This window comes from Brevibacillus sp. HB1.3, assembly GCF_013186635.1.
In the GTDB taxonomy this organism is placed as follows: domain Bacteria; phylum Bacillota; class Bacilli; order Brevibacillales; family Brevibacillaceae; genus Brevibacillus; species Brevibacillus brevis_D.
This window is the reverse complement of record NZ_JABMIT010000012.1, coordinates 1-55,499: the sequence shown is the minus strand read 5'-3', so window position 1 is coordinate 55,499 and position 55,499 is coordinate 1. Positions and strand designations below refer to the sequence as shown.

Sequence of the window (55,499 nt, the reverse complement as noted above, 5' to 3'; positions counted from 1 at the left end):
TGTTTGCCGAGTTGAAGGAAACATTGCCGGAATCCTATCGCTTGCGTGGTGTGCTGGAAAAAGAAGCGACTCAAAATCTTTACAGCAACCCGATGACGATTAAGGATATCACGGAAGAATCCATGCTCGTGCAAGAGATCACTTCATCTGGTTGTACGGCAAAACGTGCGAATGGCGAGACAATCAAGCTGTCTATTGGTGCTGAATTGGGTGCGATGCTGGCAGCAGATTGGTTGATCCATGGCGTATTCGGTCAAGGTGAGGACGGTACTTGGAGACTGTATGGTACGCCTGAGGTGTATCCGCCAGTCATTGCCCAAGTGCTGGGCGCACCAACAGGTGTATTGGTTTAGATCCTTTTAACATGAAGAAAACCCGAGGAGTCGTGTCCTCGGGTTTTTTGTTTTGATTTTTCATTGGTATGATTAGTGAGCCCATTCGCGAAGTGTCTTGTCTTTCGGCAGAAAAAAGCCCATAAATCCGATCAACGGGAGGAACGAGCATAACAGAATGACAAAGCTCAGACTGTAGAGATCGGCGAGATAGCCGAATACGAGAGCGCCCATGCCGCCCATTCCAAAGGCAAGCCCGATAATCAGTCCGGATACGGTACCGATTTTGCCAGGCAATAGCTCCTGCGCGTATACGACTGTGACGGAGAAGCTGGAAAGCATGATAAAGCCGCTGATCACGAGCAATGGAAAGGCCCAAAATCCGGAGACGTAAGGCGTCAGTAATGTCAGTGGAAGTGAACCGAGTGTGGAAATGATGAGCAAGTTCCTTTTTCCGAATCGGTCAGACAGCGGTCCGCCAAAAAATGTCCCAACCGCTCCTGCGAAAAGAAAACCAAAAATGACGAGCTGGGCATTGGCGTACTCCATATCTTTCACATACATCAAGTAAAACTGGTAAAAGCTTTGGTAGCCAGCATTCATCCAGGAACGCACACTGACGATGACAATCAGGAGGGCTAAGGCAATCAGCCGCTTGTTCAGATTCGTATACGTGACAGGTGCGGCAGTAGCCTTTTTCAAACGCTGTTGCCCACGATACCAGAGAGCAACATAGAGCAAGATGCCGCTAGCTAATAGCGCGGGCAGCAGAAACCAGGCGGCTCCTGGCTGTCCCAGGTTCGCAAAGACCAGGATGGTCATCAAGGGAGCGAGTGCTTGCCCGGCATTTCCCCCCACCTGAAAAATGGATTGCCCCAGCCCTCTGCGAGGACCTGATGCCAAGTGGGCGAAGCGTGAGGCTTCTGGGTGGAAGATGGCTGAACCAATCCCGACACAGGCAACTGCTGCGAGAACAAAATAGTAATTACCGGAGAAAGCGAGTGCCAGCATCCCCAATCCCGATACGATCAAAGCCAGTGGTGGCAATAAAGGGATCGATTTGCGATCAGAGTAGTAACCGACAAATGGTTGCAAAACAGATGAAGTAAGATTCATAACGAGCAAAATCATTCCGACTTGTGTAAACGTCAATGCTAGATTCTTCTCCACTATAGGGAGCAGAGCAGGGATGACCGCTTGCAAGCTGTCGTTTAACAGATGCGCAATGCTAATGGCAAATAGCATGCGATAGACAGTCGGTGCCGCAGTCCCTGCGGGTGTTGAGTGAATGGGTGTCGACGAGGCACTCATGTCAGTTCATCCCCAACCTTTCTTTCGTAACTTACTTTTTTGTTTTTTCAATGTAGCACGGATTCTACAGAACGTCATCCATGAATGCTGGGAATATGATGGTCGAAAATAAAGGATTTGATCTGTCAGGAAGTTTTTAAAAAGGTAGGTAAAAAGGGAGACGCTGTCGAAAAAAGAGAAAAGCACAATGGACTAGACCATGAGCAGAACGCTAGGGGGAATGCTGGAATGCTGGAAGGTATAACAGAATACTGGCTATGCGTGGGAGGAGCCAATGTTGACGTGCAGGGAGTCACCTCTGCTAGACTGTTGCCTGGAACAAGTAATCCGGGTGAAGTGCATCAAGAGGCAGGTGGCGTAGCTCGAAACGTGGCGGAAAATCTGGGATGGCTAGGAGAAGAAGTGCAGCTGTTTGCTCTGGTAGGAGAAGACGCAGACGGCGAGTGGCTAAGACAGGTCACTGCAAATAGTGGAGTAGCTACTCATGGCATGTTGCGAATCGCAGGGAAATCGACTGGGCGCTACTTGGCTATTCGTGACCGTGACGGTGAATTGTACACGGCTGTTGCAGATATGGAACTAAATGAAGAGTGGCCAGCCGAGATTATCCAGCAAGGTCTCAAATGCTTGCCACAGGCGGCAGGCTTGTTTCTGGATGCCAATCTTCCGGTTGAGGTTATGCGGGCATTCTTGACGGAAGCCAGGAGACTCGACAAAAAGATCGTCGTAGACCCTGTTTCTGTGAAAAAAGCAGAAAAATGGAAAGGGTTGCTTGAAGGCGTTCATATACTTGTCACGAGTATTGATGAACTGGAAGTGTTAGGTGGCCAATCCCTTCATTCTTATAATGATGTGGAAGAATGCGCGAAAAAATTAGTGGCAGAAGGTATTCATCAGGTCATGGTCATTTGTGGGGAAGCAGGGCTGTGGCTGTGCACCGCACAGGAGGAAAAATGGCTTGCTGCACCAATTATGCCGATCCGAGAGTCCGCGGGGGATGCGTTTGCTGCGGGTATCATTTATGCGCAAAACAAAGCGTTGTCCCTTGTAGAACAAGCTGCTTTCGGCGTTGCTCTGGCCGAGATGAGAACGAAGGGAAACGGACGATATGATATCGATGTCCTTTTGGCACGGAAAGATTACTATGCCGCAAAAGAAAGACAGATCCTCGGCAGAGAATGAAAATACATAGCTTGACGTACACTACCCGTTAGTTACAGAGGAGGAGTGTATGTCATGGAAAAGAAATCGAATGATGTGAACGGAAAACAAGAGAGCCATGTTCGGCAGGGCGGAGATTCACACCGCTCCAAAAACAAGCGTCCTGAGGGTCCTGTACAAGGATTTAGTCAGGCACCACGCGGCTTGCAATAAGCCAAAAATGATATATGCAACTAAAGTCCCCTTATCGACAAAAAGATGGGGGACTTTTCGTTTAAAGGAACATTTTTCTACAAATGCAGACAACGATATGGTACAATACCTGAATCAGAGTATTGCCAACTGAAGAAAATAGTGGTGCATATTGTCGAGTGGCACAATTCAAAATCGTGCCTCCCTTTACTTTGTCAAAAAGCGTGCGCGAACAAGGAGACTGATTCATATGCCAGATACTGTTGTGAAAACACGCGCTTCAGCTTCTCGAAAGAAACAGCCGAGCCGTAATCGAAAAATACGTAAACTCGTGATATCCATCACATTGATGACCTTGCTGCTGGTTGGCGGTGTGGCTGGAGCGATTTATTGGAAAATTGAAGACACTCTGACGGAAGTAACGAACCCTGCAAACAGCGGATTTACTTCGCCAGTATCCCAAAATGTCGATCCTGTTTATTACTCGGATAAGCCTATGTCATTCGTATTGCTTGGTTCTGATTCCCGTCCTGAAACAGGTTCCATGAATACAGACGTAATGATCGTGGCAGTTGCCAACCCGAAGACGAAGAAGGTTACCATGGTATCGATTCCGCGGGACACACGCGTCAAGATCCCGGGCTATCGCGACTACCATAAGATCAATTCTGTCTATGCCAATGGCGAAGCAGAACGCAGGCAAGCTGAGCGCAATAAACAGACGGTTACGGAAGACGGTATTTCCTTAACGAAGAAAACGTTGAATGAAATACTGGGTATTCCAATTGAGCATTTTGTAGCCATTGATTTCGATGGTTTCAAAGCAGTCATTGACGAATTAGGTGGTGTGGAAGTCAATGTGGATCGCAGACTGGTATACGATGATCCAACTGACGATACACACATCAATCTCCAGCCAGGTCTTCAAAAATTGAATGGCGAGCAAGCACTTGGTTATGTACGACATCGTCACGACAACCGTGGAACGAAGTACTATTCCAGTGACTTCGACCGAAACCGTCGCCAACAAGAAGTCATCAAGGCAGTCGTAGACAAAACGGCCTCTCTTGAAGGCTTGACAAAGATATTCAATGTCATGGATGTAGGCGCCAAGAATATACATACCGATCTTTCCAAGGATCAGATCAAAGGCTTGGCCTACGATTTCAAAGGATTTAATTCCTCTACGGTCACTGCATTGGATAATGGGGCCTATTGGAGCGGAGGATATACGTATCTCGAAAAAGAAAAGCTCGAGACTGTTCGTAGTTCCTTGCAATCAGAGATGGGAGTGACAGGGAGCGTCGTAGCGTCGCTCAACAATTCCCCGATACTTGGTACTGGTGAAGCGGTTGCGACTAGCAACAAAAAGAGCGTCAAGAAGAAAACGACAGAATCAGCAGCGTCAACGAAGCATAAAACGGAGGCTCCGAAAGAACAAGAGCCGACGAATCCAACCGACGGTCAAGATGGTATGGCAAATGAAGGCGCAATGCCGCCACCTGATGTCGTAAACACAGAGGGGCAAGGTCAGTCGGCAGATCAAGGTCAGGGAGCACAGAAGCCTGCGACTGATGCAACACAAACTGTACCAGGTAATAACTCTACTCCACCGCCGGATATCATCCCGCCGACCAATCAGGATGCCGGTCCTTCAACTACAGATGGTTCAAGCACGAACTCCTAACGAGTACGAAAAACACCCGTTCATCACGAGCGGGTGTTTTTTATTTGTCGATTCATCATAAATTTTTAAAAATTCGTTTATGGAAAAGGTTTAGAAAACACCAATTTCGTGGTACAATAATAATATGCTGATAAGACAGATTAATCAGATAATTATTACTGACTGGAGGGATTTCTATGACGATTTTCTTGGTGAACCTGTTCTTGGTGATTGCTTTTGTGTACCTGATCAGCCGCCAACAAAATGAAGAGTTTGTGTACGATGAAGATTTTTTCCTCCAGAACCCTTCAGCTTTGGAAGAATATCAGCAGATGCCGATTGATTTCCAGCACGCCTTTTTCCGCAAGCATAAAGAGTGGATTAAGGAAAAATATATGCGCGGAGAAAGTTACATTTTAGGCTACTGTCCAAACAAAGAAGTACGTCGTGCGTGGCTTTCCGAATTCATGAATCAAAAAAATATCAACAATACACCGACCCCTTCCTCGTGAAGGGGTTTTTCGCATCTGTAGGACTCGTGCTATACTGCTACGAGAGAATATGGTGAAACAGGAGGAAAAAGTACGTGCTACAATTTATGGTGGAGAAACTAAATCAACAGTTACATACGCATGGAATGATTTCGGATATCGTCTTGCGCTCGGATCATTCGTTACTGGAAGAGTCGGAAGGGCAAGAGGTTCTGATCACGTTTTCCGAGGCGGAGGACGAGAAGCAACCAACGGCTACCATCCATCTGTTTACACTTGCGGAAGAGGACAGCTGTGAAATTGAAGTGGAAATTGACTATCCTTATAGTTTGCAAGATGAGGAGATTCAACAGCTATGGACGCAAGCAAAAAGCTTGGTAGCGGAGTGCTCGTTGACAGAAAAGCGCCGCTTTGTGGAGTCTGGCAAGCAGACAGGAGCAAATGTCGTGCTGGATTATCACTTTGTCGTGGAAATGCCGCGAACAGAAGCGGAGGAATTGGCATTTACAGAAACCATCGCAAAATTTTCCGCGGATTTGGGGATACTCGTCAAACTCGGCACATAAAAAACGGTTGTCCATGCAAAAAGCTCAGGCTTAATCTTATCAAGACCTAAATTGAAAAAAGACAATAAATGGCGGACATCTATTATACATGTATAGTATGTGTCCGCCATTCTTGTCATTCAACTATCGTTTCCAAGCGACTTTCGATACAGATTCCAACCGCAATTATAAGCGTTCATTAATTCTAATCAACAATTCCTTCAAGGTTTGCTTTTCTTTTTCGGTAAGGACTTGAGTGATTTCGTCCTCCACCTTTTGGAAGGAGTCATTAAAGTCTTCAATCTCACGAAATACTAGGATTGGAACTATGTCCCTTGGCTGTCGTCTATATAAACGAAGGCAAAAATGAACACAAACTAATTTGACGAAGAGGTGTTTTGAAATGGCATTAACGTCCGCATTCACGAGCTTCAACCTGCCTGTAAAAAACGTAGAACAATCGAAAGCGTTCTTCACCGGACTCGGATTCGAGCTCAACCCGCAATTCCCCGAGAACGAGAATTCGGTAGCCATCGTGATCGGCGACAACCTGCAGGTCATGCTGATCAATCAAGCATTCTTTAATACGCTCACGGAGAAGGAATCCGTCGATACGAGCAAGTATGCGCAGATGACGATCGCATTGGCCTTCGAGAGCCGGGAAAAGGTCGATGAAATCGTGAATACTGCGGTCTCCTTGGGTGGGAAATTGCACGCTGAACCTGAAGATCATGGGTTCATGTATCATTGGGGCTTCGTGGACTTGGACGGTCATCTGTGGGCCATTAACTACATGAACATGGATGCGGCACAAGGTTAAGGCTAATGGAGAGCACGCTCGTACTAGGGTTCAAAAAGAAAGACGTCGGGCATCTTCCCCGGCGTCTTCTTCGCGATGATTAGTTTTGTTCGGTATAGGCTTTGAAATTGTCCATGATCGCTTGCCAGCCAACTTGCTGGAACTCGACGGGATTGGAGCTTTCCGCGTCGAACGTTTCAATGACCGTCGTCTCATTCCCTTGATTTGACGAAAGCAATTGATTTAGCACTGCAAGAAACTGATTAAATAAACAATGTCAGTCTAAAACTTTATTATGTTTGTACAGTAGAGTGCCCTGCTGTTCGTCTTTGTAATGAAAACTCCTACTCCGCCCGTTACTTCCAAGAGCTCCCAAGTTATTTTCGTTCTGACGACTCCCGCTTTTATAGGGAGGAAGAAGGAATATAAAGAGAAGAGAGAGAATCGTATAGATAATAAAAATGAATGAGCATTCACTCGTTAGGGGGCGTTTAACGTGGAACTTTCAAAAGTATGGGAACCGATCCAAATTGGGTCGATGACGTTGCCAAATCGGATTATGATGGGGTCCATGCACGTTGGATTTGAAAAGCTGCAGAATGGTGTAGCGCGGCTTGCTACTTTTTACGCAGAGCGTGCGAATGGAGAGGCTGGTCTGATCGTGACAGGAGGGGCTGCCGTACATCCAGAAGGCGGCATGGGCGACGAGTATTGCAATGTATACCAAGACGAGGATATCGAGAAATTGCGCCTGATCACGAAAGAGGTTCATCAAGCCAATGGGAAAATTGCGTTGCAGCTGTTCCATGCCGGGCGTTATGCGTACAAGGAAGCGACAGGATTAGACCCGGTAGCACCATCGCCATTGCAGGCGCCGATTAACCGTTGGAAGCCGAGAGAGTTACGCGCTGACGAAATCGAAGCGACGATCCAATGCTTTGCTGATGGAGCCGTACGCGCCAAAAAAGCTGGCTTTGACGCTGTAGAAATTATGGGTTCGGAAGGATACTTGATCAATCAATTTTTGTCCCCTGTGACCAATAAGCGAGAAGATGAGTGGGGTGGGGACTTTTTACGCAGAGCGCGTTTCGGCATCGAGGTGGCTAAGCGTGTCCGCCAAGCAGTGGGACCGGATTATCCGATCATCTACCGGATGTCGGGATTGGACTTGATGCCAGATAGTACGACGATGGAAGAGACATTGCAGTTTGCCAAAATGCTGGAGGAGGCAGGGGTGGATGCTCTCAATGTCGGAATTGGCTGGCATGAATCACAAGTACCGACGATTGGCATGATGGTGCCGCGTGGAGCATATGTATGGGTGGCGCAGCAAGTTAAGCAGGTTGTGAACATCCCGGTTATCGCCAGCAATCGAATCAACGACATGCGTCAGGCTGAAACGATTTTGTACGAAGAATGCAGTGATATGGTTTCCATGGCCCGACCATTTTTAGCGGACCCGTATATCGTTCAAAAAAGTAAAGAAGGACGTTTTGATGAAGTAAACACATGTATTGCATGCAATCAAGCCTGTCTCGACCATATTTTTGATGGGAAGGTAGCCTCCTGTCTGGTCAATCCACTTGTAGGCAGGGAAGCAGAGTGGCGGTTGGTTCCGGCGGAAAACTGCAAGAAGGTAGCTGTAATCGGTGCGGGGCCTGCTGGCTTGGAGGCAGCTCGCGTGCTGGCAGAGCGAGGGCATCAGGTGGTTATCATGGAGGCCAAAAAACAGATCGGTGGACAATTAAACTACGCCAGACAGGTGCCAGGTAAAGAGGAGTTTAATGAAACGCTTCGCTATTATCAGACAGAGCTCGCGCGTCTTGGTGTCGAAATCAGGCTGGGAACACTGGCAGAGGCAGAGGCACTCATAGAAGAAGGTTTTGCAGAAGTTGTCGTGGCAACGGGAGTCATTCCGCGGCGTCCAGAGATTCCAGGTGTGGAGCTCGGACATGTGAAGGGATATGATGCGGTATTTGAAAAGCGCGCCAAGGTAGGTAGACAAGTGGTTATCGTCGGTGCGGGAGGAATCGCGTGTGATTTGTCCCATTTGCTGATGCACGACGAAACGATCTCACCGAAGGCAGCGGAGTACTTGCAGGAGTATCGGATTCTGGATGGAAGAGCTGTACAGCAGCTGCAACAAAGAAAACGAAAAATCAGCATGCTGCGGCGTGGGAAGCATGTCGGATCGGGCTTGGGTAAAACGACGCGCTGGGCAGTTCTCGCCAACCTGAAGCGACGTGGCGTAGAGATGCTGACACAAGTTGAATACAGCCGGATTGCAGAAGAAGGGGTATATTTCATTCAGGACGGGGAGGAACGCATGATACCTGCTGATACGGTCATTGTAGCGGCTGGAGCGACCCCCAACAATTCGCTATACCACGCATTGCTTAATCGGCTGCCTGTGCACCTTATAGGTGGGGCTAAAGAAGCGGGAGAGCTCGATGCCAAGCGAGCTATTTTGGAGGGTGCGACTGTCGGAAGAGCAATTTAAGGTGCTGAAAAGATTTTCTATTTCGAAAACAAGAGGAATCGGCTATGATTAAGAAAAGTATGTCGTCTTTTTAGAAGTTTTGTCGAATCGCTTTTCAACCTCCGCTAATTTTTGCAAAATGAAGTTATACTGTTCAAATTCATTTGATTGGGGGCTCTCGCCTTGATGAACCATAATGGCATTCTCTTAGGGAAACGTTACTTCCTGTACTCGTTAGCACCGCTAGTAGAGGTGGAGGGATGGACGTTTACGATAGCCCCGGGGTTTAAGTTGATCGCGGGCGGGAGTGCCAATCCGTTACAGACATTAATCAGCGTTTACCGAGAGAATGAAAAGGTGGCGCAACTCGTGCTTCATCATAGACGTAGTGATTCAGATGTCACTGTGCAGGCTGTATCGAGTGATCTCCTGTTAGAAATCGCCCCGGCGACTAGAACTGTAAGTGTAGCAGAAAAGCTGTAGGCACCCTGAACGGGGTGCTTTTCGCTTTCGAACTTCAATCATCATTCCGAGCAATCGAGGAGGCGTCAGGATCATGGTAGGGAACGAATGGCAGGTAGGTCAGTTTCAATTGTCTTGGCTGAGAGGTGGACTCACGAAGCTGGATGGGGGCGCAATGTTTGGAGTGGTGCCCAAGCCGCTTTGGAGCAAAAGATACCCATCGAATGATCTCAATCAAATCCCTTTGCGTGCTGACCCGATCCTGGTACAAGCTCATGGCAAGCGTATTTTGATTGAATCGGGTATGGGAAATGATCGGCTAACGGAAAAACAGAAGCGCAATTTTGGCTTGGAGGAAGAGTCTCGAGTGGTGGACTCCCTCGCTGCGAAAGGGCTGACTCCTGCAGATATTGATATTGTCATCATGACACATATGCACTATGATCATGCCAACGGACTTGTCTCTATACGTGATGGACAACTTGTTTCGACATTTCCACAAGCCGTCATCTACGTGCAGGAGCAGGAGTGGGCGGAGATGAGAGAGCCGAATGTTCGCTCGAAGAATACATATTGGGAAGAAAACTGGCGTCCGATTGAGAAGCAGGTGAAGACATACGGTGCTTCGCACGAAGTTGTGCCGGGAATCACGCTTCATCATACAGGAGGGCACAGCCAGGGACATGCGATCGTCCGGATGGAGACAGAGGGGCAGTTGCTTTTGCATCTGGCGGACATCATGCCTACACATGCTCACCAAAATCCATTATGGGTGATGGCCTACGACGACTACCCGATGACCTCCATCTATGCAAAAGAAGAATGGATCATCAACGGGATCAAGCAAGGCGCTTGGTTCACGTTTTACCACGATAGCGTTTACCGCGCGGTGAAATGGAACGAACAGGGAGAAATGATTGATCGTATAGAAGTGATTTTGTAAAAAGGATTGGCAAAGACCGTCAGCGTTTTCTGGCGGTCTTTTGCGTTGTCTACGAGAAATGTGTCCAACCCTATCGAAATTTTGATTACTCTCATAGAAAAGTTTCATAATCAAAAAATTTTGAATGCTCATTGACGAACGACCATTGCCTCTCTACAATGGGAACATCACAGAGCATCTGTTCTGGCAGAGGTGGGAGTGCATAACAGTGGTGGGGAGAGAGAGAAAATGAGCTGGATCAAGATGCGTTTACAGGAGTTTCACCCGATCGTCTGGTCATTAGTCGTCGGGACCGTGTTCGTTCGGGCCGCCAGCTCGATGAGCATGCCGTTTTTGTTTTTATACTTGTCCAATCAAACAGATATGAGCTTGGCAATGATCGGATTGACGATTGGAGCAGGACCGCTCGCGGGTACCATCGGAGGCTTCTTTGCGGGAGCATGGTCGGACAGAATAGGGCGCAGGCGAGTCATGCTAGGTGCGTTGTACGTGTGGACGCTTGTGTTTGTCGGGTTTGCGCTTAGTAAAGATCCTTGGGTTCTCCTATTTCTCAATATAGCAGGTGGACTCTGTCGATCCTTCTACGAACCGGTCTCACAGGCGTTGATGGCAGATGTAACGCCTCAAGAGAAGAGGCTTCGTGTATTCGGTATTCGCTACATGGCGATTAATGTTGGGGTAGCGGTAGGGCCTATCGCAGGGGTAGTACTCGCCAAAAGCTCTGTCGCACTACCTTTTCTGGTGACTGCACTGATTTATCTGATTTATGTGATTAGCCTGCAAGGATTATTGAACAAGTTCGGCATTAAACAAATTGAAGGTCAAAAGAAAGAAGTCGTTACATTCAGCCGTGCATTCCATGTAGTCGTGAATGACAAAGCGTTTCGCTTGTACATGCTCGCTGGTGTTTTAGGAGCGATTGGCTACTCGCAGATGTCTTCTACGCTGGCCAAATTCGCAGAAATGACGGTCGTGAATGGAACAGAGCTGTTTGCCATCCTGATGACCGTCAATGCGATTGTCGTTGTCGTGATGCAGCTTCCGTTGACGACTTGGGCAGAAAAAAAGACGCCTCTCACCGCAATATTGGTGGGAAACGTCATGTATGCGGTTGGTGACGTGGGTTATGCCTTTGCCAATTCGTGGCTGATTTTCATTGTGGCGATGGTATTTTTCACGATTGGCGAAATCCTTACGTTTACCGCAGGGGACGTCCTGATCGACCGAATGGCCCCAGAGAATATGCGGGGCAGCTATTACGGTGCGAAAAGCTTCAGCAACCTCGGCCAGTTCATCGGTCCGTGGATGGGTGGATTGCTGTTAGCACATTACGGAGGTACGACGTTGTTCCTGGTGGTAGCAGCGACTTCGATGATGAGCAGTGCCTTCCAATGGGCGGGTGCTCGCGCCTTTGAGGCAACCCGTGGCAAATCCTTTAATGAAGCGAGGAGTGAATCACTCTAACGCTTGCAAGATACGATCCGCCATCCGTTTATAGCCATCAGCATTCGGGTGGAAGTGATCTGTATACAAGTAGTTTTGTTCCTTACGCAAGAACAAGTCGTAGGTCGGCACCACGAAAACTTGTGGGTACCGTGAGGCGATTTGGGATGCATGATTGTTCCAGTCGAGCACAGGTCCGATGGTGTCGACGGCTGCTTCGGTATTGCCAAAAGGATTGTACAGGGAAGTGTAAACGATCGTCGCCGTCTTGTTGACGCTGCGAATCTGTTTGAGAATCTCTTCATAGTTGACCGCGAGCTTATTAAGAGCCGTGGTCACTTTTTCTTTTTCAATGGTATACAGCCCGCCTGTCTGCCTGAACAAGTCGTTGCCGCCGATGGTAAAAAGAATCAGATCGGCTTCAGCGAGCAGCTTCTTCACTTGCTCCTGAGACATTTGCTTAAGCAGCTCAGATGATTCCTGTCCATTAATCGCGAGGTTTGTGAACGTAATCGAATGGCCCGATTTTTTCTCCAATGCTTGGCGAACGAGTCCGACATAGCCCTGGCCGTTTGCGTCTCCGGCACCGCGCGTGAGAGAATCCCCTAGTGCGACTACTTTGTGGACACCCTTTTCTGGTAAAGGTGAGGGTGGCTGCTCTTTTTGCACAGGTGGGCTTGCTGTGGACGGTGCCAACTGCTGTGGATTCATCGCGAGGACAAACCCTGTCGCAAATAAGAGAAAGGAGAGTAAAGACAAGAGACCTGCCGTGCGCCAAAGGAATTGGCCGGATGTGCGCATCAGGTATCCTCCTATTCGTTGTAAAGTGTATGGTCATGGTATAATGTGGATGGACATCTTATGACAGTGTATCATAAACACAACGCCATCGTCAGTTGACGAGGGGAGACTCAGATAGGAGGGCGTACATTGGCCGAAACGGTCCTCTCAGTAAAAGGATTGCAAAAAGCGATTGGCAAAAAGCCGATCATTCATGATATTACGTTTGACGTTTTCGCCGGAGAGGTATTTGGATTTCTCGGGCCGAATGGTGCAGGCAAAACCACCACAATCCGTATGCTCGTTGGATTGGCAAAAGCCGATGGGGGAGATATTCGCATCGGAGGCATCTCCCTTCAAGAACAGTTTCCACAAGCGATTGCGCAGGTTGGTTGTATCGTCGAAAACCCGGAGCTGTATAAGTTTTTGACGGGCAGAGAGAATCTCGAGCAGTTTGCGAGAATGAGTGGCGGTATAACGCCTGAGCGTATTGAGGAAATCGTCCGCTTCGTTGATTTGGAGCGGGCAATTGATGATAAGGTAAAAACGTACTCACTCGGAATGAGACAGCGTCTGGGGATCGCGCAGGCACTTTTGCACCGGCCGAAAATATTGATCCTGGACGAACCAACGAACGGCTTGGACCCAGCGGGGATCCGTGAGTTGCGCCAGTTTATTCGCAAGCTTGCCGAGGAAGAAGGGCTCGCGGTTTTCATTTCGAGTCATCTTCTCAGTGAAATCGAGATGATGTGCGACCGGGTGGCGATTATCAGCCTAGGGAAGGTCATTTCTGTTGGATTAGTCAAAGAACTAATGGAGCAGTTTGCTGATCAGGTGGATTGGACAATCCCGTCTTCCCATATACAAAAGGCAGAGCAAATCCTGCGAACTCTATCAGCAGTGACAGAGGTGTGGGTGGTCAGTGAAGAGCGCCTGAAATCACGCATGGATGTAGAAAAAGTGAGCGAGGCTAACCTAGCTTTGGTCAATGGCGGCATACCTGTGATGGGAATAGCGACGAAGACGGTTACACTGGAAGACCTGTTCCTTACATTGACGGGAGGAGGGGGAAGTCATGGAGCAAAACATGGTGGGGCTCGTACAGAATGAAACCATAAAATTGCTGCGGAGGCGCCGTTTTCTCGTCGTCGTGCTGATCTTGGCGATTCTGATCCCGATTTTTACATACGCACAATACCGTTCGGTTGTTACTGCACAAGAGCGAATGGGGACAACCGACTGGCGTCCGCTATTAACCCAACAAATCGTCGATATGCAAAACAGGCTGGCATCAAGCCGTCTTCCCGAGGAGTGGCGGGATTTTATCAAGGTCAGGATCGCGCAACAGCAATACTATTTGGATCATGACATTAACCCGATGGCACCGGGGGGGCCTACTTTCGCCCGTGGCTTTATGGACCAGGCCATTTCAATGTTTTTGCCGATGATTATCGTCGTGCTCGCGGTTGACCTTGTATCTTCTGAGTTTAGCGAGGGGACGGTCAAGCTACTATTAACGCGACCCGTAAGGCGGTGGAAGGTACTGACCAGCAAATACATCACCCTGCTTCTGTTTACCTCTCTCACGGTTCTTACGACACTGATTCTTGCTTATTTGCTCTCTGGGGTCGTGTTTGGCTATTCCGGTTGGGATCTTCCTATTTTGACTGGCTTTGAAGTATCGGGAGGAGAGCTCGAGACATCCGGGGCTTTCATGCTGCCACAATGGCAATTTTTGCTGATGCAGTATGGTCTAGGCTGGTTCGTCTGCATCGTGGTTGCTACGGTAACGCTTATGGTCTCTGTTTTGGTCCGGAGTGCGGCTGCGGGGATGGGAATTATGATGGCAGCGTTAATTAGCGGAACCATCCTGACGCAGATGGCATCCTCCTGGGAATCGTCCAAATACTTGTTCGTAGTAAATTTGCAGCTGACGGATTATCTCAATGGAACACTGCCTCCGATTAAGGGGATGACGTTGCCGTTCTCGTTGACCGTGTTGAGTGTATGGGCGATCGCTGCACTGATCATTGCGTACGCGACCTTTATCCGTAGAGATGTCACATCCTAATTTGACTTTTTTCGTTACTTTTATCCAAGTCTGCTCGTCTTTACCATGACGAAAGAAAAAGACAGCGAGAGGGGAAAGGCGAAACAGAATGGATGTATTATGGAAAGCAGGCTCGGTGACACTATCTGGCATGTTTGAGCTGTGGGCAGCAATCCCTGTAGGCTTTATGTTGCAGCTACCACCGGTTCTGATCGGAATCTTTAGTGCGGTGGGTGCGATTATCAGCGCGGGTGCTGTTATTTTTGTGGGAGGTTCATTGCGCAATTGGCTTTTAAAGCGTGTAGAGAATCGGAGCAAACGTCAAGGGCGCATGTGGCAGATTTGGGATAAATACGGAGTGGTCGGCCTTGGCCTCGCTTCGCCGCTTTTAACGGGTGCCCCACTGGGAGCTGCTATTGGTATCTCGCTGGGAGCCCCTACGAAAAAGCTCATGCTGTGGATGTCGGTGGGCATTATTATCTGGAGTGCGCTATTGACGGCAGGAGTGGCTTTTGGTCTTTTGCAATTCATGGTACCAGAAACAAAATAGCTATATGCATGAAAACCGCCAATTCTGGCGGTTTTTGTTCATAATGAGAGTCTGTAAACAATCTCTCCATCGTATACGTCGCCAGTTTCTTCAAAACCGGATTGACTGTATAAATGTCTTGCACCTGTATTGTCCGGACATACGGTCAAGTTCACAAATCGGCTTTGCGGGAAACGGTTCCGTACTGTATCTACGATCGCTGAGAGAGCCGCTCTGCCATATCCTTTGCCTTGGTACTCGTGATCAATCAAAAAACCATTGAACCAATAACACCAATCTGTGGAGGCGTCATAAGCAATCATGACAAACCCAACCATTTCATCAGCGTCATACAAACAGAATGGTTCATAGGCGCAGTTGTCACCGTCAGGACGGATATGAACCTTCGCCAACGAAACGGCAACAGAGGGGACAAAGCGCTGCTGCTCGTCCTGCACCTGCAAGCGTAATGCATCCTGCCAGTTATCTCTGGTTGTCGGAACTAAACGAATAGTCATATCTTTGATAAGTCTTCACCTCGTTCATCTTGATAGCTTAAGCGTAACCGATCTCACCTGAAAAATCTTCCTTTTCCGCGTGGGCGTTTTTTCGTAAAATAAACCAAGGATACAAATAGAAGAGTTCCCGAAAGTGAGGTAACTGGCATGGACGAGAAAAAAGAAGCGTTGGTCCCTGAACTGGAGGATCTAGTTCGTAAATTTACAGAGCTGTTGACAGGAGAAGCGACTCCTGAGCGCGTAGAAATGGTAAAAGTATGGTGCCTGTACACGACAATGGCAAAAGCGATGCCGCCGCTGATTCAGCATTGGGGAAGCGAACCTGAGCATATGGAAGCACGCAATCAAATTCGGGAAATCATCGAGCAAATCAAGCAGTGGAATCAGGAGAAAAACCAAAAGCACTAAAGATAAGAAAAACGCTGTCTCTTGTTGAAAGAGAGCAGCGTTTTTTTACTTCAATCAAAAGGCTAACCAGCGTGGAGGCATCCATTCTCCTTGGTCAGTTTTACGGATTCCACGTGATGTGCTTGGCAGCATCCATTAATTCATTTAAGGTGACACCGTGTGCCGTCATTACGACATACAACGATTGATTGTCGGATTTAGCGTTAAAATGAGCCGCGTGCTGGGCAGTTGATGCTTTTGAATCCGTTTGATCAAATGAAACAGCGATGGCTTGCTCTCCGTTGACCGCGAACAACTGAGTAGCTGAGAAAGTACCTGGGATAGAGAGGCTACGCTTGCCTTCTGTATTACGCACAACATCTATGCGAATCCAGTCGTTGTTCCGCTTGTAATCTGAAGTTAAGCGAGTCACCTTCTGGCTGGTTTCGGATTCATATTGGACCGATACTGTACTCATCGAGAACCCATTCGGTGCTTGCGACAGGGCAGGTACGGGCATATCTGATGCTTGTACAGCGGTGTTCAAATCAGTGAAGGAGGATAGTGTAATGGGCTGCTTCGCTAGCGCTGGCAACGCTGGACCCACTAATGCGTTCTCAGTTGTAGCGCCATCAGCCGTGTCTTGTTCTCCTTGGGAAGCCATCCCAAAGGTCATAGGATTCTCAGCAGCAGCGCCATTGGCTTCCTTTGCGGCTATATGGTTACCAGTATTTGCTGACTCCGCTGGAACTTCTGATTTCGCTTTAGCCGCTTGATCAACTGAGTTCCCCTGTAATCCCCGAGATGCCACGCTGTTCTGCCCGTCTTTATTTACCGTATGTGGCACTGGTGTGGCTACTTTTTCCTCTGGTTTCACCATCGCAATCGCATTGTTCGATTGGGGAGGTGATGCAGGAGGTGTATCTTTTTCAGATGCAGCCGGAGGGACCTGCGATTGTGTAGCAGCAGACTCAGGATTGCTCTCTGCCTTTTTCATCGTAGGGCTGTCAGCAGCTGCTGGTTGAGAAGCGATTGCAGGTGCTGGAGCTTGTGTTGCCGATTTTGATTCCACTTCGTCGAATGCAACTATGTTCCGGTTGATCTGATTGTCTTGTATCCCGTTTTCTTGTATGGCAGCCATTTGATTACTACTCGGTGCCAGTTGTTGGTAGCCGACGAAACCAACTGCGAGCAAGACAGCCGCTGCGCTAACCCAGGCGTATGAAGGGAAGCCTTTGGTCCAACGCTTGTTTGGTTTTGAAATCACTGTGTTCGTTTGTTGCTCTGAAGATGCAGTAGCGGCGTGAGGGGGTACACCTTTTCCGGCGGTCTGGTAGATTGCTTGCATGATTCTGTCTTCCAGGTTCGCTTGAGGTAGTGGAACCTCCTTCAAGAACTGCACCTCCTCTTCTGTTGTCATTTGCGTTTCTATCCAAGCGATGCATTCGTCACAGGTTTCAATATGTGAGTGCGAATCGCTATCTGTGTCATCTAGCCATGCCTTTCTAAATGCCTGGCAGTTCATGTACGAGCCCCCCTTCCTTGCGGGATAACAATTTTGCGAGTTCCTGACGAGCACGCAAGTAACGGACGCGAGCTGTAGATTCGGCGATGCCGAGAAGTGTAGCTATCTTTTCAAACGGATATTCGTGCGTACAGCGAAGGACGATCACTTCTCGATAGGAATCTGACAGTAAGGCAAAGGCTTCCTGAATTTCTCGCCGTTGCTCTTTTGTCATGAGCGATTCCTGAGGGGATTCATCCCGTGTATTGGACGGCACATAGGCCAATTGTTCATCCGAGTCATGATACTTTCGGCGACGCAAGAAGTCGATGCTCTTATTTCGGGCGAGCGTATGTAACCAAGAAGAAAACTGGCTGTCTCCACGGAATGTCGACAATTTTTCATACGCTTTTACAAATACTTCTTGAGTAAGATCCTCTGCATCAGAGCGATTGTTTACCATTTTGTAAATGAAAACATAGATCATATGCTGATATCGCTGGATGAGGTCGCGATACGCTTCGATGTCGCCTTGAAGAATCCGCTGAATGATTTCGGCGTCGGATTGCATTGAATCTTTGGCCTCCCTTCCCTCTATGAGACGCTGGTTATTCGTAAACGTTTCAGACCAGCGTTTCGATTTCTATAATATCGTATGGATAGCCCTGTTCGACCAGAAAAAGCTGGCGATGGAGCGAAAACTCCTGCTCTCTCGTGTCTCGTGTTACCAATGTATAAAAATGGGCAGTGTTGTCGTCTGTTTTGGGCCTTAAGATACGTCCCAGGCGCTGTGCCTCTTCTTGTCTGGAGCCATACGTCCCGGAGATTTGGATCGCGACGTTGGCATCCGGCAAATCAACCGCAAAGTTGGCTACCTTGGATACGATCAGGCGTGTAATTTCCCCTTTTTTAAACTGCGTGTACAAAAGCTCACGTTCTTTGTCCGGTACTTTTCCTGTAATGAGTGGCAGTTGGAGGGCCGTTGCCATCTGCTCAAGCTGATCGATATATTGCCCGATGATCAAAACGCGATCGTGGGCGTGCCTCTCCAATAGCTCGCGGACGACCTCCAGTTTTTTTGGATTTTCCGCTGCAATGCGAAACTTTTGGCGAGCGGTTGCATGTGCGTAAGCCTCCCGCCACTTCGGCTCAAAGGGGAGTCGAATTTCTCGGCAATGCGCCTCTGCGATCCAGCCTTGCTCTTCCATGACTTTCCACGGAACCTCGTACTTTTTTGGACCAATCAGAGTGAAAACATCTTCCTCCCGCCCGTCTTCCCGAACAAGAGTAGCAGTCAGCCCAAGTCTGCGAGTGGCTTGAATCCCAGAAGTTACACGAAAGATGGGTGCAGGCAACAAATGCACCTCATCGTAAATAATAAGCCCCCAGTCGCGCTCTGAAAAGAGTTTCAGATGAGGAAAATCATCTTCGGCGGTGGGGCGGTATGTAAGAATTTGATAAGTTGCCACAGTTATTGGCTTGACTTCTTTGTTGTCACCAGTGTATTCCCCGACCATATTTGGATCAAGTCCTGTTTTGTCCAAGAGCTCAGCGATCCACTGGCGAACCGATGTCGTATTCGTGGTCAATATGAGAGTGGCTGTTTGCAACTGGCAAATGGCACCGAGACCAATAACTGTTTTTCCAGCACCACAGGGGAGGACGAGAACGCCGCTGCCCCCAGTCACAGCGCCTCCGGAATAGAAAGCATCGACAGCTTCTTTTTGATAGGAACGCAAAGAGAATGCTCTGCCTCGGGATGTCGTTTCCCGTAAGCTCACTGCACAGGATTCGCCTTCTGTATAGCCCGCCAAATCTTGAACAGGAAACCCGAGCTTGATCAGCTCTTGTTTGATCAGTCCGCGCGCATAGCTTTTGATGACGAATTCATTCTCAAAAAGAGCAGCGATTGATTTATAACTGGTTACCTCTGTTAAAAGAAGTGGGTCTTCACTCATTAATACGAGTTGATCACCAATGCGTTCCAAACGAAACAAGCCGTATTTTCGCATCGTATCTTCAATTTCTTTAACGATGGTTGGCGGGACACCGTACTTGCTGTAGTTGCCAAGCACGTCTGTTACCTCTTGTGATGTCAGACCGGATGCAGCTGCATTCCAAAGCGATAAAGGGGTGATCCGATAGGTATGGATGTATTCTGGGTTCTTGATTAGCTCAGTAAAACCACTGATAGCTTGTCTGGCCTCGTGAAAGAAAGGATGCTGTGTTTCCAACAATATCGTCCGATCGCTTTGAACGATCAAGGGCAGGTCTGGACGGTAGGACAATAGACTCACCTCGTTGCAAAAGGCATAGGAATCAGCACTATGGTATCACAATCTCAAAAAGAAAGAAAAACGAACAGGTAACATTTTGGCTATGATGGGAAACAATATCCCAAAGCATGGACGGAAAGGATGGCGGGGAGCATGGCAATTTGGGGAAGCTTGTTTAATTTGATCTTGGTCATGATCCTCGTACTCCTAAACGGGTTCTTTGTTGCGACTGAATTCGCGATCGTAAAGGTAAGGGAATCGCGCATTGCACAGCTCGCAGCAGAAGGAAACAAGCGCGCTGTTGACGTCGAGAGAGTTCTGCACAATTTGGATGCCTACCTCTCCGCGTGCCAACTTGGGATTACGCTGGCCTCATTAGGACTCGGTTGGTTGGGAGAGCCTGCTGTCGCGCATCTCGTGCATCCAGTTTTTCGTTACTTCCATTTAAATGAAACGGTTGTTACCAGTATTTCCTTTATTATCGCTTTTTCGTTGATTACGTTTTTGCATATCGTGCTGGGAGAGCTGGCTCCGAAGACATTGGCGATTCAATACTCCGAAAAGGTGGTACTGGCAGTAGCCAAGCCGATCCAACTCTTTTACAAAATCATGTATCCCTTTATTCAAATGCTGAACTGGTCCGCGAGTCATTTTTTAGGGCTTTTTCATATATCATTGGAGCCGCATCAGGAAGCACATACAGAAGAAGAGATACGCATTCTTGTCAATGAAAGCCATAAAAGCGGCTTGATTGATCAAACCGAGCTGATGCTGGTGGATAATATTTTTGATTTCTCGGAGACGATGGCGAGAGAGATCATGGTTCCGCGTACAGATATGGTTGTCTTGAACCTGCGCGATCCTTTTGACGAGAACGTCAAGCATGTCCAAAACGGACGATTTACCCGCTATCCAGTAGTGGATGGTGACAAGGACCATGTTGTCGGTAGTTTACATATCAAGGATATGCTGACGGGGCTTCTGGAAGGAGAGAGCCAGGATCTTCAGACCTTCATGCGCCCGATTCTGACGGTACCGGAGACGATCTCGATCAGCCGGTTGCTGACCATGCTGCAAAAACAACGAGGGCAAATGGCGATTATCATTGATGAGTATGGAGGCACTGCCGGGCTGGTGACCCTCGAAGATATAATGGAAGAAATTGTTGGAGACATTCAGGACGAGTTTGACGATGAACGCCCAGAAGTAGAACGTAGTGACGGCATGCTGTCATTGGACGGGCGTATGTTATTGGAAGAAGCGGGCGATTATCTGGACATCGAATTGGAGTCGAGTGATGTGGATACGCTTGCCGGCTGGATTTACATGCAGATCGATCATCCGCCGCGCGTGGGGGATCGGGTAAAAGAAGGAAAGTACGAATTTATCGTGGGAGAGGTCGATCATTACAGAATCACACGGGTCTATGTAAAGAAAGTCGGCAAAGCAGAGGAAGAAATCAGTTCCACGTAAGGGAAGAAGGGGGCTTCTCAATGCGTAATATAATTGCTATAATGGGACACAAGTTGCATAGATGGCAATGAGCCTAATTGCTTAGGGTGATTAGAGCAGCTGAGAGTAGAGACTAGAGGAGGAAGTACAGATGAGACGAGCAGTCAGTATGGTACTGACCGCATTGCTGGCGTTTTCTTTGGCAGCATGTGGTAACGAAACAGGTGGGAAAACAGAGACAGCAGCAACGACAGGCCAAGGGCAAACAGTGAAGCTGGGGCTGACGCAATTCGTGGAGCACCCTGCGCTTGATGCCATTCATAAAGGAATTTTAGATGGTCTGAAGGATGCTGGCTACGAAGAGGGCAAGAACTTGGAAGTAGACTCCCAGAACGCCCACGGTGACATGAACAATACCGTCTCGATCGCACAGAAGTATGCCGGAGATAAAAAGGATCTTGTCGTAGCGATTGCGACGCCATCCGCTCAGGCTGCAGCAAAGGCGATTGCTGACAAACCTGTTATTTTCAGTTCCGTAACAGACCCGATCTCGGCTCAACTGGTTGGCAGTCTGGAGAAGCCAGACAAAAACGTGACCGGGACGTCCGATAAAGTATCCATGGAACAACAATTGAAGCTGGTGAAAACCTTCCTGCCTCAGCTGAAAAAGCTGGGCGTGATCTATACAACCTCCGAAATTAACTCAGAGGTACAGGTCAAGGAATTGGAAGACGCAGCGCAAAAACAAGGCGTAGAAATCATCAAGGCGGGCATTTCGCAGCTATCCGAAGTGCAGCTGGCGGCCCAAAGTCTTGCTAGTAAAGCAGATGCCATTATTATCCCAATTGACAACACCGTCGTATCTTCCTTTGAAGCGGTGCTCGGAGCAGCAGAGGAAAACAAAATTCCTGTATTTGCTTCTGATACCGATACAGTGAAACGTGGAGCGGTTGCTACTTACGGGATTGATTACTACCAAATCGGTAAACAAACTGGCGATATGGCTGCCCGTATCTTAAAAGGGCAGAGTGTTGCTGATACCCCTGTAGAGATTTCGAAACAAGCTGATTTGTATATTAATGAAACAGCTGCTGCAAAGTTTGGGCTCACTATTACTGAGGCACTCAAACAACAGGCGAAAGAAATCATCAAGTAAAAAGAGAGCGTCATGCTCTCTTTTTATTCTTTTAAAACCGTTTTATCCATGTTAAACTGTAGAAAAAATTCACGAGGGGGAATTCACTAAATGTTCAAACAAAAGAAGAGTATTAAAATTTTTCAGAGTTTTTTATTTCCTTTATTGCTTTTGTCTGTTACCGCTTGTGGACAGCAAAGCACTACCCCTGCAAACAATCCTACACCCGCTCCTGCAAACACGACGGCATCTGCTCCGTCTACTGAAACCAAGCAGCTGACAATTGGAATTTCCCAATTCGTTGAACACCCTGCTTTGGATGCAGCAAGAGAGGGCTTTATCAGCCAACTGGCTAAAAACGGTTACGAAAAAGACAAGCAAGTAAAAATCGATGTGCAATCCGCTCAAGCGAGCATGGATACAGCCATTCAGATTGCCCAAAAATTCGAGGCTGACAAAGTAGATTTGGTGTTGGCCATTGCGACTCCAACGGCACAGGCTGCCGCACAAACCAGTAAAGAAATTCCGATCCTGTTTACTGCGGTAACCGATCCTGTAGAAGCTGGTCTGGTTGCAGCGATGGACAAGCCGGGAGCGAACGTAACCGGTACATCGGATATGAATCCAGTCGAAGAGCAATTGAAGCTGATCAAAGAAATGAAAGCTGATGCGAAATCTGTTGGAATCATTTATAGTTCTGGCGAAGTCAACTCCAAAGTACAGGTAGATGCGGCAAAAGCCGTAGCTGGCAAGCTTGGTTTGGAAATTAAAGAAGCAGCGATTACGAGTGCGACAGAAGTGAAGCAAGCAGCTGAGTCCATGGTGGGCAAAGTAGATGCTTTCTACGTACCAACTGACAACATGGTCGTATCTTCGATTGCAGCTGTGATCGGAGTCGCTGAAGCACAAAAAATTCCGGTCATCGCTGGTGAAGAAAACTCTGTGAAGAGCGGAGCGATTGCCACTTACGGGATCGACTACACGAAGCTGGGTGAGCAAACAGCTGATATGGCAACAAAAATCCTGAAGGGTGAAGCGAAGCCGGCCGATATGGCTGTTGAAGTGCAAGCAGACATGAAGCTCGTATTGAATAAGAAAGCAGCGGAAAAAATGGGTGTGACGATTCCGCAAGCCATGCTCGACCGTGCTGGACAAGTGATCGAGTAATAAATGCAGTAATTGGAGGATTTCTTCTATGAATCAACTGGCAGTAATGGGAGCCATTGAGCAAGGTTTACTATTTGGTATCTTGGCTCTCGGTGTATATCTGACCTTCCGAGTTCTAAACGTTCCTGACTTGACCGTAGATGGTAGTTTTGCCTTGGGAGGCGCAATCGCAGCCAAATTCATTATCGATGGCACCAATCCGTTTTTGGCCACTCTGCTGGCTTTCATCGTAGGTGGATTAGCAGGAGCTTTTACGGGCGTCTTGCATACCAAAGGAAAGATTAACGCACTTTTGGCGGGGATCTTGACGATGATCGCCTTGTACTCGATCAATTTGCGTGTCATGGGAAAAGCGAATCTGCCTCTTTTGCGGGAAGATACCTTGTTCACTTATGTAAAGGATATGGGTATTCCGAACCTGGCCGTAGGTGGAGTTACTTTGCTATCTGGTGTAGCAATCGTCTTTATCGTAGGTGTTCTGGTGTTAAAGCTGATCATTGACTGGTTCCTGCATACGGATATGGGTCTGGATTTGCGTGCGACAGGTGACAACTCGAAGATGATACGCAGCTTTGGGGTAAACACGGATTCGACAACGATTATCGGTTTGGCTCTCTCCAATGGCTTGGTAGCTTTAGCTGGTGCGTGGGTAGCCCAATACCAAGGCTTTGCGGATGTAGGAATGGGGATCGGGATGATCGTCATCGGTCTCGCTTCCGTTATTGTCGGTGAAGTTTTGTTTGGCAGCTCTTCGATTTTCCGAGTGACGCTTGCTGTCATTCTCGGCTCGATTGTGTACCGCTTGGTCATTGCGCTAGCTCTTGATGCAGGACTCAATCCTTCTGACATGAAGCTGATTACGGCCCTGATTGTTATCATTGCCCTGACTGTCCCAACTGTGGCAAAAGGCATCTGGAAAAAGCAAGCGGTACGCTCGGCAAGGGGAGGAAGCAGCGATGCTTAAAATTACAAACGTCAACAAAGTATTCAACGCAGGAACTGTGAATGAAAAGATCGCGCTTCGAAACGTCAATCTGCACGTGAAGAAAGGCGAGTTCATCACCGTTATCGGAAGTAATGGTGCCGGTAAATCGACGATGATGAACATGATCTCTGGAGGACTGACGCCGGATAATGGAAGCATTCAGATTGACGGCAAAGATGTCACACGCTTGGCGGAGCACCAGCGTGCAGGTCTGATCGGCCGTGTGTTTCAGGATCCAATGGCAGGTACAGCGCCGAACATGACGATTGAGGAAAATCTGGCAATCGCTTTGGGACGGGGGAAACGTCGTACACTTGGATTTGGGGTGAATAACCAGAAGCGAGAGCAGTTCCGCGAGCAGCTCAAGCAGCTGGATCAAGGGCTGGAGAACCGTTTGAAGACCAAAGTTGGTTTTCTCTCAGGAGGACAGCGTCAAGCACTGAGCTTGTTGATGGCTACCTTCACGGAGCCGAAGATTTTGCTCCTCGATGAGCATACAGCAGCGCTTGACCCGAAACGGGCGCAGTTGATTGTAGATTTAACGGAAAAAATCGTGGAGCGCTATAAACTAACGACAATCATGGTCACGCATAATATGGAACAAGCGTTGAACATGGGGAATCGTCTGTTGATGCTCCACGATGGGGGAATTATTCTCGACATTCCGGATGAGAAAAAACGGACGATGAAGCCACAGGATCTGCTTCGGGCATTCGAAACAGCCCGCGGTGGAGAAAGCTTCAGTGAAGATCGCTTCTTGTTAACTTAATTGGATCGAATCAGCCTTCCTGTTCAAGCGGGGAGGCTTTTTCGTTGGTGGAAAGATACACGTACATGAATGCGGCACCGATTAAAAGGATGCCTGCGACAATGGTAAAAAGGATCGTGCCCCCATAATGTAGCAAGACAAGGCTGCCCAAGTACGGTCCGCACATGCGGGAAATATCCCAGTGTGTTCCTGTGATCGCGAAGTACCGTCCGCGCATCGTGACAGGTGATATCCGGGTGACGAAGGCCATCAATTGCGTCAGCCCAATACTCTCTCCGATGACGAGCAACACTTGCAGGGCGAGAAGGCCAGGTACGTTGTCGATGAAGGCGTAACCCAAGGATACGATGAGAAAACAAATGTACGCACCGCTAATCAACAGGCGAGCAGGCAAGTGCTGGGTCCATTTGACGAGTATATACTCGAATAGGAGCAGCAGGACCCCTTTTACCGCAATGAGCAAGGCGAGTGTTTGCAAATAGTTGGGCAGCGTGTATTTCAGATGAAGCTGGAGATTTGTTTCGGTTTGCGCGTAAAACAGACTGATCGGCAAAGCCAGCAGCATAATGGCAAGGGCTGGTCGATAAGCATGCCAGAAGCTGCGTGAACGTACGGTTGCTGCTTCTTCGACGGGAGCCTCCGGCAGCGGAGTTTGCGGGATTTTCCACCAGACGGCAAGAGCATAGATCAATAGCGAGATCGCAGTAAACAAAAATGCCATAGCAGGATCATACTTATAAATGATGACTCCGACTAAAGGTCCCAACGCGGCCCCGATACTGCTAGAAGTACTGAGAAGGGCAAAGGCACCAGCCATTTGTGCAGAGGAAATCGTATCAGCGAGATGCGCGCGGCTGACAGGGATAAACAGGGAGCGGCCGGCACCGTTGATGATGTACAGGATCGCAAAGCCCGTCATGGAATCGGCCCAAGCCATTCCCAACATAGCGAAGCCTTGCAGGAAAAGGGCGAGCAGCATGATTGTTTTTCGGCGATAGCGATCCGTGATGCCACCAGCAAATAGTGTCAGCAAAATCTCGGAGAAGGGCTGCAAACCAATGACGAGCATGGTCATGGTGACAGAGCCGCCGATGTTCTCGCTCAAGTACAACACGAGAAACGGAGCGATCATGGCGCTGGATAGTGAGGTGAGCGTTTCGCCAAACAAGCGGACCCAGAGGAGTGCCGGATACGCAGCAACGAATCGACTAAGTGCATGAGGAATGAGTGACATAAGATAGTCCTTTCTTTCGGCTTTTTCCGGTTAGTTGGTGTTTTTAGAATTGTAAGGTAGCAAAGACCAGAGAAAAAGCGTACGATTAGGCGAATAGCTTTTTCATGTTTTATGGGCGAATTGGTGGTGGCAAGATGCAACTCGTTGAACAATACATGCGTCTATGTGCGGGGCGGCCGAATGAAACGATTGGGCATCCGCTTGACATATCGTTAGCTGAAGTTGCTTCGATTTTATTTTGTACGTTGCGGAATGCGACTTTGACCTTGAAAAAAATGCAAAGCCAGGGATGGGTTGTTTGGCAGCCGGGGAGAGGTCGAGGAAATCGATCTGTACTGACATGCTTGTTAGTGCCCGAAGATCTGATCATGAGCGTAGCCAAGGAACTTGTGCAAAAAGGAGAAATTCGTGCTGCGCGGGATATGATCGACGAATATGGGGGAAATTTTCCTGCTTTGGGTGAAAAATTTTCACGATGGATGAATAGTCAGTTTGGACATCGTGTGAAGCGGGAAAAGGGAAGTAAGGGTAGAGTCGATACTTTGCGTTTGTTTTACAGTCGACCATTCGCAGGGCTTGATCCGATTCATATTCTCCTGCGCTCCGAGTCACATATGGTCAAGCAGCTATTTGATTCTCTCGTCCAGTTCGATCCAGTTACGAGACGGATTGAACCCGCTATCGCTTTTTATTGGGAGGCTAGTGAAGAAGGAAAGCAGTGGACTTTTTATTTGCGGAAAGGAGTCTTATTCCACCATGGCCGTCCACTTGTTGCCGATGATGTGCGCTTTTCCTTCCTTCGTTTGATGGAGCATTCCTTTAAACATCGCTGGCTAGCCGCTTCAATCGAGTCGATTACCGTCAAAGATGACTACGTATTAACGATTTCTTTGCATATGCGGGATGAACTGTTTTTACAAGCGCTGAGCAAGGAATACATGGCGATAGTCCCCGCTGATTACGTTCTGGAGATGGGGGAGCAATTTGCACAAATGCCAGTAGGAACGGGGCCGTTTCGAGTAGTCCGCAACGATGATTCTATGCTCGTGCTGGAAGCGTTCACGCCCTATTTTGGGGGAAGGCCGTTCTTGGACCGAATTGAGATCTGGTGCGTACCTGGAATGGCAGCAGGAGCTCAGGCGGATGAGAGCATGTTATCTGTGACGGCTTTGGATGATCATCGGGATACGAGCTTTCTGGCATGGAGTGACGTTGGCAGATTGGAAGATTGTTTTCAATACGTCAGCATGAATGGAGCAAAGAATGGCCCGCTGTCACATCGGGAATTTCGGAGTCTCGTGGTGGCTATCATTTGTGGACAAGCCTTGAGACAAGAGCTACAGGGAACGAGGGAGCATGCAGTCATCTGGGGTACAACGGATTCGTTCCAAGAACCAAAAAAGGTGCCGGGTTCACAGGAGTTGGTTCGTATTTTCAAAGAGAGCGGGTATCAGGGAGAGGCGCTGTCGCTCTATACCTATCCAGACTCCGATCATATAGAAGATGCCCAGTGGATTCAGAAAACGTGCAAGGCATACGGAATTGCTATAGAGATTAGGTATGCATCCCCGGAGGAGCTTGCCTCGCCTTCGTTATTACAAGAGGCTGATTTCGTTGTGGATAGTGCGAATGTAGATGAAAGGGCGGAGCTGTCTTTACGAGAATTTCTACACGCTGGTGCGTTGAGTATTTCTCATCATTTAGATCCGCATGGAAAGGAAGAGATCGCGTATTGGATGAATCGTCTGTCGTGCGCCCGAACAGCACAAGAGCGACAAGCTTGCGTAGACAGTATCATGCATACGCTTTCGGCTTGCAGTACGTTTGTCCCGCTGTATTCGAATCGAGTTGAAATGCTTGCACATCCGCGGTTATCTGGTGTAAGCCTGGATGCCTATGGTTGGATTGATTTCAGGCGAATTTTTGTACGGGAATAGCATAAATTTGTCACATAATGATGTGAAACCGCTTTCGTTTTTCAACGTATTATTATATGTAGATATCTATTATGCTCATCATGTTTTTGAGGAGGAACTATGCCGGTGTATACCAAAATCGAAAAGGACAAACACATTTTGTTTGCGTCTATTCGCTTGATGATCTGCGTCGGGCACGCCGACGGTTATATAGGAAACAAAGAAATAGATCGTATTCATGAAATCGTGAATTCGGAGCATTTTACATTGAAAGAACGACAAATTTTAATGGATGATTTGGACTATCCGAAGCGTCCGGAAGTCATCGTGGAAGACCTGGTAGCCATGACCCAGGCTGAAAAGCTCGTGATGATGCGAAAGCTCTACCACATGGCATTGATCGATCGGAAGCTATCCGCATCGGAGACAAAAGAGATTGCCCGCATCGCTTGCTTGATCGGAATCTCGGAGGAAAAGCAGCGTCAAGTAGAAGAGTGGATTCGCGAAGGGATTGCTTGGCGTGAACGATGGAAAGATATAGTTGAAGAATAGCCGGGGCCCCAATGTGATTGGGGTCCTTTCGTTTTAGGAGGAAGCTTGGCGCGGCCTCTTTTTCTACAGTACAATAAGGAAAATACGTCCCAGCAAGTGGCAACGCTATGGATGAAGGAGGAGACCCTATTTTGCGGATCTTGGTTACGAATGATGATGGCATTGATGCTCTTGGTATCAAGCGGTTGGTAGAAGCTTTGCTCACTTTGGAGGGAGCGGAAATCTCTATAGTAGCACCGGTTGAAGAGAAAAGCGGGGTTGGACACGGAATCACTTATCGGAGTGCACTCTCGCCTGAACAGCGTGATTTTTACGGAATGCCGGTGAAAGCGTGGGCAGTCAATGGTAACCCTGCAGACTGTGTAAAAGCTGCTTACCATCTCCTGTTTGAACATGGGAAAAAACCGGATATCGTATTCTCGGGGATTAACGTCGGGACGAATCTCGGACGTGATATTTATTACTCCGGTACGTGCAGCGGTGCCAGGGAGGCGGTAATTTTGGGTGTTCCTGGCGTTGCCCTTTCCTATGATAACTGGTTCGATCAAGACAACTACGGCGAGGTAGTGGAGATGATTCGTCCGCTTGTAAAAGAGTTTAGCAATCGTGCGATCAAAGGGGAACTGGCGTCAGAGGTATTCTGGAATATCAATATCCCGCATGTACCACTGGCTGAGGTGAAAGGAATGGTTCCGGCCACTTTGTCCATGAACCACTATGAAGACAAATATAGTGAAGAAGCAGAAGGCTATTATTTAGCCCGTGAGTATCCTCAGGTCATGCCCCTAGCAGAGCCGCTGGACTATGATTTGCTCAAGCACGGCTATATTGCGATTACCCCTGTCCACATTGACGCGACAGACCGGACTCTCTTAAAACAAATGGACAATTGGGCATTGCTAAAAGCTTGGGGAAAACAGGAGGAATAACGTATGAACGACGATTTTTTTCCTCCGCTAACCCCCGATGACACCCTGTGTTCTCCGGAAGAGTCAACGCAGGGAGAGGTACTCGATCCCGTTGTTTATCACGATTTGTACAAGCTGGCAGAAGAAGAGGGGCTTCCTTACTTTGTCCGTCTTAGTGGCACTGGTGAGGTGGAGCTGTATTTGGTGTTCGAATCGGTGGATGCTTTCAGCGAGCAGACGAGAGATGCCGTCTCACTCGAATTCAAGACGTATCAAAATAAACTGCTCGCTGTCATTTGGACCCTGTCGGACCCACTGAATCCACTTGGTTTTCCCTTGACGTTCGACATAGCGCGTGCTGATGAGCGAAGCATGGCCTTGAGATTGATCGAGCAGCCGTATACTTCTTTGCACTACTTGGCTTATGCGGATCGTGAGCTTACCCACATCTATTCCGAATCCCTCTCTTTTTCCCCAGCGGAAGTGGGGCGTACACGTGAGATGATTCAGGCGCTTTATGAGGGGACACCCGATACTCTCCCAGAAGAGGTACAGGTGCGTGAGGAAGAGACCGAAAGCATCTCAGCGATGAGCTTGCCTGCATCTGTTTTTACAGAATCGGGGATGGCCTTCGTATTGCGTTACAAGCATATGAGAGATGTCCATGGTGAAGAAGGGGCCCAGCATTTACTGATGAGTACTGTGCAGCAAGCTGTATGGGTCATGCGCAGGCACGCCCGTAGCGAGGTACGGGATACGTCCTTTACCGTATGGGCTGCGGAAGAGGGGGATTACGCAATGATCGTGCTGACGCCAAGTCTTTCGCATTTATTCGAGGTGGTTCATATGTCAGAGGATGAAGCGAATCCGTTCTCGCGCTTTTTGATGACCTTGCCGGAGTACGTGCAGACACAGGACGCTTCTCCCTTACAGTTGGGTGCCTATCCACTACTGCGTTATGAGAGCGGTCGCCTCTTTCATTTGGAGCTCGATGAAGAGGTACAGGAGCATCTCGCGCAGGTGTTTGCGAAAGCGTTTCCAGGAATGCCTGTCCCTTACCTATAATTGTTGTGAGATTGTGAAAAAGGACTCTCCCCGGAATTTTTTTGTCTTCGATGAAATATGGGTAAATAAGTCATTTTTCAACAAAGGATACGACAAGCGGGAATCCGAATTAGGTAAGACAGACATTCCATTGGGGAGAGGTGACGACGATGTACGCTGTTGAACCCAATTTGTTCCAAGCTGTTTCTGAATGCGCCCACCGTTTTCAAGGGGAGATTGAGCAACTGGCACAACGTCATGCACTTACGATCGAAGGAGGGCTTCCTGCGTTGGAGCTGCAGGTGCATCCGCAGTTTCAAGCATTGCTCGAGTACAATCTGTGGGGAGAAGCCGGTTTAGTTGTTATCCATGGGAAATTACATAAGCGCGATCACGTTTGGACAGATTCGTTTTCTGTCATGATGAAGTTCTCCTTAACGCATGATCCGAAAATCGATATCGAAGGGAAGAAGCAGCGCATTGAAGAGTTTTTATACGGGGAAGGAGAGTACTTCTGGAATATCCCTCCCGCTGGCCATGTGGGGCATAGTGAGCTGACCCTACGCTTTACCTACCAGCCTGGAACGAACCGTCTTGCCGAATATGTCAGGAGTATTTTGGGAATCGTAACCGGAAAGATGATGGCTGCCTAACGCGGCATGAAAGAGAATGGCTCTCCGTCACAGGAGGGCTATTTTTTTCGAAGGAGGACAGAAATGCGCTTATTCATCGCATTGGATATTCCAGCTGAGGCTGCCGCTTATATTGCCGATGTTCAAAAACGGTTGAAGCAAGATGTGACGGCAGACAGGTGGCAGTCTCTCACTAATTTGCATTTGACTCTGCATTTTCTTGGTGAAGTGGATGAGTCACTCGTACCCGCTATCTGCGAGGACATGGACATTGTCAGCGCGATCATCCAGCCAATGACCCTGCGTGTCGGCAGCTTTGGGGTTTTTCCGAATGCCCTGCATCCACGTGTGCTCTGGCTGGGACTGCGCGGTCAACTTTCCCCTCTCAAGCAGCTCCATTTGTTGTTGGGCAGACGGTTCGAATTGCACGAAGGCTTGTCCTATGATCGGAAGCAGTATCGGCCACATATTACGCTGGCGCGAGGTCCGCATCACAGTGGGAATGAGCTTGCCCTCCTGGATTGGAATGAACGCTATTTAGCGCAGGAGCCCCCACAATGGAAGGCGCGGCATTTCCATTTGTATCGTTCCGAGCTGTTGCCGAAGGGTGCGGTACATACGATTATCCACACGAGCACGTTTGATAAAGATCACAGCAAAAAACAAGCGTTGCCTGAATAGACTAAGAAGAAAGGATCAGGGAAGCCTTCCAGAAAGCGGTGGAAAACGGATGGGTGAGTTCACGACCGGCATTCTTTATCCACGCAAATACGAACCGAAAGTACTGATAGCCTTATCCAAGTCAGAGCAGCCACACTTCCACAGAAACGTCAACAGCGACTGGAATGCATTTTTCCTGCAGGATGAGTGGCTGGAAACCTCCACGACGCTTGATTTTTTGCTGAGACTGTCCAAGCAATTCGTTCCCCTCCTCTGGTTTCATGACGCTGAGGACAACGGCTGGGGCTTTCGCTTGTTCGATGCAGGCTTCGAGGTTGCGTCAGCGACAATCAGCTACTCGCTCGATGTGGAAATGGCGGAAGCCGAGTTCGGCAGGCTTTATCCAGAGATTGACCTGCAGGAAGGAATTGTAGACAGCGAGGACGTTCGGCAAAAGTATGAAGACATACTGGAGAGGGTAGTGCGTTCGGAGTTGTATCGGCGCGAGGTAGGTAAAGGGATCACACGTATCAAGCCGCAGTCATTTAGTCGGATCGTGGGTCCGAAGCAGATTCAGCAGTTGCGTTCCCTTTTTGATTTGCAGTTGTTGACGAACGTCGATGACGACACAGGGGCTTCACTGTTGTACGACTCGGTTGACCTGTTCAAAGAAATTTTGGGAATCGAAGAGATGGTGTGGGTGAACTTCGCGTATTTAGCAAGCGGAGGCAGGGAGTAGGAAACAACGAATAAAGAGAGCAAAAGCCCAGTGCATCTTCTTCGCACTGGGCTTTATACTGTTCGTTACTTCTTTTTCCACTGTCCAAAAATTTCATCCACATCAAGCAGCATGATCAGCTTGTCATTCATTCGGGCAATGCCTTGCAAATATTTGCCCTCTACACCAGCGATAATGGGTGGTGCAGGCTCGATCAAGCTCTGCGGAATATTCATGACCTCAGAGACCGCATCCACGATAATTCCGATGTTCAACCCATCCAGCTGCAAGTCAACAAAACGAGTGTCATCCGTTTCTTCCATAGGTTCCAAATCAAACATTTTCCGCAAGTTGATGATCGGTAAGATCCGTCCACGCAGATCAATGACTCCCTCGACATAAAGTGGAGATTTTGGAAAACGTGTAATGGGCAGCGGCTTGATGATCTCACGTACCAGCGAAATCGACAGGCCGTAATATTCATTCCCCATTTTAAACAAAATTTGTTGGTCAATAGCTGCTTCTGCTTCCCAATCCGAACCATTGCTTCTTTTTGTCATTTCCATCGTACATGATTCCTCCCCGAACCGCTTTCCATGTCTTTACCCATATTGTACCATGGGCAAACCTACTCAGGACGTTTTTTTGTCTCAGGCAAAGACGTAGAACAGACCGACCAGCGTCAGGCTCGTCGGTCTGTTCTCTTGATTATGGTTCACGAAGGTCGTTCAATGAAATTCCTTGCTCGAGCGCAAAATCAAAATCATCAACATCGTAAAATTGAACAGGCACGATATATTCCAATATTCGATCCTGATAATCAGGCTGGTCTGTGAGAAGTGGGGCCTCAAATTTCATGGCCGTCAACAATAGCTGTGTCTCTACGGGATCAAATATTTCCCCCCACATGGCGTTGTCCTCTACTTTTACGACCGTCAGGGTCACGCCGTTCGGAAAAGAAAAGGGAACCTTGGACCATGGGGCTATCAGTCCTTTTTCCATTCGTTTGCGGTTGAATGGATCGGCAAAAAATTGGCTCATTTCTTTCATAATCCGCCGGACATACTGATCATCAGCAGAGTAGGGCATGATAGGTTCAGGACTCTGGATAAATTCGTCCAATTCATAGATTGTCGACGCGGGTATCAGATATTCTACTGGTTGCGATGGGACCATCAACTCCCCGTAGATAGCCAACATGATCGCTTCTATAACGAATTGTTTCGACATTTCGACAACCCTCCTCGTTACCATCATACAAAAAATCAGGGGCACCGTACAAGGGTGGCGAGTAGGGCTCAAAAAGTTTAGGGAGGGTGCATCCTTTGTTTGAATCTGCTTTTTTTTCGTCGCTGCTACTCATCATTACCATCAACCTCGTATTAAGTGGAGATAATGCCGTGGTCATTGCCATCGCATGCCGGAAGCTCCCTGTCGAACAACGAAAACAAGCCATTTTGTGGGGGACGTTTCTTGCTATCATCGTACGCGTGATTGCTACGATTCTTGCTGTTTATTTGCTGAAAATCCCGTATTTGTACCTGATTGGAGGAATTATTTTGCTATGGATCAGCTACAACCTGTTGCGCGAGGATGACCGAGAGGAAGCAATCAACTCGAGTGAAGACTTGGTTCAAGCGGTCAAGACGATTGTTGTGGCGGATGTGATGATGGGACTGGACAATGTACTCGCTATTGCAGGGGCAGCGCAAGGAGACATCGTTCTTATCGTGCTAGGCCTCTTGATCAGTGTGCCTCTCATGGTTTTTGGTAGCCAGCTCATTTTAAGGGCAATGGAGCGCTTTTTATGGCTTGTTTATGTTGGTTCAGGTGTCCTGGCAGTCACAGCGGCGAATATGATTCTCATGGAAAATACGATGCGTGAGTGGATCGCAGGGAGGAGTTGGCTCGAATATGCGATCAAAATTGGGTTGGTCGCTCTCGTAGTAATAGGGGGATATTTGCAACGTACGAAAACGACACGGACCCACGCATGAAAAAACTGAGATGAATAAGGAATCTCAGCTTTGTCGTGGGCCTATAAGGTTTTGACGATCGTCACGCTCATCCATTCTTTATCGTAGAGATCGATTTCATAGGTGCTGGCTACTTCAGAGCCATCTTCATTGGTCAGAATACGGATTGTAGGTCGATTCACAGCCAATGGATTTACTTTGGAAACGACCCCGGTATGTCCTGTACTCAGCAATACAGTAGAAGCAATTGGATAAATAGCGACGTGCTGCAAGAATAGTTTGAGCAGGTCAAGGTCGAAATAGGTGTTTCCTGTAGCGAACAAGTACTCGGTAGCATCACTCGGCGAGTAGCTTTTCCGAAATGGACGCGGGGAAACTAAGGCATCGTAAACATCGGCGATTGCCACGATTCTTGCATACTCATGAATGTTATTCTCACTGAGCTGACGGGGATATCCTGTTCCATTGTATCTCTCGTGATGCTGGAGCGCACAGTGTGCGGAGACGACCGAGATATTATGTTGATTCCGCAAAATATTGAAGCCTTCTTCGGTATGGTATTGGACACGTTGGCGTTCTTCTGCGCTTAATTCTGTAGGCATGGTCCAGAGCTCCTTAGGAACCTGCGTCATGCCGATGTCGAACAAAAGCGCACCAATTCCCAATTCCATCATCTGCTGCTGGTTGTAGCCTTTGGCCATCCCTACCACACCAGACAAAACGGCGACATTGACAGCGTGGTGAAAAAGATAACCATCCAGCACGTGAAGACTGGACAGGTTGACTAAGATGTCTTTGCGACTGCTCAAGTCTTGGAAGATTTCTCGAAAGACCTTTTGAAAACTGCTTCCGAAATCAGGTGCGGACGTACGGCGCTTGATCTGCGGCTGGTCCATGAGGGTGGTCATCGTTTTGTACACGGCATCCACGGCTTCTTTACGCGTCTCATCGCGGATTACATCTTCCGGCATGATATCTTCTGTGTGCTTGTCTTGAATGTACAGGGTATCAATTCCCAATTGAACAAGGCGTTCTATGTAACGGGGAGTTAGTTGTACCCCGATCCCCAACAGAACGTTCCCATTTTCTTGGAAAATGCTCTTGGCGATGACATCGCCCGGCTTTACCGAAGTAATATGCAATTTTCTCACAACGAAAGCCCCAGTCCTTTTTTGGTGGAATGTAAATAGTCCTGATTTTCTGGCAGTTCATGTAGTACCATTTTATCACAGTAGAACATGGGGAGACTAGCGCTGTCGAGGTACTTCTCTTAATTGTCATTTTTTTCCGTATTTAAAAACACGATTATTGCTCGGCTGCGCGATTTGAACGTGTAAACCAGCGGAATGGATTGAGTGACCAGCGAGGCTCATAGCGGGCATAGCGCTCCTTACGACGAGTCAAGCGTTGTTGCATAAGATCCAGTTCAAAAGTAACACGACGCATTTCCAAGCGGAGGGACTCTTGCATTTCTTCTATGTCCGCAATCTTTTGCAGAATGGTCGACTGCATATGATTCATGGAGGAGAGTTGAGTGAGCTCTTGCTGAAATTGGACGAGTGTCTCGTGGACTGTCATTTCCACTTCTCGCATGCCCGTACCCAGCTTGTTTGTGGCGCTTAGCGTAACGGCGGTTTCTTCCGCACCCACGAGTTCTTCTGCCATGAGCATTTCCTCGGACAGGCGACCTTCTTCTATCAGTTGGCGCTGAATATCTTTTAACGAGCTGTTACCGTTATCTTTTCTTTCTTTCACTTCCTTGAGCAGTTCAAAGCCTGCTTCGCTGATCAAATAGTGACCCTGCGGATTTTTTAGACGTTCCTGAGCAGGTACGAACAAGTCCAGCCAGTTACGTAGTGTACGAACATGCACATCAAGGCGATCAGCTACCTCTTTTGAAGCCATCCAAACTTGTACATCCATCCCGAATCACTCCCTTTTTTCCTCTCGGTATTCCCGGTGGACTCATTATAGCACCAAAATTTTCCGGGTAAGAGAGAATCGACAAAGGTTCTAAAAACTAGTGATCTTTCGTCCGATTCGGACAGGTCGTCGCATTTTGTCAAATTTGCTAGGCTGCTCATAATGACCGGGACAGGCGCGTACATATGGAAGGAGTAAGCATGTTTTTGCTCGTTGGGTGAGGAGAGGACCGGATGATGCAATCTGTTTTCTGGATTGTCCTTTTGACTGCTGCCTTGGCGAGCAGTATCGGGGGACTGCTGTTATGTCTGCGTGCTTGGTCGTCCGAGGCATTGTTTGCGATGATCAGTGCAGGGGCTGGGCTACTGCTGGCGATTACGCTTCTAGATTTGATGCCACATGTCTTTTCTGATAAGAGCTTGTGGTTGATGCCATTTGTGCTCGTTGGCTTTGTTACGCTTTTTGCTTTGGAATTAATTAGCAAGTCGAATGGAGAGTTTGGCTCCACGGGAATGATTGGGGTCATGACGGGTTTTTTATTACATGCATTTGTCGAAGGTATCTCTTTAGTCGCGAGCTTGCGGATGGATTCAGAAGTTGGGGTATCCGTGTTGGTGGCGATGCTGCTGCACAAAATCCCGGATGGTGTAACTGTAGCCTCTCTTTTGCTGGCAGCGACCAACTCGAGAAAGAAAGCATTTTGGGGCGCGACGTCTCTTGGGATTGCGACGATTGCAGGAGCTCTCAGCTTTGGTTTTGCTGAGCGAATGTTTCCATCAAATTGGTCTGGCATTATGCTGGCCATGACGACTGGTATTTTTTTATATGTATCCGCCAGCCATCTCGTCCCTTATATCGGACAAACCAAAAAGGCACAGTATGGGGTTTATTTTGTTGGCGCGATGGCCGTGTATCTGATCTTGTCTGCTTTTTTACACGCGAACCACTTGCATGCATAAAAGGGCCCATTCCTAGCCAGTCTAGTCTGAAGGAAGGGAGTGTGGACTTACAGTATGAACCATCAAGAACAAATGCAAACAGACGATCATTTGCAGTCACTGACTGAATTCCCGGTCATGGGGACATCGTTGAATCCATTGCAGGAATCGTGGGCTTCCTCTGAAACTCTATCAACGCTAGGTGACCAGGCCGGAAGTACCGATTAAATTTTACACTGCCTCTCTCGTTTATTCACTCGTATCCATGGACAAGATCGGTTATAATGCAGGGGAATAAGTTGGGAAAGGGGCAGATACATAATGAATACATTGCTGCAAGGAAAGAACATCGTCATCATGGGCGTAGCGAACCACCGCAGTATTGCCTGGGGAATTGCGCAATCCTTACATAATGCTGGAGCGAATCTGATTTTTACGTACCAAGGGGAGCGTCTGCGTGAAAACGTGGCGGCACTCACAGAAAAATTGGGAGTAGAGTCGCTGTTGGTAAACTGTGATGTCACGAAGGATGAGGATGTCGAAGCGGCTTTTGCTGTGATCAAAGAAAAAGTGGGCGTGATTCATGGACTAGCACATTGCATCGCGTTTGCGAAAACGGAAGAGCTCGAAGGTGAGTATGTGAACACTTCCCGCGAAGGATACGCATTGGCACAGGACATTAGCGCATTCTCCCTGGTAGCAGTTGCTCGTGCTGCTCGTCCGTTGATGACAGAGGGCGGAAGCATCGTGACGTTGACTTACCTTGGCGGTGAGCGCGTGATTCAAAACTACAACGTGATGGGTGTAGCCAAAGCTGCGCTTGATGCTTCTGTTCGTTATTTGGCAAACGACCTGGGCAAAGAGAACATTCGTATCAATGCGATCTCTGCTGGTCCAATCCGTACGCTTGCCGCAAAAGGAATCCGCAATTTCAACTCTGTGCTGAAGGAGATTGAAGAAAAAGCGCCATTGCGCCGTACGATTGACCAATCGGAAGTAGGCGACACGGCTCTCTTCTTGTTCAGCAATCTCTCCCGAGGAATCACGGGTGAAATTCTGCACGTCGATGCTGGCTACAGCATTATGGGCGGCTAACCAGAAGCAAATTACCCGAAAAAGAATAACAGGCCCTGCTTTCTCGCATACTATACCCAAAATGAATGCGTGAAAGGGGGCCTGTTTTATGTTTCCATTGATTACGAACATGGAAGAATTCTTGATTTATATGGGCGGTGGCTTTCAGTACTTACCTTCCCATCTCGGCGATGAAGCGGGAGGTGCGGGTCTTTCGTCCGAATCGCTCCCGGGGGATACCGATACACAAGCTGTGACGGGCCCGGGTAATCGCGACGTATAAGAGACGGCGTTCTTCTTCAAGCGCACCAGAGCCGCCTTTTCGCAGCTCATCCAATGTGTACTCATGAGGAAGGGCACCCTCTACCAGATCGGGCAAGAAGACGTGGTCGTATTCGAGACCTTTTGCTCGATGGATGCTTAAAACATGAACAGCTTCGTCGGGGAGTGGTCGCATCGTGCGCCACTCTTTTTCTTGTCGCGTCATTTGATCGATATAAGCCAAAAAATCGCTGATCGTCGCATGGCGCTTGGATGCTGCCAGTATTTGCTGTAGCTCATCGCTCCAACGTTCCCGGCCATCTTCCCGGTCTTTCGCGCGTTTTTTTAGATAATCGCGCAGTTTGCCATCCTCATAGATAAGCTCTAACGCCTGAGCAGGTGGAACATCCTTGCACGCGGTGAGTATCTCATTGATTTGCTGCATGTGCTTGCGCTGATACGGTTTGAGCTGTGTCAGATGCGGAAGAACGTGCAGAATCGGCTTGTCCTCGATGATGGCTTGGCTGCGCAAGGCATTCCACATTTCCGCTGAGATGTAGAGGGTCGACAATATTTCTTTTAGCGCATCGGTGTCATCCGGGTTTAACGCGAGCCGCAAATAATTCAGCGTCCAGCGAACCGTCTGGCGTTGGTAAAAGGATTCCTCTTCTTGTGTGTAATGAAAAGGAATTCCGGCTTCGCTCAGGCGCTCCAAAATGGGGCGTGCCGATTCATTGGTGCGGTACAAGATTGCGCATTCACCCAAAATGGCCCCCTGCTCGCGACGATGGATAATTTCATCGACGATCCGGGAAGCTTGTTCTTCTTCGTCTTCCGGCTCGAATAAATACGTGTCGCCTTCCTCGCGATGAAAGGACTGACATTCCTTTGCCCAACGCTCCCGGTTGTGACCGATCAGCGAGTAGCCAAGACTGACGATCGAGGAATGGGAACGGTAGTTAACCTCGAGTGTAAACGTCGACGCCTGCGGAAAGTCTTTGGTGAAGCCCAGGATGTACTGCGGATCACTACCACGAAACCCGTAAATGGACTGGTCATCATCCCCGATGACACATAAATTGTTTTGCGGAGCGGCTAATAGCTTGACCGTCTCATACTGAATGCGATTGATATCCTGAAACTCATCAACCATCACATAGGTGAGGCGTTCCTGATACCGGCGAAGGAGTCCTGGATCATCGCGCAGCATTTCATAGCAGCCAATGAGCATGTCGTCAAAGTCAAACCATTGATGCTTTTTCTTCGTGGCCTCGTAGAGAGGATAGAGCTGGATCGCCCGTTTTTCTGCATCGCTCGTTGCTTCCCGATACGCGACCTCATGGGGGAGGATGTATTCGTTTTTCCAACGGCTGACGATGCCGAGTGCCTCGGTGATCTCTGTTTCTTTTAACGTGGCAAGGTCTTCATGACCGAGCAGTGCACCAGTCTCGCGCATCAACCGCCATTTTTGCCAATCCTTTTTCAAAAGGCGCTGCTGATCCCAGCGTTCTGGCTGGTGATGCAGGAGCATTCGGTAAAAGATGCTGTGGAATGTTCCGGCAATCAGCTCACGTGCTTGTCCAGCGGGTAGCTGCCGGGCAATGCGCTGACGGATTTCATCGGCGGCTTTGGTTGTAAAGGTCACGACCATGATTTGATTCGGCTTTACGCCCAAATCTGAGATCAAGTGAGTCGTGCGTGCAGTCATGACGCGCGTCTTGCCACTTCCGGCTCCGGCGAGGATGAGAAAAGGCCCCTCGGTAGCGTGCACCGCTTGCTGTTGTCCCGGGTGCAGCGATTGATCGCGCATTTGCTCAGCCATGTGAGAGATGGTCTTCTTCGGCATCAAGCGTTTGCGGAAAACCGGTGGCTTCGGAGCTGGCGGGGGAGACGTCGTGCTCGCGCCAATTGTTCTCTTTTTCGGAAGGCGAAAGGAGCCGATGGTTGTTGGATTTGCTTCGTCTACGTCTATGGATGCCTCGCTATGCTCCTTAGATGAGAAAGCGAGTGGTTCTTTCGTGTTATCGCCGTTGTGATCCTTTGCAGCCGTAGCAGCCAAGACAGCCTGAAAGGCAGTGGCAGCCGTCTCATTTATCGCTTGCAGCGAATCAAGTGGAGCAGGACCATTTTCCGTCAGAAGCGGGCACTCTGCTCCTTCGGGATGGAAGAAATGCGGCTCAAAGCTGATGCCAGCATGAAGACGAAGCGCCGATGCACAGGCTGGACAGCGTACCTTGTCCTGCCGGGCAGCCATGCGCCAAAACGGTATGCAGTTGTAGTTCTCAGGTAGCAACAGGATGGGTTTGTTGTCTAGTAAAGCGTAGTTCATCAGGACACCTCGGAAACAAGAAGTGCCCCCTGTCGGCAGGGGACACTTGCCATTATGGTTGTTCTTTTCGATTAGGAGTGTAGCGACACGATGTCCTCAGGAAGCGCGGACGAATCTTCTGTTCCCAAATACGTGATGCTCACCCGTGTAATGCGATGGTTTTCCAGTTCGCTGATCGCAAAAAGATAGCCTTGGAATGTGACGGTTTTGCCTTTCGCGACTTCTTCATTCAACTGGCTGTAGAGCCATCCGGCAATGGTATCGACTTCGTCGGAAACGACTTCAATCGAGATGTAATCATTCAGTTCTGTCAAGAGAGTTTTGCCGGAAACCGAGAGCGTGTTGCTGGAGCTTTCTTCAATTTCAGGGCGCTCATTTTCATCGAACTCATCCTGAATGTCACCGACGATTTCCTCCAAAATGTTCTCCATCGTTAGCAACCCTGCTGTACCGCCGTATTCGTCAATCACGATGGCAAGCTGGGAACGGCGCTTTTGCATCAAGCGCAAGACGTGGCTGATTTCCATGGACTCCGGCACCGTCAATAACGGGCGGAGAAATTCAGTTAACTCTGCTTTCCCTGTCGTTAGCGCAGAGAGGTAAAAATCTGAGATGTGCACAAAGCCAATCAGCCTGTCCTTATCCTCATGGGCGACGGGAAAACGCGAATGGCGAGACTCTCTCATGATTTCGAGGTTTTCGTCAAACGTGTTGTCATCGTAGAGACAAATCATATCAATCCGTGGGATCATAATTTCCCGGGCAAGACGCTCGGAAAACACGAAGACATTGTCGACCAGTGCCATCTCAGTCTGGTCGATGTGACCACTTTTATGACTCTGGTTCATGAGAAGGCGGATTTCTTCTTCTGTATGAGCAGATTCGTTTTCGGTGGCAGGCTCGATTCCAAGGCGTCTGATCAGTAAATTGGCTGCTCCGTTTAAAAGCCAGATGAGCGGATAGCTCAGCTTGTAGAAAAACATGAGCGGTGCGGCAGTCCATAGGGAAGTGGCCTCCGCTTTTTGAATCGCCAAAGACTTGGGCGCAAGCTCTCCGAAGACGATATGTAAAAATGTGATGATAGCAAAGGCGATCGCAAGTGAGATCGGACCGACCAAATAAGATGGGAAATGAAAAAATGCGATGACAGGCGCGACGTAATGGGCGACGGCAGGTTCACCGACCCAGCCTAACCCCAACGAAGCCAGAGTAATTCCTAGCTGGCAGGCGGATAGATAGGCGTCGAGCTCTCGTGTGACTTTTTGCGCGTAGCGGGCACTCTTGTGATTGCCTTCACTGACGAGCTGGGTCAGACGAGTTTGGCGAACTTTTACCAACGAGAATTCTGCTGCGACGAAGAAGCCGTTCAGTAGAACCAAAAATACCACGAGCAGCAGATTCAGCGTAATCTCCCCTATCGGACTCTCCAAGCACACCTCCGCCTCCCGCAGTGCGAAAGGGGGAGAATTCACCTCCGATACGATAATGGTATTTTACATGTACGACCAAAAATGGATAAATATTCGATCTAAAACCTGCAATGGATATGCTTTTCGTGAGCCAAGCTACAGGTTTTCTTGTTACTCGTAAGTATACCAATAGGTCAACCGAACAGTCAAAACGTTCCGATTTGAACTGGCGCATTCTGAGGCATTGCTTGGACATACCTGCTTCTTTCCGATCATAAACATAAACGAGCACGGTTCAAGGAGGGGAGCGACATGTACTGGCTGCAAAAAAGTGTAGCGATTCTCACAGGAAGCGTGCTTCTAGGCGTTGGAGTCAATCTGTTTTTGGTTCCGCATCGCCTAATGGAAGGGGGCATGATCGGGATCGGTTTGTTGGCGACATATTACATGCAGATGCCGACCGGTCTCATGATGATTTTGATCAGTATCCCTGTGTATGTCATCGTCTTTTTTTATGATCGCAGCTTGTTTTTTCACAGCTTTCACGGCATGCTGATTTCTGCTTTTTTTATAGACATTCTCTCGGATATGCGTGGCTGGAATCTGTGGTCAATTTCCTTTTCCGCGGTTACTGGTGGTGTATTAATCGGAATGGGTGTCGGATTGATGCTTGCCTACGAGACAAATACGGGTGGGACAGACCTGTTCGCGCAATTTCTTGCCAGACGATACAAGCTGCGCGTTGCATTGCTGATTTTCCTCATTGATGGGCTGATTGTACTCTGCTCGATTCAGACAATCGGGATGGAGAGGATGGTTTTCTCGTTACTGACAATCGTTGCCGTTGCGGCGACCACGCATATGTTCAGTGGACTCGGACGACCTCTGCCACCGTATACGATCATTGGCCCGCTTTTTTCACGTAAAATGGATGATCGCTTGTCGCTGCTCTATGTAAACACGAGCACGAGATATAGGAATAGGAAGGGGAAGGCGATATTTTGGAGAAAATAAATAGGAAAAGGATGAAATGAGGGACTGTTTTGTCTGGACAAGCATTTCAAATGATAACGGAGCGTGTTGGTTATTTTCCCGGTCATGTTAACATAGGACTTGTCATTGGTGAGCATGGAGCGATCCTGATTGATTCTGGTCTGGACACCCAAAACGCCAAAAAAGTCAAGAAAGGACTGGACGCTATCGCCCAGCCCTTGTGTGCCATTATTCAAACGCACGCTCATGCCGACCATTTCGGTGGCAACGCCTACTTGCTCGGATGCTGGCCCGAAGCAAGGGTCTATGCGCCACCTCTGGAAGAGGCGATCATTCGGAATCCGATACTTGAGCCCATTTACTTGAACATGGGTGCAGCCCCACTTGAGGATCTCAAAAACAAGTTTTTGCTGGCGCAGCCTTCTCGGGTGGACCACCTCCTTCCAATGGATGAAGGGATCGAAATTGGTGGCGTACCTTTCTTTATCCTTTCTCTGCCGGGGCATAGCTGGCAACAGGTTGGCGTCGTTTGTGACGAGATATGCTTCGCTGCCGACAGTTATTTAGGCGAAGAGGTTTTGGAAAAGCACAAGCTGCCGTTTCTTGTGGATGCGCATGAGACCCTACTCAGTCTTCATAAACTGCTTGCAACCAATTACAAGGGGTACTTGCCTGGGCATGGAGCATATACCACCACCTCTCATGATGCCGTGGATAAAAATATTGCTTGGCATGAGCGGATTTTCTCGGTGATCTGCGACATTTTCGTAGAGGAGAGAACAGCAGAAGAAGCGTTAGCTCTCCTGTGTGAGCGTTTACACATTTCCATAGAAAATACTTCGAGCTATGTCCTGTTTCGGACGGCGTTTATGGGTTACTTGGTCGGGCTGCAGAAAACAAAGAGGGTAGCATACCGGTTTGAACAAAATCGGTGGTTGTGGAGAACTGTTCAGGATGGAGCCGAGGGAGCAGAAAGGTAGTCGGCGATTTCTGCCAGCTTATGCTCTGCAGCTTCGCGGACGGCCTTGGGAATGAAAAAAACTTCTTCGGATGTGGTGTTCATATAGAACTTTGCTTCCAAATACGGATGACCCAGTTTGACATTCAGTTCCCCTTTTCCGGTCGTTGTGCTGGTGTAGTTCGTAGGGATGCGCAAAAAATACGTGCTGCTGCTGGCGGAATCGTACATGACGACATCGTACGTGGGCATACTGTCCCCGCCTGAACGATGAAAGCCTTGCTGCCGCAGCATTTTGTCAACATAAGAGAGTGGCTGAACGACACCGGTAAGGGTCTTGTTTTTTAACCGCATGGACATCCTCCTCGGTTCAACCATTGAGAATCGAAGCTTAGTCTCATACTATGTGCGGCAATACCAATTCAGACTTGTAGAATAAAGAAAAGAAGGAGTGGACGAGAATGGAACTTATGGCAGATTTGCATACTCATACAAAAGCGTCAGACGGTACCTGCGAGCCGGCGGAAAATGTACGCTTGGCGAAGGAGGCGGGACTTGCTGCACTGGCGATCACGGATCACGACACGGTAGCAGGGATTCCAGAAGCAATGGAAGCTGCCCGTGCACTCGGCGTGGAAATCATTCCGGGAGTGGAAGTGAGCTCCGTAGGGAAGGGGCAGGATATTCACGTTCTCGGCTATTTTGTCCCGTATGAAGACCCAGCTTTTGAAGAGCGTCTCTTTCGTCTGCGAGAGACGAGGCATGAGCGTAACCAATTGCTGATCGCACGGCTGCAGGAGCTCGGTATCGACATTTCCTTGGAAAAGGTATACCGCCGCAAGCAGGGCACGGACAAAAACATCGGGCGACCGCATATTGCAGAAGAACTGATGGAGCTGGGTGTCGTTTCTACGATCGCAGAGGCCTTCGATAAATACTTGGGCAAAGGGGGAGCGGCTTATGTCAATCCTCCACGCATTACCCCGCAGGAAGCGATCACGCTGATCAAAGAGGCTGGCGGAGTGGCGGTGCTGGCTCATCCGGGTCTGTATGACGATGATGAGCTGGTCCAGGAGTTGATTGTATTCGGATTGGATGGGATTGAAGTCAATCATCCGGACAACGATGAGGTACAAAAAATGCGCTACAGCAAGTGGGCAGCGCAATACGGAATTGTTATCACCGGCGGATCTGATTTCCATGGCTGGCGTGGAGAGGAGCCGTTTCATGCGATGCTTGGCTCTCATACCGCAGGGATGGGTGCTGTTGAACAGCTACGGGCGATTGCAGAGAAGCGGAAGGTGTAAATTTAAAAAGCCGCAGACTATGACTTGAAAAATAAAGTCTTAGTCTGTGGCTTTGCTTTTACAAAAAGGTGAAATCCCGTAAAGACAGTGTAGTTCCACAATAAGATGTGTAAACGCCATGGATTAACGCCTACAGACTTTATCTATGTTCGTTCCGTTATCGAACACGTAGCGAAACGATAAATGTGCTATTTGACGATTTCGAGCTTATCGCCCAACAGGACTTGCAACTTTGGAAGAACGGCATCTTTGAAAAACTCGGGCCATTTAGTAGAAATGTAAAGTACCATGCCGTCATGCTCATCCCCATGTTCTTCGGTATAGTCAAGTAAGTAGCAGTAATCTTCGACCTGCGCATTCCGATTCACGATCACACAGGCAAACATCCAATGGGTTAGCTCGAATGACTGTAGGATTTCTTCTTTCGTGTTAGCCCGATACCATAATTGGCTTTCCAAATGGGCTGGGCGTTCAAAAGGGTACAGCCAGGTGGAAGTGGTGGTTTCGACCAAACGGTTATTTATAAAAGTTTGCGTTGCCTCATCACGATCCTTCAGCGTGTAGAACGAATGCATTTCGTGTACGGCGGTACCAATCTTCCGTAGAAGTTCTTCATCCAACTCATCTAATGGGGATTCTCTAAAACGGGTTAACATCTGATCCATCAAGACCTGATCAGCTATGGGATCACTCTCAGGTGCATAATGATGAAGCAGCACTTTCTTCACCTTTTGGCTTATCTCCTGATTAGGGTCATAGATCACATCTGCGTGGAAAATGTGCACGGAATCTTTAATTAAATGCTCCCTATACGGATCCAATTCTCTATCCCAGTTCGTATATGAGAAAAGAATATCCTGGCACGGTTCGCGAAAAGCCAGAATGACCTCCGCCATTGTATCAAACACGCTTGGACCAAATCCTAATTCGTAACCTTGCTCCAATCGATAAGGCGAAGTGTTTAACAGTAATTTCAAATTTTTTCCTCCCGTACGTAATATCCGATGCTCCAATCTTTGATCGCACTACAAGGCCGATTTACTAAGATTGGATAATCATTGGCGAAAGAACTGCTTAAATAATAGAATATCTTTCGGTTTTCTAACTAGGCTATACTCGTCCCGTCAATCAGAAACTCCAAAATGTAAAAGAAACAATCTCTTATTCGAATGAAAAATATAATCATCCCAAATAGCTTCATACCAGAAATTAGGCTGACATTCCACTTTATATACCGTTAGGTGCCCCTCAAAAAAATCTGATAATAACGTAATAAAACCATGTATGCAATGCTTTGGGTCAAACTTTACGGACGAATTAAATTGGTGATAAGGATACCCAATTTCAAAGAACCAATCATCACAAGTTTTCGCTAATTTTGTTTTCCAATCGTCAAGTGGTATCAATCGCACTTCACCTAAGTTTTTATCCCCCTCTAGATTAAAGCTATTTGTAAAAGCAGTAAGAATATCATCATGATACTCCAGTTCAATCCATTCAAATGTATATCCATGATTTGTACGGAGATTTAAAAGGGCGAAAGCTTGTAGAAAACCATTTATTTGGGCTTGCTTGATTTTATCCAACCCATCTCCACCCCCATCCGATAGTATCCATAACATAAGTAACTAACAATGTCTTATTGAATTAGCTTAACACCGTCGCCAGTCAAATGCTTTATTTTTCAGTCCACAACTCAGAACATTGGGAAGAGGTTTTTTTGTGAGCTCAAAACAATGCGAGCAGAAAGGATATCCCTAACCACAAGCAGAGAGGGGTATACAATGCCGTATCTTGACGGGCAAACTTCGTATTTTTTACTTTTTTAAAAAAGCCAATGTAGTTGAAGTCTCCCACAGCGCGCAGGACAAATACAGCAGCACAGACCATGCATCCCCATTGAATCAAAGAAGGGGAGAGTACGGGTGATAGATAGCCGCTCTGGGCGAGCAAAATGTAACCGGCACAAGCCAACAAGCAGGCAACGATGATCGTTCCGCCTTTCCCAGGGGAAAAAGTCCGGCGTGCATGATCGGCTGTTGTGGGAATGACGGAATCGATCCCCCATTTTCCTCCGAAGGCCCAATAAAAATGCAGCAAGGACACGATGACCAAGAAGATAGCAGATGAGATGGGAAAAACATGCGTCATGGAAATGCCTCCTATTGATTTGTAAGGTCTTTGTAAAAGATACGTATCCGTATGTTTTGGGTAAAAAACCCTTACACGAGACAATCTGTCCGGTAGAAAGGGGGAGGTGGGAATCAAATCCAGGTCATAAAATGTTGCAAGGGTGCGGACATATCAAAAGGCGTTTCCAGCTCTCGGCGAACCAGCCAACCAATATAGAGGAGGTACGCGAGTTGAGCGCGTGCCTTTGCATCAGCGGGAGCCAGCCCTTTTTTCTCATACAGGGAGGCTACGAAGCCGATCCTGCGCTGCTCGATTTCCACGAGACGTTTGGAAAGGGCAGAATGCTGTTTCGCCCAATTGTAGATAGCGGCTTCGGTTTTTCGCTCGCTACTAAAAGCGCTCGACAAAAGCTGTTCCAACGACATGCTGTCCGAGTGTGGCGCTCGAATGATCCGCTCGGTCGCATGCTCCTCCCAATAATCGATCATGGAGTCTAACAGTGCTTGACGATCTGGAAAGTGATGATAAAAGCTCCCCTTGCTGATCTTCAGTTTTCTGGCGAGAGGCTCCACACGAACAGCGTCAATGCCTGCTTCTGCCAACATATCGAGCCCCGCCCGAATCCAATCTTCACGTACGTATTGCATGGTTCACCTCAAAAGATACGGTATCGTATGTTTCTGGTTCCATGTTATTCCACTGGGTGTGAAGTGTCAAGAAGAGTTGATTTTTGTATTGACATTCACACTAGTGTAAAGCTTTAGAATCGCAATCAAGAGCGATAGACCTTGTATGAAGTGCTGGATCTTCTCGCTTGGAAAAATAAACGAATGGAGTGTCGACCTATGAATTCAGCATCAATTCCTGCGTCTGTAACTGTTATTGGCCTTGGCAATATGGGAGTAGCACTCGCGGATGCTTTTCTAAAAGGCGGTCACCCAACGACTGTCTGGAACCGTTCAGCAGATCGAGCCAACGGTCTGGTCGAGAAGGGGGCAGTGCTTGCAGGTAGTGCAGCAGAGGCAATCGCGGCAAGCAGCTTGGTCGTTGTTTGCTTATCGACCTACAAGGTCATGCAAGAGCTGCTTGCGCCCTTGGAAAATGAATTATCAGGGCGTGTCATCGTCAACCTCACTACCGGAACACCGGAGGATGCACGCAAGACAGCCAAGTGGGTAAGCGAGCACGGTGGGCAATATCTGGATGGAGCGATTATGGCTATCCCTCAAATGATTGGACTGCCCGAGACACTCATCTTCTACGGTGGGTCGAAGGCTCTATTTGAAGCATATGAACCGACATTGAAACTGTTGGGAGGTAACGCTGCCTATCTCGGTGAAGACTATGGTGTCCCGTTGATCTATGATTTGTCGCTGCTCACCATGATGTATGGGGCTTGGTATGGCTCCATGCATGCACATGCTCTATTAAGTACGGCTAACATAACAGGAACAGAGTTTCTTCCATACGCAACCAACTGGGTAAATCACTTGATTGCCCCGCTCTTAACAGATCCGGTTGCCGTACGAGCACGTGATGAAGGAAACTTCACGACCGATGTGTCCAATTTGAATACGAACAAACTAGGACTTGAACACATCATCCATGCCAGCAAGGAACAGGGAGTCCCTGTTGATTGGTTGATGCCATTGCTAGCGTTGGCCACACAGAAAGTAGAAGAGGGCTACGGTGCTGACTCTTTTGAACGCGTGATTGAGGCCATCCGGAAACCGCTGGTGAAATAATTCTTTTCTCTGGTGCCAATAAAAAACAACCTCGTTTCGCATGCTGATCATGGCGAAAACGAGGTTGTTTTTCTGAATGAGGGAATGGAGCTACACGCAACTTCTCTTATTCATGAATGGATTTGACCATCGTAATATGCTCGATACCTGCATCGTCAAATAAGTCGCCAAAAGGTTCATAGCCGAGCTTTTCATAAAACCGTTGGGCTTGTGTCTGTGCATTCAGCTTCAGGCTGTCATACCCGTGTTGTTTAGCCAGCTCTTCCATCTCAAGCATGATTTGGCGGCCCAGCCCGGTACCGCGTTCTGTTTTGGCAACCGCAACCCGTTCAATTTTTCCCACTCCAGGTGCGTAGGTGCGGATACGGCTAGCGCCCACTGGCTTTCCATCGCGGTAGGCCACAAAATGGATCGTCCCGCCATCAAGGGTGTCATGCTCATCGATTTCCAACTCTTCTGGTACTTCCTGTTCCTCGATGAAAACGATTCGGCGTACCGACAGGGCATCCGCCAATTCTTGTTCCGTGGTGACTCTTTGGATCTGGTAGGTTTGCAGGTTCATTGTATTCGTCCTTTGTTAGAAAATATCCCTCCCTACGATGGATACGCAGGGAGGGTTGGTGTTTGTAGAAAGGGTGTTTATTTTTTCAGAAGGAAAGTCTGGTAAACGCTCCAGATGCCATCCTCGAGCTGATAAACTAAGTGGAAGCGATCAATTTCGCTGTTTAGATCAATTTTTGCCATGCTTAGTTGACCGGTTACATCACGCAGCTCATCGTCGGACAGGTCGCGCCCGATGGTCAGATGCGGTACGTATGCGTAGGTTTCTTTTTCATTCACACACTGATTGGCAATCTTTTGATGCAGCTCGTTAAATGGTTCTTTGTTTTGCACAGCCAAATAGATCACGTTGGTGGTAGGGTGGAAAGAAGATACCCGATGGAAATGAGCCGAAAAACTGTCTGTAGAGGAGGCAACCTGCTCCAGATGGCTCACCAGCTCAGGCAGCTTCGCTTCGTCCAGCTCAAAGGCTTCCTTCAAACGGATATACGGAGGAACCAAAGCATAGCCCGGGTCATAACGTTTCCGGTAAGAGTTGGCTACTTCTTGCACCTTGCTAGATGGGAATATTACGATACTGTACATCATCAGAACCACTCCTCCTTACTATCTATCATGCTCTACAAGATATTATTTTAACAGAAAATTCTTCATTTGTGTAATGTTAAGCGTGGGTCCGTATATTCCTTGCGCCAAAGGAAAGACTGTGTAGTGCAAGGAGGTGCCGCATGGCATGCATACGGCTATGATGATCACATTCATTTTTCTCGTCCTGCTTCTACTGTCTGTGCTGACCTTCACGATCTTGACTGCGATACGAAAAGGAGAATTCGAAGAGGCTCTCGTATCGACGATCAAGGATGAAGGTCCACAAGAGGAACAGCCACGGTAAGTTTACCCGTAAAGCGTCTTTAGCATACGCGGTAGATTGCGCTGCCAGTGGCCCCACGTATGGTCACCCTCAAACGTTTCATAAATGAGGGTGGCTTTTTTCGTGCCCAAAATCTCGCGCAATTCCTCATTGGCCGCAAGAAGATTCAATGTGCCACGCCCCGTGCTTACTGCCGTTTCCTCCGTACCGATTTCCAAATAAATGGTTTGTGGTACGGAAAAGTCAGCGTCCATTACCAGACGATTTAGCTTTGCGTCCATGGCAATCGACTGGCAGGCAACTTGTCCAAACGTATGTGGATAGTTAAGCGCAGTGAACAGAGAGACAACCCCGCCCAAAGATTCGCCAAGAAGTGTTCGTGCGTTTCCCAAAGGATGTGTGGAGTAATGCGTATCGACATAGCTCACGACTTCTTCGGCGAGGAAGCGTCGGTAGGCCATGTGCTCCTTGCCATCCGGATGATAACGGTCGTTCCTTTTGTTTTTCTCGACAGGGAGAAAGACAGCGATGATATCAGGAAATTCTTTGTCCTCATTCAATTGATCCAGCAAAGAAGCCATTCTGCCCATCGCCAAGTAATCTTCCCCATCCTGTACGTAGAGGACTGGATACGAGTAGAGTGGCGAGTAGCGTTGGGGTGTGTAGACAATCAGCTTTTCCGGCGTCCCCAAATGCCGGCTTTCCAAGATGATTTCCTCAAGGGCCACTGCGTTGTCCTCCTTATTGGGATATTCTTGTTCATTATTATACAGGAGCGAGCGGGCATGCCCAATAGTTTGGGTGTAGAGTCCGGCTTTGGGCGAAAGATTGTCGCAATTTGGCTGGTGTGTGATACTATGGTAGGAAACGACTTCACTCGATTTGTGGAAGGGGTTGTCTCTTATATGAAGAAGCAAGTACACAGCATCGAAGTCAGAAACGCTGCTCTCGCACGTTTGGCAGAACGCGGAGTGACGTTGGATGATATCGCAGAGATCGTCTATCTCATGCAGTCGCCTTACCATCCAGATCTCACAATGGCGCAGTGCATTGAGAGTGTGAAAGCGGTCTTGGAAAAAAGAGAAATGCAGCACGCCATCCTGGTTGGCGTTGAGTTGGATACGTTAGCAGAGAAAGGCCTCTTGTCCGAGCCGCTCCAATCCATCATTGCGTCAGATGAAGGACTATTCGGATGCGACGAAACATTGGCGCTAGGCTCCGTATTTGGATATGGAAGTATCGCGGTGACCACCTTTGGGCATTTGGATAAGCACAAGGTCGGGGTGATTAAAAGGCTGGATACCAAGTCGGGAGAGGGACGTGTTCACACCTTTTTGGACGACCTCGTGGCGAGTGTGGCAGCCAATGCGTCTAGCCGCATGGCCCATCGGATGAGAGATGAGCAGGAGGCCGAGTTGGCACGAAACGAGGCGTCGAAGCAATAGGAAGCCGAGCTGCGTGTCGAGGAGAAAGTGACGGTGCAGGCGGGGTAGGTTAGGTTTGGGATGAGGGTGTTTGCTACAATCGTTACCTAATTATCTTGTTTGTTGTTGTTAGCTTTATTGGATCGTTTTTGTCTGGCAGAGTCAATTCTCCACTGGTGTAGCTCATATCATATGCTTGATGCAGTCATGTAAGAAGTGATGCCATCAGGTAGGTGATCTCCCTGTTTTGTAGGGGGAGGTGGGCAGCAGCGGTGGGGAATGGCTTTTTACAAGGGGAAAACAAGCCTGATTTCACTGGGTTTCTTAGTGTTCTTTTGGTACGAGTGAAAATTTTTACAAGAAATTATTCATTTCCTCTTGAAATCCATTTTACGATGCTGTATAGTAATAAATGTGATCGACGTCCGATACGATTCGGGCCCTTAGCTCAGTTGGTCAGAGCGGTCGGCTCATAACCGATTGGTCGTAGGTTCGAGTCCTACAGGGCCCACCATTAAACGATCACACACATATCCCATGATCCGGTAGCTCAGTTGGGAGAGCACCATCTTGACAGGGTGGGGGTCGCTGGTTCGAACCCAGTCCGGATCACCATAAAACAAACTTTAGAACCCTTGGTAATCAAGGGTTTTTCTTATTTTATATCCCTCTTGAAAAATTATAAGTTTTGATTTGGGGACGGATTATCTACACTTTGTTTTTTACATTGGGTTCAAAAAGTGAGTCAAAGTGTTTAGCTGCTTCTTTGTCAGCGGATCTTAGAGCATGACCATAAACATTCATTGTGGTTAGGATATTTGCATGTCCAAGTCGCTCCGAAATAATTTTCGCATGGACTCCTTTATTAATAAACAAAGTAGCTGATTATGTCTCAAATCATGGAATCTAATAGTCAAGATACGATTAGCACCTAAATGGTGCCTTTTCTTTTTACCACAGAAAGGAAGGGTGCACCCGTCTCCGTATAACAACCGCGACCACAGAGGCTAAAGGTTTGGAGCGTGGTGACTGCTTCACGATGGAGGATGTGGGAAATTAGTAAAAAAGTAACAGGGTATTATTTCCTTTTGTCGAAAGAGTGAGTAGACAGGAGGAGATAAATATGAGTGATTTTATCCAACTTAAAAAATTTCGAGACATTGACTTAAACGATCCATTCTTTGATTCACTTAAATCTGACTACCCGGAATTTGAAAGCTGGTTCTTTAAAAAGGCAGATGATCAAGCATATGTGTATGAAAATGATGAAGGCCATTTAGAAGCCTTTTTGTATCTTAAAGTAGAGAACGGTCCAGTCACAGATATTACTCCGCCCTTGAGTGATAAAACTAGGGTGAAGATAGGCACTTTAAAAATAAATCCTCACGGTACAAGGTTGGGTGAACGGTTTATTAAGAAAGCTCTTGATTATGCCGTTAGTAAAGACCTTAATGAATTATATGTTACGGTCTTTTCAAAGCATCATGCCCTAGTTCAGCTTTTTAATAAATATGGGTTCAAGGAATGTGGACTAAAAGGAGCTGAAGGTAAGGAGGAACTGGTACTATTAAAGACATTGAGTGAAATTTCAGGTGATGTCTTAGCAGATTATCCACTGGTGAACTCAGGAGAAGGAAAGAAGTATTTGCTGGCAATACAACCAGAATTCCATTCAAGATTATTTCCAGATTCTATTCTAAACACTGAGAGTTTCGACATTATTGAAGATGTATCCCATACAAACAGCATTCACAAAGTTTACGTTTGCAAGATGCCAAGTGTTGCAAATTTAAAAAGAGGCGACAAAATCGTAATTTATCGAATGACAGATATCCCGAATCGAGCTCGATATCGTTCCGTAGCGACTTCAATTTGTGTTGTTGAGGAAATGAAGAGCAGAAGGCACTTTAAAGGAGTCGAAGATTACTTAAAATACTGCAGTAGCTATAGCATTTTCAGTGATGAGGAACTCATCAATTATTTTACTGATTGGAATAACCTCTATGTAATAAAAATGACGTATAATATGGCTTTGAAGAAACGACTTACGAGGGATAGACTCATTAATGAGGTCGGTATGAATGAGAAATCATATTGGGGCTTTATGGAACTCACAGATAGTGAGTTTCAATTGATCCAACAAAAAGGTGATGTATATGAAAGCATTGTTATCTATTAAACCTCAATTTGTGGAAAAGATTTTTAGTTTTGAGAAGAAGTATGAGTTTCGAAAAGCTATTTTTAAACGTGAAGTTGACACGGTAGTGATTTACTCAACAATGCCCGAAGGTAAGATTGTAGGCGAATTCAGAGTTGAGGACGTATTATGCGACAATCTTGAAGACATTTGGGAACAAACTTCTCAATTTGCAGGTATAACATACGAATACTTTAAAGAATACTTTAACAACAAAGAAGAAGCGTATGCAATCAAGATCGGCGAAGTAATTAGGTACAAAACGCCAATTGATCCCAAATTAGTCGATGCCTCATTTGTCCCTCCTCAATCATTTTGTTACACAGATAAGGAATATGTTTAGGCACCCAAAAAGGTGCT

At 47.9% G+C, this 55,499-nt stretch carries 61 protein-coding genes, 2 tRNA genes and 2 pseudogenes (1 of these 65 running past the window's edge); 41 read left to right on the top strand and 24 right to left on the bottom strand.

What is annotated here, in order from left to right:
• A protein-coding gene (locus HPY31_RS23630) for a YecA family protein (RefSeq protein ID WP_172142697.1) crosses the window boundary here: on the top strand, positions 1-353 show its 3' portion. Its footprint begins 1,717 nt before the window's first position; 353 of the gene's 2,070 nt are visible here — the last part of the coding sequence; the start codon falls outside the window, past its left edge; its stop codon occupies positions 351-353.
• Between the two features lie 72 nt (positions 354-425).
• Here HPY31_RS23630 and HPY31_RS23625 read toward each other — a convergent pair whose 3' ends face one another.
• The gene (locus tag HPY31_RS23625; protein WP_172142696.1) at positions 426-1,643 is read right to left on the bottom strand and encodes an MFS transporter; all 1,218 of its coding nucleotides are present in this window, start codon (positions 1,641-1,643) and stop codon (positions 426-428) included.
• A 228-nt stretch (positions 1,644-1,871) separates the two neighbouring features.
• On the opposite strand from HPY31_RS23625, the gene HPY31_RS23620 reads away from it, so the two are divergent.
• From HPY31_RS23620 to HPY31_RS23600, 5 genes are all read left to right on the top strand, one after another.
• Positions 1,872-2,825 carry a carbohydrate kinase family protein gene (locus HPY31_RS23620; protein WP_172142695.1) on the top strand — a complete coding sequence of 318 codons (954 nt, stop codon included), beginning with the start codon at positions 1,872-1,874 and terminating at the stop codon, positions 2,823-2,825.
• 54 nt (positions 2,826-2,879) lie between these two features.
• Positions 2,880-3,017, top strand: a complete 138-nt coding sequence (locus tag HPY31_RS23615) for a hypothetical protein (protein ID WP_007717021.1) — start codon at positions 2,880-2,882, stop codon at positions 3,015-3,017.
• 229 nt (positions 3,018-3,246) lie between these two features.
• Positions 3,247-4,683: an LCP family protein gene (locus HPY31_RS23610; protein WP_172142694.1), complete on the top strand. Its 1,437-nt coding sequence runs from the start codon at positions 3,247-3,249 to the stop codon at positions 4,681-4,683.
• A 176-nt stretch (positions 4,684-4,859) separates the two neighbouring features.
• On the top strand, positions 4,860-5,174 hold the full coding sequence (locus HPY31_RS23605; protein ID WP_015892313.1) for a hypothetical protein: 315 nt from the start codon (positions 4,860-4,862) through the stop codon (positions 5,172-5,174).
• 74 nt (positions 5,175-5,248) lie between these two features.
• On the top strand, positions 5,249-5,719 hold the full coding sequence (locus HPY31_RS23600) for a hypothetical protein (protein WP_172142693.1): 471 nt from the start codon (positions 5,249-5,251) through the stop codon (positions 5,717-5,719).
• Positions 5,720-5,884: 165 nt separating this feature from the next.
• Here the strand turns inward: HPY31_RS23600 and HPY31_RS29250 are convergent.
• Positions 5,885-6,001: pseudogene (locus HPY31_RS29250) on the bottom strand (MarR family transcriptional regulator); the annotation flags it as partial.
• Between the two features lie 100 nt (positions 6,002-6,101).
• On the opposite strand from HPY31_RS29250, the gene HPY31_RS23595 reads away from it, so the two are divergent.
• Positions 6,102-6,518, top strand: a complete 417-nt coding sequence (locus tag HPY31_RS23595) for a VOC family protein (protein ID WP_007729208.1) — start codon at positions 6,102-6,104, stop codon at positions 6,516-6,518.
• A gap of 79 nt (positions 6,519-6,597) precedes the next feature.
• On the opposite strand, the gene HPY31_RS23590 is transcribed toward HPY31_RS23595, so the two are convergent.
• Positions 6,598-6,747 (bottom strand): SRPBCC family protein, encoded by a 150-nt coding sequence (locus HPY31_RS23590; protein WP_172142661.1) that lies wholly within the window; start codon positions 6,745-6,747, stop codon positions 6,598-6,600.
• Positions 6,748-6,993: 246 nt separating this feature from the next.
• Between HPY31_RS23590 and HPY31_RS23585 the strand changes: the two genes are divergently transcribed.
• The 4 genes from HPY31_RS23585 (at position 6,994) to HPY31_RS23570 (ending at position 11,845) form a co-directional block, all read left to right on the top strand.
• On the top strand, positions 6,994-8,997 hold the full coding sequence (locus HPY31_RS23585) for an oxidoreductase (protein ID WP_172142692.1): 2,004 nt from the start codon (positions 6,994-6,996) through the stop codon (positions 8,995-8,997).
• Positions 8,998-9,162: 165 nt separating this feature from the next.
• Positions 9,163-9,459 carry a hypothetical protein gene (locus HPY31_RS23580; RefSeq protein ID WP_016742437.1) on the top strand — a complete coding sequence of 99 codons (297 nt, stop codon included), beginning with the start codon at positions 9,163-9,165 and terminating at the stop codon, positions 9,457-9,459.
• 73 nt (positions 9,460-9,532) lie between these two features.
• Positions 9,533-10,381 carry a YtnP family quorum-quenching lactonase gene (locus HPY31_RS23575; RefSeq protein WP_172142691.1) on the top strand — a complete coding sequence of 283 codons (849 nt, stop codon included), beginning with the start codon at positions 9,533-9,535 and terminating at the stop codon, positions 10,379-10,381.
• Positions 10,382-10,609: 228 nt separating this feature from the next.
• Positions 10,610-11,845 carry an MDR family MFS transporter gene (locus HPY31_RS23570; protein WP_172142690.1) on the top strand — a complete coding sequence of 412 codons (1,236 nt, stop codon included), beginning with the start codon at positions 10,610-10,612 and terminating at the stop codon, positions 11,843-11,845.
• On the opposite strand, the gene HPY31_RS23565 is transcribed toward HPY31_RS23570, so the two are convergent.
• Positions 11,837-12,625 (bottom strand): GDSL-type esterase/lipase family protein, encoded by a 789-nt coding sequence (locus tag HPY31_RS23565; RefSeq protein WP_016742440.1) that lies wholly within the window; start codon positions 12,623-12,625, stop codon positions 11,837-11,839. The genes HPY31_RS23570 and HPY31_RS23565 overlap by 9 nt on opposite strands.
• A 129-nt stretch (positions 12,626-12,754) precedes the next feature.
• Here HPY31_RS23565 and HPY31_RS23560 point away from each other — a divergent pair, with 129 nt between their 5' ends.
• From HPY31_RS23560 to HPY31_RS23550, 3 genes are all read left to right on the top strand, one after another.
• Positions 12,755-13,714, top strand: a complete 960-nt coding sequence (locus tag HPY31_RS23560; RefSeq protein ID WP_172142689.1) for an ABC transporter ATP-binding protein — start codon at positions 12,755-12,757, stop codon at positions 13,712-13,714.
• On the top strand, positions 13,680-14,675 hold the full coding sequence (locus tag HPY31_RS23555) for an ABC transporter permease (protein WP_142497659.1): 996 nt from the start codon (positions 13,680-13,682) through the stop codon (positions 14,673-14,675). The genes HPY31_RS23560 and HPY31_RS23555 overlap by 35 nt, the downstream gene beginning before the upstream one ends.
• 88 nt (positions 14,676-14,763) lie before the next feature.
• Positions 14,764-15,204 carry a small multi-drug export protein gene (locus HPY31_RS23550; protein ID WP_016742443.1) on the top strand — a complete coding sequence of 147 codons (441 nt, stop codon included), beginning with the start codon at positions 14,764-14,766 and terminating at the stop codon, positions 15,202-15,204.
• Between the two features lie 38 nt (positions 15,205-15,242).
• Here the strand turns inward: HPY31_RS23550 and HPY31_RS23545 are convergent, their stop codons facing one another.
• Positions 15,243-15,701 carry a GNAT family N-acetyltransferase gene (locus HPY31_RS23545; RefSeq protein WP_172142688.1) on the bottom strand — a complete coding sequence of 153 codons (459 nt, stop codon included), beginning with the start codon at positions 15,699-15,701 and terminating at the stop codon, positions 15,243-15,245.
• A gap of 147 nt (positions 15,702-15,848) precedes the next feature.
• Here HPY31_RS23545 and HPY31_RS23540 point away from each other — a divergent pair, with 147 nt between their 5' ends.
• Positions 15,849-16,109: a YusU family protein gene (locus tag HPY31_RS23540; RefSeq protein WP_015892299.1), complete on the top strand. Its 261-nt coding sequence runs from the start codon at positions 15,849-15,851 to the stop codon at positions 16,107-16,109.
• A 100-nt stretch (positions 16,110-16,209) separates the two neighbouring features.
• Here HPY31_RS23540 and HPY31_RS23535 read toward each other — a convergent pair whose 3' ends face one another.
• Genes HPY31_RS23535 through HPY31_RS23525 form a run of 3 tightly spaced genes read right to left on the bottom strand, consistent with a single transcriptional unit; the run spans position 16,210 to position 19,880 of the window.
• Positions 16,210-17,613 (bottom strand): hypothetical protein, encoded by a 1,404-nt coding sequence (locus HPY31_RS23535; RefSeq protein WP_172142687.1) that lies wholly within the window; start codon positions 17,611-17,613, stop codon positions 16,210-16,212.
• A complete protein-coding gene (locus tag HPY31_RS23530) occupies positions 17,594-18,163 on the bottom strand; it encodes an RNA polymerase sigma factor (protein WP_007716978.1) in 570 nt (189 codons plus the stop codon). Before HPY31_RS23530 ends, HPY31_RS23535 begins: the two co-directional genes overlap by 20 nt.
• 52 nt (positions 18,164-18,215) lie before the next feature.
• Complete coding sequence (locus HPY31_RS23525) at positions 18,216-19,880, bottom strand: DNA repair helicase XPB (protein WP_216675785.1); 1,665 nt, start codon at positions 19,878-19,880, stop codon at positions 18,216-18,218.
• A gap of 141 nt (positions 19,881-20,021) precedes the next feature.
• On the opposite strand from HPY31_RS23525, the gene HPY31_RS23520 reads away from it, so the two are divergent.
• From HPY31_RS23520 to HPY31_RS23500, 5 genes are all read left to right on the top strand, one after another.
• Complete coding sequence (locus HPY31_RS23520; protein WP_172142685.1) at positions 20,022-21,341, top strand: hemolysin family protein; 1,320 nt, start codon at positions 20,022-20,024, stop codon at positions 21,339-21,341.
• Positions 21,342-21,471: 130 nt separating this feature from the next.
• Positions 21,472-22,476 carry an ABC transporter substrate-binding protein gene (locus HPY31_RS23515; RefSeq protein WP_016742448.1) on the top strand — a complete coding sequence of 335 codons (1,005 nt, stop codon included), beginning with the start codon at positions 21,472-21,474 and terminating at the stop codon, positions 22,474-22,476.
• Between the two features lie 90 nt (positions 22,477-22,566).
• Positions 22,567-23,622, top strand: a complete 1,056-nt coding sequence (locus HPY31_RS23510) for an ABC transporter substrate-binding protein (RefSeq protein WP_172142684.1) — start codon at positions 22,567-22,569, stop codon at positions 23,620-23,622.
• Between the two features lie 28 nt (positions 23,623-23,650).
• On the top strand, positions 23,651-24,586 hold the full coding sequence (locus tag HPY31_RS23505) for an ABC transporter permease (RefSeq protein WP_016742450.1): 936 nt from the start codon (positions 23,651-23,653) through the stop codon (positions 24,584-24,586).
• On the top strand, positions 24,579-25,376 hold the full coding sequence (locus tag HPY31_RS23500) for an ABC transporter ATP-binding protein (protein WP_015892291.1): 798 nt from the start codon (positions 24,579-24,581) through the stop codon (positions 25,374-25,376). The genes HPY31_RS23505 and HPY31_RS23500 overlap by 8 nt, the downstream gene beginning before the upstream one ends.
• Positions 25,377-25,386: 10 nt before the next feature.
• Here HPY31_RS23500 and HPY31_RS23495 read toward each other — a convergent pair whose 3' ends face one another.
• A complete protein-coding gene (locus HPY31_RS23495; protein WP_172142683.1) occupies positions 25,387-26,610 on the bottom strand; it encodes an MDR family MFS transporter in 1,224 nt (407 codons plus the stop codon).
• Between the two features lie 134 nt (positions 26,611-26,744).
• Here HPY31_RS23495 and HPY31_RS23490 point away from each other — a divergent pair, with 134 nt between their 5' ends.
• The 7 genes from HPY31_RS23490 to HPY31_RS23460 all read left to right on the top strand — a co-directional run bounded on the left by HPY31_RS23490 (position 26,745) and on the right by HPY31_RS23460 (position 33,061).
• Positions 26,745-28,547: an SgrR family transcriptional regulator gene (locus HPY31_RS23490; RefSeq protein WP_172142740.1), complete on the top strand. Its 1,803-nt coding sequence runs from the start codon at positions 26,745-26,747 to the stop codon at positions 28,545-28,547.
• A 99-nt stretch (positions 28,548-28,646) separates the two neighbouring features.
• Positions 28,647-29,078, top strand: coding sequence for a tellurite resistance TerB family protein (locus tag HPY31_RS23485; protein WP_016742453.1), 432 nt, complete (start codon positions 28,647-28,649; stop codon positions 29,076-29,078).
• Positions 29,079-29,185: 107 nt separating this feature from the next.
• Positions 29,186-30,007, top strand: coding sequence for a 5'/3'-nucleotidase SurE (gene surE, locus HPY31_RS23480; protein ID WP_172142682.1), 822 nt, complete (start codon positions 29,186-29,188; stop codon positions 30,005-30,007).
• 3 nt (positions 30,008-30,010) lie between these two features.
• Entirely contained in the window at positions 30,011-31,051 is a 1,041-nt protein-coding gene (locus HPY31_RS23475) for a hypothetical protein (protein ID WP_172142681.1), read from the top strand.
• A gap of 149 nt (positions 31,052-31,200) precedes the next feature.
• Complete coding sequence (locus tag HPY31_RS23470; RefSeq protein ID WP_172142680.1) at positions 31,201-31,683, top strand: hypothetical protein; 483 nt, start codon at positions 31,201-31,203, stop codon at positions 31,681-31,683.
• A gap of 63 nt (positions 31,684-31,746) precedes the next feature.
• A complete protein-coding gene (gene thpR, locus HPY31_RS23465) occupies positions 31,747-32,343 on the top strand; it encodes an RNA 2',3'-cyclic phosphodiesterase (RefSeq protein WP_172142679.1) in 597 nt (198 codons plus the stop codon).
• 49 nt (positions 32,344-32,392) lie between these two features.
• Entirely contained in the window at positions 32,393-33,061 is a 669-nt protein-coding gene (locus HPY31_RS23460; RefSeq protein ID WP_172142678.1) for a hypothetical protein, read from the top strand.
• A gap of 65 nt (positions 33,062-33,126) precedes the next feature.
• On the opposite strand, the gene HPY31_RS23455 is transcribed toward HPY31_RS23460, so the two are convergent.
• Both HPY31_RS23455 and HPY31_RS23450 read right to left on the bottom strand, forming a co-directional pair.
• Positions 33,127-33,606: a chemotaxis protein CheW gene (locus HPY31_RS23455; RefSeq protein WP_016742458.1), complete on the bottom strand. Its 480-nt coding sequence runs from the start codon at positions 33,604-33,606 to the stop codon at positions 33,127-33,129.
• 142 nt (positions 33,607-33,748) lie between these two features.
• Positions 33,749-34,270, bottom strand: a complete 522-nt coding sequence (locus HPY31_RS23450) for a hypothetical protein (protein ID WP_015892281.1) — start codon at positions 34,268-34,270, stop codon at positions 33,749-33,751.
• 86 nt (positions 34,271-34,356) lie between these two features.
• Here HPY31_RS23450 and HPY31_RS23445 point away from each other — a divergent pair, with 86 nt between their 5' ends.
• Entirely contained in the window at positions 34,357-35,037 is a 681-nt protein-coding gene (locus tag HPY31_RS23445) for a TerC family protein (RefSeq protein ID WP_172142677.1), read from the top strand.
• A gap of 41 nt (positions 35,038-35,078) precedes the next feature.
• Here HPY31_RS23445 and HPY31_RS23440 read toward each other — a convergent pair whose 3' ends face one another.
• On the bottom strand, positions 35,079-36,167 hold the full coding sequence (locus HPY31_RS23440; RefSeq protein WP_016742460.1) for an HD-GYP domain-containing protein: 1,089 nt from the start codon (positions 36,165-36,167) through the stop codon (positions 35,079-35,081).
• A gap of 154 nt (positions 36,168-36,321) precedes the next feature.
• Positions 36,322-36,939 carry a MerR family transcriptional regulator gene (locus HPY31_RS23435; RefSeq protein ID WP_172142676.1) on the bottom strand — a complete coding sequence of 206 codons (618 nt, stop codon included), beginning with the start codon at positions 36,937-36,939 and terminating at the stop codon, positions 36,322-36,324.
• 233 nt (positions 36,940-37,172) lie between these two features.
• Between HPY31_RS23435 and HPY31_RS23430 the strand changes: the two genes are divergently transcribed.
• The 3 genes from HPY31_RS23430 (at position 37,173) to fabI (ending at position 38,972) form a co-directional block, all read left to right on the top strand.
• Positions 37,173-37,898 carry a ZIP family metal transporter gene (locus HPY31_RS23430; protein WP_172142675.1) on the top strand — a complete coding sequence of 242 codons (726 nt, stop codon included), beginning with the start codon at positions 37,173-37,175 and terminating at the stop codon, positions 37,896-37,898.
• 54 nt (positions 37,899-37,952) lie between these two features.
• Positions 37,953-38,105, top strand: a complete 153-nt coding sequence (locus tag HPY31_RS23425) for a hypothetical protein (protein WP_172142674.1) — start codon at positions 37,953-37,955, stop codon at positions 38,103-38,105.
• Between the two features lie 93 nt (positions 38,106-38,198).
• Positions 38,199-38,972 (top strand): enoyl-ACP reductase FabI, encoded by a 774-nt coding sequence (gene fabI, locus HPY31_RS23420; RefSeq protein ID WP_016742464.1) that lies wholly within the window; start codon positions 38,199-38,201, stop codon positions 38,970-38,972.
• A gap of 151 nt (positions 38,973-39,123) precedes the next feature.
• On the opposite strand, the gene HPY31_RS23415 is transcribed toward fabI, so the two are convergent.
• A complete protein-coding gene (locus HPY31_RS23415; RefSeq protein WP_172142673.1) occupies positions 39,124-41,541 on the bottom strand; it encodes a UvrD-helicase domain-containing protein in 2,418 nt (805 codons plus the stop codon).
• Between the two features lie 71 nt (positions 41,542-41,612).
• Positions 41,613-42,977, bottom strand: coding sequence for a hemolysin family protein (locus HPY31_RS23410; RefSeq protein ID WP_172142672.1), 1,365 nt, complete (start codon positions 42,975-42,977; stop codon positions 41,613-41,615).
• Positions 42,978-43,262: 285 nt separating this feature from the next.
• Here HPY31_RS23410 and HPY31_RS23405 point away from each other — a divergent pair, with 285 nt between their 5' ends.
• The gene (locus tag HPY31_RS23405) at positions 43,263-43,964 is read left to right on the top strand and encodes a YitT family protein (RefSeq protein ID WP_253901922.1); all 702 of its coding nucleotides are present in this window, start codon (positions 43,263-43,265) and stop codon (positions 43,962-43,964) included.
• A gap of 29 nt (positions 43,965-43,993) precedes the next feature.
• Positions 43,994-44,923 carry an MBL fold metallo-hydrolase gene (locus HPY31_RS23400; RefSeq protein WP_172142671.1) on the top strand — a complete coding sequence of 310 codons (930 nt, stop codon included), beginning with the start codon at positions 43,994-43,996 and terminating at the stop codon, positions 44,921-44,923.
• On the opposite strand, the gene HPY31_RS23395 is transcribed toward HPY31_RS23400, so the two are convergent.
• Positions 44,893-45,255: a hypothetical protein gene (locus tag HPY31_RS23395; protein WP_016742469.1), complete on the bottom strand. Its 363-nt coding sequence runs from the start codon at positions 45,253-45,255 to the stop codon at positions 44,893-44,895. The two genes, HPY31_RS23400 and HPY31_RS23395, sit on opposite strands and share 31 nt — an antisense overlap.
• A 107-nt stretch (positions 45,256-45,362) precedes the next feature.
• Here HPY31_RS23395 and HPY31_RS23390 point away from each other — a divergent pair, with 107 nt between their 5' ends.
• Positions 45,363-46,208, top strand: a complete 846-nt coding sequence (locus HPY31_RS23390; protein ID WP_172142670.1) for a PHP domain-containing protein — start codon at positions 45,363-45,365, stop codon at positions 46,206-46,208.
• Between the two features lie 188 nt (positions 46,209-46,396).
• Here the strand turns inward: HPY31_RS23390 and HPY31_RS23385 are convergent, their stop codons facing one another.
• The 4 genes from HPY31_RS23385 to HPY31_RS23370 form a co-directional block, all read right to left on the bottom strand.
• Positions 46,397-47,185, bottom strand: a complete 789-nt coding sequence (locus HPY31_RS23385; protein WP_172142669.1) for a hypothetical protein — start codon at positions 47,183-47,185, stop codon at positions 46,397-46,399.
• 147 nt (positions 47,186-47,332) lie between these two features.
• Positions 47,333-47,794 carry a hypothetical protein gene (locus HPY31_RS23380; protein WP_172142668.1) on the bottom strand — a complete coding sequence of 154 codons (462 nt, stop codon included), beginning with the start codon at positions 47,792-47,794 and terminating at the stop codon, positions 47,333-47,335.
• A gap of 142 nt (positions 47,795-47,936) precedes the next feature.
• Positions 47,937-48,359 (bottom strand): DUF3995 domain-containing protein, encoded by a 423-nt coding sequence (locus tag HPY31_RS23375; protein ID WP_016742471.1) that lies wholly within the window; start codon positions 48,357-48,359, stop codon positions 47,937-47,939.
• Between the two features lie 113 nt (positions 48,360-48,472).
• The gene (locus tag HPY31_RS23370) at positions 48,473-48,988 is read right to left on the bottom strand and encodes a TetR/AcrR family transcriptional regulator (RefSeq protein ID WP_172142667.1); all 516 of its coding nucleotides are present in this window, start codon (positions 48,986-48,988) and stop codon (positions 48,473-48,475) included.
• Between the two features lie 198 nt (positions 48,989-49,186).
• On the opposite strand from HPY31_RS23370, the gene HPY31_RS23365 reads away from it, so the two are divergent.
• On the top strand, positions 49,187-50,086 hold the full coding sequence (locus HPY31_RS23365; protein ID WP_172142666.1) for an NAD(P)-dependent oxidoreductase: 900 nt from the start codon (positions 49,187-49,189) through the stop codon (positions 50,084-50,086).
• A gap of 106 nt (positions 50,087-50,192) precedes the next feature.
• On the opposite strand, the gene HPY31_RS23360 is transcribed toward HPY31_RS23365, so the two are convergent.
• Together HPY31_RS23360 and HPY31_RS23355 are read right to left on the bottom strand one after the other, a co-directional pair.
• The gene (locus HPY31_RS23360) at positions 50,193-50,648 is read right to left on the bottom strand and encodes a GNAT family N-acetyltransferase (protein ID WP_172142665.1); all 456 of its coding nucleotides are present in this window, start codon (positions 50,646-50,648) and stop codon (positions 50,193-50,195) included.
• Between the two features lie 77 nt (positions 50,649-50,725).
• A complete protein-coding gene (locus tag HPY31_RS23355; RefSeq protein ID WP_015892264.1) occupies positions 50,726-51,235 on the bottom strand; it encodes a YjcG family protein in 510 nt (169 codons plus the stop codon).
• A 145-nt stretch (positions 51,236-51,380) separates the two neighbouring features.
• Between HPY31_RS23355 and HPY31_RS23350 the strand changes: the two genes are divergently transcribed.
• A complete protein-coding gene (locus HPY31_RS23350; protein WP_015892263.1) occupies positions 51,381-51,539 on the top strand; it encodes a hypothetical protein in 159 nt (52 codons plus the stop codon).
• Between the two features lie 2 nt (positions 51,540-51,541).
• Here HPY31_RS23350 and HPY31_RS23345 read toward each other — a convergent pair whose 3' ends face one another.
• Positions 51,542-52,246: an alpha/beta hydrolase gene (locus HPY31_RS23345; RefSeq protein ID WP_172142664.1), complete on the bottom strand. Its 705-nt coding sequence runs from the start codon at positions 52,244-52,246 to the stop codon at positions 51,542-51,544.
• Between the two features lie 177 nt (positions 52,247-52,423).
• Here HPY31_RS23345 and HPY31_RS23340 point away from each other — a divergent pair, with 177 nt between their 5' ends.
• The 3 genes from HPY31_RS23340 (at position 52,424) to HPY31_RS23330 (ending at position 53,557) form a co-directional block, all read left to right on the top strand.
• The gene (locus HPY31_RS23340) at positions 52,424-52,963 is read left to right on the top strand and encodes a phosphatidylglycerophosphatase A family protein (protein WP_026134194.1); all 540 of its coding nucleotides are present in this window, start codon (positions 52,424-52,426) and stop codon (positions 52,961-52,963) included.
• Positions 52,964-53,379: 416 nt separating this feature from the next.
• Positions 53,380-53,456, top strand: a tRNA-Ile gene (locus tag HPY31_RS23335).
• Positions 53,457-53,481: 25 nt separating this feature from the next.
• Positions 53,482-53,557 (top strand) — tRNA-Val (locus tag HPY31_RS23330).
• A 93-nt stretch (positions 53,558-53,650) separates the two neighbouring features.
• On the opposite strand, the pseudogene HPY31_RS29325 reads toward HPY31_RS23330, so the two are convergent.
• A pseudogene (locus tag HPY31_RS29325) lies at positions 53,651-53,853 on the bottom strand (tyrosine-type recombinase/integrase); the annotation flags it as partial.
• 212 nt (positions 53,854-54,065) lie between these two features.
• Between HPY31_RS29325 and HPY31_RS23325 the strand changes: the two are divergent.
• Positions 54,066-55,121, top strand: coding sequence for a GNAT family N-acetyltransferase family protein (locus HPY31_RS23325; RefSeq protein ID WP_172142663.1), 1,056 nt, complete (start codon positions 54,066-54,068; stop codon positions 55,119-55,121).
• A complete protein-coding gene (locus HPY31_RS23320; RefSeq protein WP_172142662.1) occupies positions 55,099-55,482 on the top strand; it encodes an ASCH domain-containing protein in 384 nt (127 codons plus the stop codon). Before HPY31_RS23325 ends, HPY31_RS23320 begins: the two co-directional genes overlap by 23 nt.
• Positions 55,483-55,499 lie beyond the last annotated feature (17 nt).

Bases quoted from the DNA above. Each gene is read 5' to 3' on its own strand.
- HPY31_RS23625 (WP_172142696.1), bottom strand. From the start codon at position 1,643: ATGAGTGCCTCGTCGACACCCATTCACTCAACACCCGCAGGGACTGCG.
- HPY31_RS23620 (WP_172142695.1), top strand. From the start codon at position 1,872: ATGCTGGAAGGTATAACAGAATACTGGCTATGCGTGGGAGGAGCCAAT.
- HPY31_RS23615 (WP_007717021.1), top strand. From the start codon at position 2,880: ATGGAAAAGAAATCGAATGATGTGAACGGAAAACAAGAGAGCCATGTT.
- HPY31_RS23610 (WP_172142694.1), top strand. From the start codon at position 3,247: ATGCCAGATACTGTTGTGAAAACACGCGCTTCAGCTTCTCGAAAGAAA.
- HPY31_RS23605 (WP_015892313.1), top strand. From the start codon at position 4,860: ATGACGATTTTCTTGGTGAACCTGTTCTTGGTGATTGCTTTTGTGTAC.
- HPY31_RS23595 (WP_007729208.1), top strand. From the start codon at position 6,102: ATGGCATTAACGTCCGCATTCACGAGCTTCAACCTGCCTGTAAAAAAC.
- HPY31_RS23580 (WP_016742437.1), top strand. From the start codon at position 9,163: ATGAACCATAATGGCATTCTCTTAGGGAAACGTTACTTCCTGTACTCG.
- HPY31_RS23575 (WP_172142691.1), top strand. From the start codon at position 9,533: ATGGTAGGGAACGAATGGCAGGTAGGTCAGTTTCAATTGTCTTGGCTG.
- HPY31_RS23570 (WP_172142690.1), top strand. From the start codon at position 10,610: ATGAGCTGGATCAAGATGCGTTTACAGGAGTTTCACCCGATCGTCTGG.
- HPY31_RS23565 (WP_016742440.1), bottom strand. From the start codon at position 12,625: ATGCGCACATCCGGCCAATTCCTTTGGCGCACGGCAGGTCTCTTGTCT.
- HPY31_RS23555 (WP_142497659.1), top strand. From the start codon at position 13,680: ATGGAGCAAAACATGGTGGGGCTCGTACAGAATGAAACCATAAAATTG.
- HPY31_RS23550 (WP_016742443.1), top strand. From the start codon at position 14,764: ATGGATGTATTATGGAAAGCAGGCTCGGTGACACTATCTGGCATGTTT.
- HPY31_RS23545 (WP_172142688.1), bottom strand. From the start codon at position 15,701: ATGACTATTCGTTTAGTTCCGACAACCAGAGATAACTGGCAGGATGCA.
- HPY31_RS23540 (WP_015892299.1), top strand. From the start codon at position 15,849: ATGGACGAGAAAAAAGAAGCGTTGGTCCCTGAACTGGAGGATCTAGTT.
- HPY31_RS23535 (WP_172142687.1), bottom strand. From the start codon at position 17,613: ATGAACTGCCAGGCATTTAGAAAGGCATGGCTAGATGACACAGATAGC.
- HPY31_RS23530 (WP_007716978.1), bottom strand. From the start codon at position 18,163: ATGCAATCCGACGCCGAAATCATTCAGCGGATTCTTCAAGGCGACATC.
- HPY31_RS23520 (WP_172142685.1), top strand. From the start codon at position 20,022: ATGGCAATTTGGGGAAGCTTGTTTAATTTGATCTTGGTCATGATCCTC.
- HPY31_RS23515 (WP_016742448.1), top strand. From the start codon at position 21,472: ATGAGACGAGCAGTCAGTATGGTACTGACCGCATTGCTGGCGTTTTCT.
- HPY31_RS23510 (WP_172142684.1), top strand. From the start codon at position 22,567: ATGTTCAAACAAAAGAAGAGTATTAAAATTTTTCAGAGTTTTTTATTT.
- HPY31_RS23505 (WP_016742450.1), top strand. From the start codon at position 23,651: ATGAATCAACTGGCAGTAATGGGAGCCATTGAGCAAGGTTTACTATTT.
- HPY31_RS23500 (WP_015892291.1), top strand. From the start codon at position 24,579: ATGCTTAAAATTACAAACGTCAACAAAGTATTCAACGCAGGAACTGTG.
- HPY31_RS23495 (WP_172142683.1), bottom strand. From the start codon at position 26,610: ATGTCACTCATTCCTCATGCACTTAGTCGATTCGTTGCTGCGTATCCG.
- HPY31_RS23490 (WP_172142740.1), top strand. From the start codon at position 26,745: ATGCAACTCGTTGAACAATACATGCGTCTATGTGCGGGGCGGCCGAAT.
- HPY31_RS23485 (WP_016742453.1), top strand. From the start codon at position 28,647: ATGCCGGTGTATACCAAAATCGAAAAGGACAAACACATTTTGTTTGCG.
- surE (WP_172142682.1), top strand. From the start codon at position 29,186: ATGGATGAAGGAGGAGACCCTATTTTGCGGATCTTGGTTACGAATGAT.
- HPY31_RS23475 (WP_172142681.1), top strand. From the start codon at position 30,011: ATGAACGACGATTTTTTTCCTCCGCTAACCCCCGATGACACCCTGTGT.
- HPY31_RS23470 (WP_172142680.1), top strand. From the start codon at position 31,201: ATGTACGCTGTTGAACCCAATTTGTTCCAAGCTGTTTCTGAATGCGCC.
- thpR (WP_172142679.1), top strand. From the start codon at position 31,747: ATGCGCTTATTCATCGCATTGGATATTCCAGCTGAGGCTGCCGCTTAT.
- HPY31_RS23460 (WP_172142678.1), top strand. From the start codon at position 32,393: ATGGGTGAGTTCACGACCGGCATTCTTTATCCACGCAAATACGAACCG.
- HPY31_RS23455 (WP_016742458.1), bottom strand. From the start codon at position 33,606: ATGGAAATGACAAAAAGAAGCAATGGTTCGGATTGGGAAGCAGAAGCA.
- HPY31_RS23450 (WP_015892281.1), bottom strand. From the start codon at position 34,270: ATGTCGAAACAATTCGTTATAGAAGCGATCATGTTGGCTATCTACGGG.
- HPY31_RS23435 (WP_172142676.1), bottom strand. From the start codon at position 36,939: ATGGATGTACAAGTTTGGATGGCTTCAAAAGAGGTAGCTGATCGCCTT.
- HPY31_RS23430 (WP_172142675.1), top strand. From the start codon at position 37,173: ATGATGCAATCTGTTTTCTGGATTGTCCTTTTGACTGCTGCCTTGGCG.
- HPY31_RS23425 (WP_172142674.1), top strand. From the start codon at position 37,953: ATGAACCATCAAGAACAAATGCAAACAGACGATCATTTGCAGTCACTG.
- fabI (WP_016742464.1), top strand. From the start codon at position 38,199: ATGAATACATTGCTGCAAGGAAAGAACATCGTCATCATGGGCGTAGCG.
- HPY31_RS23415 (WP_172142673.1), bottom strand. From the start codon at position 41,541: ATGAACTACGCTTTACTAGACAACAAACCCATCCTGTTGCTACCTGAG.
- HPY31_RS23405 (WP_253901922.1), top strand. From the start codon at position 43,263: ATGTACTGGCTGCAAAAAAGTGTAGCGATTCTCACAGGAAGCGTGCTT.
- HPY31_RS23395 (WP_016742469.1), bottom strand. From the start codon at position 45,255: ATGCGGTTAAAAAACAAGACCCTTACCGGTGTCGTTCAGCCACTCTCT.
- HPY31_RS23390 (WP_172142670.1), top strand. From the start codon at position 45,363: ATGGAACTTATGGCAGATTTGCATACTCATACAAAAGCGTCAGACGGT.
- HPY31_RS23375 (WP_016742471.1), bottom strand. From the start codon at position 48,359: ATGACGCATGTTTTTCCCATCTCATCTGCTATCTTCTTGGTCATCGTG.
- HPY31_RS23370 (WP_172142667.1), bottom strand. From the start codon at position 48,988: ATGCAATACGTACGTGAAGATTGGATTCGGGCGGGGCTCGATATGTTG.
- HPY31_RS23365 (WP_172142666.1), top strand. From the start codon at position 49,187: ATGAATTCAGCATCAATTCCTGCGTCTGTAACTGTTATTGGCCTTGGC.
- HPY31_RS23360 (WP_172142665.1), bottom strand. From the start codon at position 50,648: ATGAACCTGCAAACCTACCAGATCCAAAGAGTCACCACGGAACAAGAA.
- HPY31_RS23355 (WP_015892264.1), bottom strand. From the start codon at position 51,235: ATGATGTACAGTATCGTAATATTCCCATCTAGCAAGGTGCAAGAAGTA.
- HPY31_RS23350 (WP_015892263.1), top strand. From the start codon at position 51,381: ATGCATACGGCTATGATGATCACATTCATTTTTCTCGTCCTGCTTCTA.
- HPY31_RS23340 (WP_026134194.1), top strand. From the start codon at position 52,424: ATGAAGAAGCAAGTACACAGCATCGAAGTCAGAAACGCTGCTCTCGCA.
- HPY31_RS23325 (WP_172142663.1), top strand. From the start codon at position 54,066: ATGAGTGATTTTATCCAACTTAAAAAATTTCGAGACATTGACTTAAAC.
- HPY31_RS23320 (WP_172142662.1), top strand. From the start codon at position 55,099: ATGAAAGCATTGTTATCTATTAAACCTCAATTTGTGGAAAAGATTTTT.